This is a genomic window from Alkaliphilus pronyensis, from assembly GCF_009017275.1.
Lineage (GTDB): Bacteria > Bacillota > Clostridia > Peptostreptococcales > Natronincolaceae > Alkaliphilus_C > Alkaliphilus_C pronyensis.
In genome coordinates this window covers 1-42,045 of sequence record NZ_WBZC01000028.1, presented here as the reverse complement: position 1 = coordinate 42,045, position 42,045 = coordinate 1, and the positions used below count along the sequence as shown (strand labels likewise).

48 protein-coding genes and 2 riboswitches are annotated in these 42,045 nt (G+C 36.0%); of the genes, 11 read left to right on the top strand and 37 right to left on the bottom strand.

Features of this window, described 5'->3' with window-relative positions; genetic code table 11:
- Nucleotides 1-162 precede the first annotated feature (162 nt).
- A complete protein-coding gene (locus F8154_RS09045; protein WP_151861293.1) occupies nt 163-360 on the top strand; it encodes a hypothetical protein in 198 nt (65 codons plus the stop codon).
- A 94-nt stretch (nt 361-454) separates the two neighbouring features.
- On the opposite strand, the gene F8154_RS09040 is transcribed toward F8154_RS09045, so the two are convergent.
- The 13 genes from F8154_RS09040 to F8154_RS08980 form a co-directional block, all read right to left on the bottom strand.
- Nucleotides 455-1,546, bottom strand: coding sequence for a metallophosphoesterase (locus tag F8154_RS09040; RefSeq protein WP_192930224.1), 1,092 nt, complete (start codon nt 1,544-1,546; stop codon nt 455-457).
- Between the two features lie 229 nt (nt 1,547-1,775).
- Complete coding sequence (gene purD, locus F8154_RS09035; protein ID WP_151861291.1) at nt 1,776-3,029, bottom strand: phosphoribosylamine--glycine ligase; 1,254 nt, start codon at nt 3,027-3,029, stop codon at nt 1,776-1,778.
- A 58-nt stretch (nt 3,030-3,087) separates the two neighbouring features.
- A complete protein-coding gene (gene purH / locus F8154_RS09030) occupies nt 3,088-4,617 on the bottom strand; it encodes a bifunctional phosphoribosylaminoimidazolecarboxamide formyltransferase/IMP cyclohydrolase (RefSeq protein WP_151861290.1) in 1,530 nt (509 codons plus the stop codon).
- A 12-nt stretch (nt 4,618-4,629) separates the two neighbouring features.
- Nucleotides 4,630-5,253 (bottom strand): phosphoribosylglycinamide formyltransferase, encoded by a 624-nt coding sequence (purN, locus tag F8154_RS09025; protein ID WP_151861289.1) that lies wholly within the window; start codon nt 5,251-5,253, stop codon nt 4,630-4,632.
- Entirely contained in the window at nt 5,241-6,278 is a 1,038-nt protein-coding gene (gene purM, locus F8154_RS09020) for a phosphoribosylformylglycinamidine cyclo-ligase (RefSeq protein WP_151861288.1), read from the bottom strand. The genes purN and purM overlap by 13 nt, the downstream gene beginning before the upstream one ends.
- Before the next feature lies 1 nt (nt 6,279).
- On the bottom strand, nt 6,280-7,710 hold the full coding sequence (gene purF / locus F8154_RS09015) for an amidophosphoribosyltransferase (RefSeq protein WP_151861287.1): 1,431 nt from the start codon (nt 7,708-7,710) through the stop codon (nt 6,280-6,282).
- Nucleotides 7,695-9,893 (bottom strand): phosphoribosylformylglycinamidine synthase subunit PurL, encoded by a 2,199-nt coding sequence (purL, locus tag F8154_RS09010; protein ID WP_207706870.1) that lies wholly within the window; start codon nt 9,891-9,893, stop codon nt 7,695-7,697. The genes purF and purL overlap by 16 nt, the downstream gene beginning before the upstream one ends.
- Entirely contained in the window at nt 9,886-10,566 is a 681-nt protein-coding gene (gene purQ / locus F8154_RS09005; protein ID WP_151861286.1) for a phosphoribosylformylglycinamidine synthase subunit PurQ, read from the bottom strand. The genes purL and purQ overlap by 8 nt, the downstream gene beginning before the upstream one ends.
- Before the next feature lie 38 nt (nt 10,567-10,604).
- Nucleotides 10,605-10,847 carry a phosphoribosylformylglycinamidine synthase subunit PurS gene (purS, locus tag F8154_RS09000; protein ID WP_151861285.1) on the bottom strand — a complete coding sequence of 81 codons (243 nt, stop codon included), beginning with the start codon at nt 10,845-10,847 and terminating at the stop codon, nt 10,605-10,607.
- Between the two features lie 2 nt (nt 10,848-10,849).
- Nucleotides 10,850-11,569, bottom strand: coding sequence for a phosphoribosylaminoimidazolesuccinocarboxamide synthase (gene purC / locus F8154_RS08995; protein WP_330577869.1), 720 nt, complete (start codon nt 11,567-11,569; stop codon nt 10,850-10,852).
- 31 nt (nt 11,570-11,600) lie between these two features.
- The gene (purE, locus tag F8154_RS08990; protein ID WP_151861284.1) at nt 11,601-12,125 is read right to left on the bottom strand and encodes a 5-(carboxyamino)imidazole ribonucleotide mutase; all 525 of its coding nucleotides are present in this window, start codon (nt 12,123-12,125) and stop codon (nt 11,601-11,603) included.
- A complete protein-coding gene (locus tag F8154_RS08985) occupies nt 12,118-13,302 on the bottom strand; it encodes a 5-(carboxyamino)imidazole ribonucleotide synthase (protein WP_151861283.1) in 1,185 nt (394 codons plus the stop codon). The genes purE and F8154_RS08985 overlap by 8 nt, the downstream gene beginning before the upstream one ends.
- Before the next feature lie 63 nt (nt 13,303-13,365).
- Nucleotides 13,366-14,709, bottom strand: coding sequence for an NCS2 family permease (locus F8154_RS08980; protein WP_151861282.1), 1,344 nt, complete (start codon nt 14,707-14,709; stop codon nt 13,366-13,368).
- A gap of 172 nt (nt 14,710-14,881) precedes the next feature.
- A riboswitch (purine riboswitch) is annotated at nt 14,882-14,983 on the bottom strand.
- A 491-nt stretch (nt 14,984-15,474) separates the two neighbouring features.
- Here F8154_RS08980 and F8154_RS08975 point away from each other — a divergent pair.
- The 5 genes from F8154_RS08975 (at nt 15,475) to F8154_RS08955 (ending at nt 21,884) form a co-directional block, all read left to right on the top strand.
- Nucleotides 15,475-16,761: an SLC13 family permease gene (locus F8154_RS08975; protein WP_151861281.1), complete on the top strand. Its 1,287-nt coding sequence runs from the start codon at nt 15,475-15,477 to the stop codon at nt 16,759-16,761.
- A gap of 50 nt (nt 16,762-16,811) precedes the next feature.
- Nucleotides 16,812-17,963, top strand: coding sequence for an aconitase family protein (locus F8154_RS08970; RefSeq protein WP_151861297.1), 1,152 nt, complete (start codon nt 16,812-16,814; stop codon nt 17,961-17,963).
- 343 nt (nt 17,964-18,306) lie between these two features.
- Nucleotides 18,307-19,344, top strand: coding sequence for a PrpR N-terminal domain-containing protein (locus tag F8154_RS08965; RefSeq protein WP_192930222.1), 1,038 nt, complete (start codon nt 18,307-18,309; stop codon nt 19,342-19,344).
- The gene (locus tag F8154_RS08960; RefSeq protein WP_151861279.1) at nt 19,344-20,225 is read left to right on the top strand and encodes a sigma-54 interaction domain-containing protein; all 882 of its coding nucleotides are present in this window, start codon (nt 19,344-19,346) and stop codon (nt 20,223-20,225) included. The genes F8154_RS08965 and F8154_RS08960 overlap by 1 nt, the downstream gene beginning before the upstream one ends.
- 684 nt (nt 20,226-20,909) lie before the next feature.
- Nucleotides 20,910-21,884 (top strand): D-2-hydroxyacid dehydrogenase, encoded by a 975-nt coding sequence (locus F8154_RS08955; protein WP_151861278.1) that lies wholly within the window; start codon nt 20,910-20,912, stop codon nt 21,882-21,884.
- A gap of 159 nt (nt 21,885-22,043) precedes the next feature.
- Here the strand turns inward: F8154_RS08955 and F8154_RS08950 are convergent, their stop codons facing one another.
- The 3 genes from F8154_RS08950 to F8154_RS08940 form a co-directional block, all read right to left on the bottom strand.
- The gene (locus F8154_RS08950; RefSeq protein WP_151861277.1) at nt 22,044-22,316 is read right to left on the bottom strand and encodes a helix-turn-helix domain-containing protein; all 273 of its coding nucleotides are present in this window, start codon (nt 22,314-22,316) and stop codon (nt 22,044-22,046) included.
- Nucleotides 22,317-22,610: 294 nt separating this feature from the next.
- Nucleotides 22,611-22,841 (bottom strand): DUF739 family protein, encoded by a 231-nt coding sequence (locus tag F8154_RS08945; RefSeq protein ID WP_279237175.1) that lies wholly within the window; start codon nt 22,839-22,841, stop codon nt 22,611-22,613.
- A gap of 20 nt (nt 22,842-22,861) precedes the next feature.
- Nucleotides 22,862-23,089, bottom strand: a complete 228-nt coding sequence (locus F8154_RS08940; RefSeq protein ID WP_151861275.1) for a hypothetical protein — start codon at nt 23,087-23,089, stop codon at nt 22,862-22,864.
- 183 nt (nt 23,090-23,272) lie between these two features.
- Between F8154_RS08940 and F8154_RS08935 the strand changes: the two genes are divergently transcribed.
- The gene (locus tag F8154_RS08935) at nt 23,273-23,485 is read left to right on the top strand and encodes a helix-turn-helix domain-containing protein (protein ID WP_151861274.1); all 213 of its coding nucleotides are present in this window, start codon (nt 23,273-23,275) and stop codon (nt 23,483-23,485) included.
- Nucleotides 23,486-23,525: 40 nt separating this feature from the next.
- Here F8154_RS08935 and F8154_RS08930 read toward each other — a convergent pair whose 3' ends face one another.
- From F8154_RS08930 to F8154_RS08865, 16 genes are all read right to left on the bottom strand, one after another.
- Nucleotides 23,526-23,861 (bottom strand): helix-turn-helix domain-containing protein, encoded by a 336-nt coding sequence (locus F8154_RS08930; protein WP_330577868.1) that lies wholly within the window; start codon nt 23,859-23,861, stop codon nt 23,526-23,528.
- Nucleotides 23,851-24,012: a hypothetical protein gene (locus F8154_RS15080; RefSeq protein WP_192930220.1), complete on the bottom strand. Its 162-nt coding sequence runs from the start codon at nt 24,010-24,012 to the stop codon at nt 23,851-23,853. The genes F8154_RS08930 and F8154_RS15080 overlap by 11 nt, the downstream gene beginning before the upstream one ends.
- A 177-nt stretch (nt 24,013-24,189) precedes the next feature.
- On the bottom strand, nt 24,190-26,118 hold the full coding sequence (locus F8154_RS08925) for a tape measure protein (protein ID WP_151861273.1): 1,929 nt from the start codon (nt 26,116-26,118) through the stop codon (nt 24,190-24,192).
- Nucleotides 26,118-26,462, bottom strand: coding sequence for a hypothetical protein (locus F8154_RS08920; RefSeq protein WP_151861272.1), 345 nt, complete (start codon nt 26,460-26,462; stop codon nt 26,118-26,120). Before F8154_RS08920 ends, F8154_RS08925 begins: the two co-directional genes overlap by 1 nt.
- Before the next feature lie 18 nt (nt 26,463-26,480).
- Complete coding sequence (locus F8154_RS08915; protein WP_151861271.1) at nt 26,481-26,936, bottom strand: HK97 gp10 family phage protein; 456 nt, start codon at nt 26,934-26,936, stop codon at nt 26,481-26,483.
- Nucleotides 26,937-27,150: 214 nt separating this feature from the next.
- Nucleotides 27,151-28,026, bottom strand: coding sequence for a sigma-70 family RNA polymerase sigma factor (locus F8154_RS08910; protein ID WP_151861270.1), 876 nt, complete (start codon nt 28,024-28,026; stop codon nt 27,151-27,153).
- Between the two features lie 4 nt (nt 28,027-28,030).
- Entirely contained in the window at nt 28,031-28,447 is a 417-nt protein-coding gene (locus tag F8154_RS08905) for a hypothetical protein (protein WP_151861269.1), read from the bottom strand.
- Nucleotides 28,448-28,531: 84 nt separating this feature from the next.
- Nucleotides 28,532-28,918, bottom strand: a complete 387-nt coding sequence (locus F8154_RS08900) for a bacterial Ig-like domain-containing protein (RefSeq protein ID WP_192930219.1) — start codon at nt 28,916-28,918, stop codon at nt 28,532-28,534.
- Between the two features lie 29 nt (nt 28,919-28,947).
- The gene (locus tag F8154_RS08895; RefSeq protein ID WP_151861267.1) at nt 28,948-29,652 is read right to left on the bottom strand and encodes a hypothetical protein; all 705 of its coding nucleotides are present in this window, start codon (nt 29,650-29,652) and stop codon (nt 28,948-28,950) included.
- Nucleotides 29,636-30,043, bottom strand: coding sequence for a hypothetical protein (locus F8154_RS08890; protein ID WP_151861266.1), 408 nt, complete (start codon nt 30,041-30,043; stop codon nt 29,636-29,638). Before F8154_RS08890 ends, F8154_RS08895 begins: the two co-directional genes overlap by 17 nt.
- 6 nt (nt 30,044-30,049) lie before the next feature.
- Complete coding sequence (locus tag F8154_RS15075) at nt 30,050-30,220, bottom strand: hypothetical protein (protein WP_192930218.1); 171 nt, start codon at nt 30,218-30,220, stop codon at nt 30,050-30,052.
- A complete protein-coding gene (locus tag F8154_RS08885; protein WP_151861265.1) occupies nt 30,217-30,417 on the bottom strand; it encodes a hypothetical protein in 201 nt (66 codons plus the stop codon). Before F8154_RS08885 ends, F8154_RS15075 begins: the two co-directional genes overlap by 4 nt.
- 517 nt (nt 30,418-30,934) lie before the next feature.
- Nucleotides 30,935-31,267 carry a hypothetical protein gene (locus F8154_RS08880; RefSeq protein ID WP_151861264.1) on the bottom strand — a complete coding sequence of 111 codons (333 nt, stop codon included), beginning with the start codon at nt 31,265-31,267 and terminating at the stop codon, nt 30,935-30,937.
- A gap of 201 nt (nt 31,268-31,468) precedes the next feature.
- A complete protein-coding gene (locus tag F8154_RS08875; RefSeq protein ID WP_243141214.1) occupies nt 31,469-33,400 on the bottom strand; it encodes a DNA primase family protein in 1,932 nt (643 codons plus the stop codon).
- A 37-nt stretch (nt 33,401-33,437) separates the two neighbouring features.
- On the bottom strand, nt 33,438-33,635 hold the full coding sequence (locus tag F8154_RS08870) for a helix-turn-helix domain-containing protein (protein ID WP_243141213.1): 198 nt from the start codon (nt 33,633-33,635) through the stop codon (nt 33,438-33,440).
- The gene (locus tag F8154_RS08865) at nt 33,625-33,810 is read right to left on the bottom strand and encodes a helix-turn-helix domain-containing protein (RefSeq protein WP_151861263.1); all 186 of its coding nucleotides are present in this window, start codon (nt 33,808-33,810) and stop codon (nt 33,625-33,627) included. The genes F8154_RS08870 and F8154_RS08865 overlap by 11 nt, the downstream gene beginning before the upstream one ends.
- Nucleotides 33,811-33,946: 136 nt before the next feature.
- On the opposite strand from F8154_RS08865, the gene F8154_RS08860 reads away from it, so the two are divergent.
- Complete coding sequence (locus tag F8154_RS08860) at nt 33,947-34,378, top strand: helix-turn-helix domain-containing protein (RefSeq protein WP_151861262.1); 432 nt, start codon at nt 33,947-33,949, stop codon at nt 34,376-34,378.
- A 136-nt stretch (nt 34,379-34,514) separates the two neighbouring features.
- Nucleotides 34,515-35,600, top strand: a complete 1,086-nt coding sequence (locus F8154_RS08855; RefSeq protein WP_151861261.1) for a site-specific integrase — start codon at nt 34,515-34,517, stop codon at nt 35,598-35,600.
- 81 nt (nt 35,601-35,681) lie between these two features.
- Here F8154_RS08855 and guaA read toward each other — a convergent pair whose 3' ends face one another.
- The 5 genes from guaA to F8154_RS08830 form a co-directional block, all read right to left on the bottom strand.
- On the bottom strand, nt 35,682-37,214 hold the full coding sequence (gene guaA / locus F8154_RS08850; protein ID WP_192930217.1) for a glutamine-hydrolyzing GMP synthase: 1,533 nt from the start codon (nt 37,212-37,214) through the stop codon (nt 35,682-35,684).
- Between the two features lie 221 nt (nt 37,215-37,435).
- Nucleotides 37,436-38,893 (bottom strand): IMP dehydrogenase, encoded by a 1,458-nt coding sequence (guaB, locus tag F8154_RS08845; protein ID WP_151861259.1) that lies wholly within the window; start codon nt 38,891-38,893, stop codon nt 37,436-37,438.
- A 156-nt stretch (nt 38,894-39,049) separates the two neighbouring features.
- A riboswitch (purine riboswitch) is annotated at nt 39,050-39,151 on the bottom strand.
- Nucleotides 39,152-39,244: 93 nt separating this feature from the next.
- The gene (locus tag F8154_RS08840; protein ID WP_151861258.1) at nt 39,245-39,637 is read right to left on the bottom strand and encodes a thioesterase family protein; all 393 of its coding nucleotides are present in this window, start codon (nt 39,635-39,637) and stop codon (nt 39,245-39,247) included.
- Nucleotides 39,638-39,673: 36 nt separating this feature from the next.
- Nucleotides 39,674-39,871 (bottom strand): hypothetical protein, encoded by a 198-nt coding sequence (locus tag F8154_RS08835; RefSeq protein WP_151861257.1) that lies wholly within the window; start codon nt 39,869-39,871, stop codon nt 39,674-39,676.
- A 21-nt stretch (nt 39,872-39,892) separates the two neighbouring features.
- Nucleotides 39,893-40,987, bottom strand: coding sequence for an aldo/keto reductase (locus tag F8154_RS08830; RefSeq protein ID WP_151861256.1), 1,095 nt, complete (start codon nt 40,985-40,987; stop codon nt 39,893-39,895).
- 177 nt (nt 40,988-41,164) lie between these two features.
- On the opposite strand from F8154_RS08830, the gene F8154_RS08825 reads away from it, so the two are divergent.
- Entirely contained in the window at nt 41,165-41,395 is a 231-nt protein-coding gene (locus F8154_RS08825; RefSeq protein ID WP_151861255.1) for a hypothetical protein, read from the top strand.
- 33 nt (nt 41,396-41,428) lie between these two features.
- A complete protein-coding gene (locus tag F8154_RS08820; RefSeq protein WP_151861254.1) occupies nt 41,429-41,707 on the top strand; it encodes a spore coat protein in 279 nt (92 codons plus the stop codon).
- The last annotated feature ends 338 nt before the right edge of the window (nt 41,708-42,045 follow it).

Below are 42,045 nucleotides of genomic sequence, written 5' to 3'. Positions count from 1 at the left end.
GTTTTTCTCCTCTTTATAGTATTTTTGGTCGGTATACCTATATTTTACTATATTTAGAGGAGGAAAACAATATAAATACATTGCTAAAATGCTTTAATTTCAATGGTTTCGGCATTTTGCAAACAACTAAATACTAATCTAAATAGGAGGAATAAGCTAATCATGAAAAAGAACAAAGAAGGCTTTCGTAACCCACAGGATATTATAGATGAAACCTATAATAAAAGAGATTATAATATCATTAATAGACCTATGAATCCATATGTAATGCCATTAGACATGGTGAAGGATGTAGATTACCTTAGCAGTCAACACTTTTATCAAGAGGATTGGGACAAAATTATTAAAAAGAACAAATAGCTTCATCATAAGCTAAAATACATAGCTAATAATCTGTTAGCTATGTATTAAACTTACATATAAATCCAACATTATTAAATGTATTATTTCTTTCTTAATTAGTAAGCTTTAAGCTAACTATTTCAGAATCGGAAAACAGCCTCATTGGAGGTCCCCAGGTTCCTGTTCCAGAAGTAGTATAGATAAAGCTATTTTTATATCTGTATAGACCATATGTATACCTATAGACAAATGGAACTAAAAAGTTAAGTGGTGGTATTTGCCCTCTATGGGTATGTCCAGAGAGCTGTAGATCAATTCCCTTTTCAACTGCATTTTTAAAGTGTATTGGTTCATGGCATAATAATATATTATATTTACTTAAGTCACAAGCCTTAACAATTCCCTCAATGAGTAAGTTATCCTTCCCTTTTCTTCTATACATATCACTGACGCCTATTAAATTAATGCCTTCAAGATTTATGCTTGTATTATCTATTACCTTAATATCAGCAGCCCTGCAAAAATTCTTGAAGTTTTCTATACCTACATATACCTCATGATTTCCCGAAACTGCAAAAACTCCATGTTTTGCCTTAAAGCCCTTCATAGTAGAGGCAAAGGCCTCTATACTACTATATTCATCATCCACTAAATCTCCTGTTATTACAATAATGTCTGGCTTTAAACTATTAACCTTATTTACTATACCCTTTAGCCAATTAACAGATGTCATTACATTCAAATGAATGTCAGACAAATGTATAATATTTAGACTTTTTTCTAGGTTTTTTGAAGGTTTTACCTCTACCTCTTTAACTATGGGTCCTTTTAAGGCATTAATTATAGAAGCAATTATTAGTACAGGAATTAATACAACTGCTAAATTTTCTAGTATCATAGAATAATTTGGCATAAAATAAATTGCAGTGTCCCTTAATATAAAAACAAAAACTGAAATGGACAAGCAACCCATCCAGATAGCCCCTAAATAAGTAATATAAAAAATAAATTTACCCCTTTTAATTATTTTGCCTAATATATAACTACTGGCAAATAACCAAAAAGCAAACTGAACCATTAGTCTTAAACCACCTACAATGTTAAAATGATTTACCAATTGAAGGTATACATAATAGTTCATTCCCCCATAAATGCTTGAGAAAAAAACAAAAAATAAAGCGAAAAAAAATAACTTCTTTATCATAAAAACCTCCATATGATGTTGCAGCCTTATTAATGGCATTTCTTTATATTTTATCATATTATTTTAATAGGAAAAATGTAGTATTATAGCTTTATTCTTCACAGCTTTTATTTTAATATGTATTTTTAGTTGGTGAACTACTGAAATAAATCAAAATAAAAAAACCTGCAGATAAATTTGGGAGGTTTTAGGAGGTTTATTACCTATTGCTTTATCTACAGGTTAAAAACTATTTAATTGCAATATCTCTTCTATACTGCATACCATCAAAGCTTATTTTTGCTACATTCTCATATACCTTCTTCCTTGCTTCTTCAATAGTGATGGCAGTAGCTGTTACACCCAATACCCTTCCGTCATTGGTATATGTAATGCCCTTTTCTTTTTTTGTTCCTGCATGAAATAACATAATGTCAGTCTCTATTTTATCAAGTCCACTTATTTCAATACCTTTTCTATAACTACCCGGATAGCCTCCAGATGCCAATATGACGCATACAGCCGCTTCATTAGACCAAGAAATATCAATGGATTTTAAGGATTTCCTTTCAATACTATTAAATATTTCGTACAGGTCTGTATTCAATCTTGTTAGAACCACCTGGGTCTCTGGGTCTCCAAACCTTACATTATATTCTAAAACCTTTGGCCCATCCTCTGTAATCATTAATCCAATAAAAAGAATGCCTCGGTAATCCATATCCTCTTCCTGTATTCCTTTTAAGGTTGGTTTTAATATTTTTTCCTCTACCTCGGCAGCAATTTGTTTTGTATATACTAGGTTAGGAGAATAGGTTCCCATGCCGCCAGTATTTGGTCCCATATCTCCATCAAATATTCTTTTGTGGTCTTGACTGCCAACCATGGGGATAATGGTTTCTCCGTCTACAAAGCATAGAATTGAAGTTTCAATACCAACTAAGAATTCTTCAATAACAGCTTTATTACCAGCATCCTCAAATACCCTATCAACTAAAATATCCTTTAGTCCTTTTTCGGCTTCCTCCATAGTTTCACAAATCAATACCCCTTTACCTGCTGCTAATCCATCAGCCTTTAAAACAACAGGAAGGCTGTAATCCTTTAGTGCTTCTATTCCTTCAGCATAAATATTTATCTCCCTATATACAGCTGTAGGTATTTTATATTTTTCCATAAACTTTTTTGAGAAGGATTTACTACCCTCAAGCTGAGCCCCTTTTTGTGTAGGTCCAATAACTCTTATGCCCTCTTTTCTAAAGCTGTCTACTATACCTGCAACCAGTGGTTTCTCTGGTCCAACTACAACCAAGTCAATGCTTATTTCCCGGGAAAATTCGACTAATTTCTGAATCTCAGCTTCATTAATCTTAATACATTCGGCAATTTCTGCAATTCCTGGATTTCCTGGGGCACAATATATTTTAGAAACCTGTGGGCTTTGATTTAGCTTCCAAACAATAGCATGCTCTCTTCCTCCACCACCTATAACCAATACCTTCATACCTTCACCACCAATCTATACTAATCAATACAGTTAATAAGTATGCTAAACAATTTCACTAGTGCTTAAAGTGTCTTATGCCAGTAAACACCATTGAAATATTTTTTTCATTGCATTCATCTATAGATTCTTGATCCTTTAAGGAACCACCAGGTTGAATAATTGCTTTTATTCCAGCCCTGCTTGCCAATTCGACACTATCTTTAAAGGGAAAAAATGCATCTGAGGCTAATACACTTCCTGATAAATCATGCCTGCAATTTTCTATTGCATTATTAAGTGCCCAAACTCTCGCTGTTTGTCCTGGTCCTAAAGCTAGGGTTTGCTTGTTTTTTGCAATAGCAATAGCATTAGATTTCATATGCTTAACAACTTTATAGGCAAAAACAAGGTCCTCCATTTCTTGTTTTGTAGGTTGCTTCTTGGTTACAATCTCACTCTTATGTATTAAAGCCATATTCTTTTCTTGTATTAAAATACCTCCATATACCTTTTTTATGTCAATATCCTTAACCTCTGATGCCTTAATATCCTTTAATTTTATTAATCTTATATTCTTCTTAGCTTTAAATATCTCAAGTGCTTCTTGTGTAAAATCTGGTGCAATAATAACCTCTAAAAATATATCCTTCATGGCTTCAGCTGTTTTGCCATCAATAGTATCGTTGGCGGCTATAATACCTCCAAATATTGATATAGAGTCTGCTTCATAAACCTTTTTAAAGGCCTCAAATATGGTTTTTCCTGAGGCTACTCCACATGGATTTGTATGCTTTACAGCCACAAGGGTTGTCTCATCAAACTCCTTTAATAGCTCAAGTGCTCCGTTGGCATCATTTATATTATTAAAGGAGAGCTCTTTTCCTTGTAATTGTTCACCTTCAACTAAGCTTCCTATTCTACCTCCAACTTCTTTGTAGAATATAGCTTTTTGATGGGGATTTTCACCATATCTTAAATCTTGGAGCTTTTCATAGGTCAAGGTTAAGGTTTGTGGAGTATCCTCTATATTATTTCCTAAGTAATTTGCAATCATAGCATCATAATGACTGGTATGTCTAAATACCTTTAAGGCTAAATTATATCTTGTTTCTTCTGTGGTATCGCCTGTGGTTTCTATCTCCTTAATAACCCCTTCATAGTCATTTGGATCAATAATTACTGTCACATCTCTATAATTTTTCGCAGCTGATCTTAGCATTGCAGGACCACCTATATCAATATTTTCTATAGCCTCATCTAAGGTTGTGTTTTCCTTTAGAATTGTTTCTTTAAAGGGATATAGGTTAATTATAACCATATCTATGGGTGTAATGTTTAACTGCTTTATAGTCTTCATATGACTTTCATTACTCCTTATTGCTAAAATACCTCCGTGTACAGCTGGATGTAGGGTTTTAACCCTCCCATCAAGGCACTCAGGAAAACCAGTAATTTGGCTTATATCAAGGGCATTAACTCCTGATTCCCTAAGAAGCTTTGCAGTTCCTCCTGTTGAAATTATTTCAATACCCATTTTATATAGCTTTATAGCAAGCTCTACTACCCCTGTCTTATCCGATACACTTATCAAAGCTCTTTTGATCATATCTACACCTCTTTACTTTATTCTTACACGATTATTAACAACCTCTATCCTATCCTCTGAAAATAGCTTTATTGCTTCTGTGAGAATAATGTGTTCTATTTTAAGTACCTTTTCTTTTAAATCCTTCACTTCATCCCTATAGCTTACCTCCACAGATTTTTGTAGAATTATAGGGCCTCCGTCTGTTTCTTCATTTACAAAATGTACTGTTGCTCCAGAGATTTTGACTCCTCTTCTTATTGCATCTTTATGGACTTTATCACCGAAGAAGCCCCTTCCAGAAAAACTAGGTATTAAAGAGGGATGAACATTGATTATTCTATTTTTAAAGGCTTCTATTAATTGATTTGATATTATTTCTAAGTAGCCAGCCAGCACTACAAGCCCTACTTCTTTAGCCTTTAATACCTCATATATCAAATTTTGTCTTTTTTCACTACATGGATATTGACTTTTGTCTATTATCATTGTAGGTATATTATGATTTTCTGCTCTTTTTAAGCCATAAGCATTTCTATTGCTTGATATTACTAAATCAATACTACCATTGATATATCCCTTTTCAACTCCGTCAATAATGGCTTGAAGGTTTGTACCTCCCCCTGATATTAGAACAGCCAGCCTTAATTTCGACATAATACCACCTGTCTTTTACCTTCTGTTATAGTCCCTATTTCATAAGGTTTTTCACCAGCCTCCTGTAGAGAACCCATTGCTATTTTAACATCCTCCTTGTTTACCACCAGCATCATTCCAATACCCATATTGAAGGTTTTATACATGTCAGCAGCTTCAACATTACCGTAACTTTGAATTATATTAAATATAGATGGAATTGGCCAGCTCCCCAGCCTTATATTTATATTTGTGTTTTGGGGCAAAATTCTAGGTAGGTTCTCATAAAAGCCACCACCGGTGATGTGGGCAATACCTTTAATTTCAACCTTTTTCATGGCTTTCAAAACTGATTTTACATAGATTTTTGTAGGAGTTAAAAGCTCTTCTCCTATGGATTTATCTAGTCCATCAACCCTACTATCAATATTGAAGCCCTTAATATCAAAAAATAGCTTTCTTACTAGGGAATAGCCGTTACTATGAACTCCACTGGAGGGTAATCCAATCACAATATCTCCAGCCTTTATATTTGCACCTGTTATTATATTTTTCTTATCGACAATACCTACAGCAAAGCCTGCAACATCATATTCTCCATCCCCATAAAAGCCTGGCATTTCAGCTGTTTCTCCACCAATTAGTGAGCAGCCTGCTTCTTTGCAACCAGCTGCTATTCCCTTAACTATTTCTGCTGCTTTCTCAGCCTTTAGTTTACCAGTAGCTATATAATCCAGAAAAAATAAGGGCTTTGCTCCCTGGCATAATATATCATTTACACACATTGCAACACAGTCCATACCAATTGTGTCATGCCTATCTGTCATAAAGGCTATTTTTAGCTTTGTTCCCACTCCATCTGTTCCAGAAACTAAAATCGGCTCTTTAATATCCTTTAAATCTAGGGCAAATAAACCACCAAATCCTCCGATATCTGTTAGCACCTGAGGGGTAAATGTACTTTTTACATGCTCCTTCATTAAATCTACTGCTCTTTGTCCTTCATCCACATTGACACCTGCAGTGCTGTAATTAAGCTTATCCATGTTAAATATCCCCTCCTGACCTATTAAAGCCTTTGTTACGAACTTCATTGGGCACTTCAATTGGGTAATTGCCACAGAAGCATGCATGACAAAAAGGGTCGTCGGCTATCCCTACTGAATCCTTTAAACCCCTTAAGCTTATATAGCCCAAGCTATCGGCTCCAATTACATTACATATTTCATCTACAGTTTTTACTGCACCAATCAACTGATTTCGATCTGGTGTATCTATTCCATAGTAACAGCTATGGGCAACAGGAGGTGAGCTGATACGTACATGCACCTCTTTTGCACCTGCCCTTTTTAAGCTGCTTACTATTTGTCGACTTGTGGTTCCCCTAACAATTGAATCGTCAATCATAACTATACGCTTTCCTTCAACAGCATTTCTCATTGGGTTTAGCTTTAGTAAAACAGCCATTTCCCTCATGCTCTGCTCTGGCTGTATAAAGGTTCTTCCAATATATCTATTCTTAATGAAGCCCTCGCCAAATGGTATACCTAATGTTTCTGCATAGCCTATAGCAGCAGGTATAGAGGTATCAGGTACTGCAATTACCATGTCAGCCTCTACCGGGTGTTCTTTAGCAAGAATTGCTCCTGCGTTTTTTCGTGCATGATATATGCTTACACCGTCGATGATACTATCAGGACGGGCAAAATATATATACTCGAATATACAGGATGCCTTTTTAACTCCCTTTTCAACCTTTTTGTAGTTAACGCCTTCCTTGTTTATTATTACCATTTCCCCTGGCTCAACATCCTTAATGAACTTAGCCCCCATAACATCTAAGGCACAGCTTTCGGATGCAATTACATATTCATCCTCTAATTTGCCAACACATAGTGGTCTTAAGCCATAGGAATCCCTTACCCCTATCAGCTGATCTTCTGTCATCACAACTATAGCATATGCACCTTTTATTAGGTCCATAGTTCGTTCTATTGCATAGCTTAATCCTTCACCACTATAACGGGCAATTAAATTTACAATTACTTCACTATCTATTGTTGTTTGAAATACTACTCCGTCATCCTCTAGTCTTTCCCTCAAAAGGGCTGCATTAGTTAGATTTCCATTATGGGCTAATCCTATGCTTCCCTTTCTATACTTAACCACAAGGGGCTGAGCATTGGCTATATAGCTTTCTCCAGTTGTAGAATATCTAACATGTCCAATACCAATATGTCCCTGTAACTTTTGAAAAATAGAATCATCAAAAACCTCTGACACTAATCCCATTCCCTTATGAAAGTGGGCAAGCTCACCATCATTGGTTGCAATTCCTGCACTTTCCTGCCCTCTATGCTGTAGAGCAATTAGTCCATAATATATCATTTTACTAACCTTTGACTTAAAGCTATTACTATATACACCTACTACACCACATTCTTCTTTGAGCTTATGAATATTTACTGTATTAAGCATTCTATTGCCCCTCTCCAAAGTGCCTCCATTTTGGTTATAGGTAGGTTTATAATCTCTTTATTATTAATATTTATATTAAGTGAATCTCCTGAAGTTTCTCCAACAGGCTTAAAGGGCACCTTAAACTCAGTAAAAATATCTATAACCTTTTGTAGATTTTCAGGCTTTATTGCAACTAAAAATCTTGATTGACTTTCTGAGAATAGTTCAAAATCACTTCTCAAGCTGGTTTCCAGATTAACCCTTGCACCTATACCCTTCCCCATACAGCATTCAGCTAATCCAACTGCTATTCCACCTTCGCTTATGTCATGGGCCGACTCCAATAGTCCCCTATCAATGGATTCTAAAATGGCTTTATGTGCCTTTATTTCCCTTGCTATATTAACAAATGGAATTTCTCCAGTTTCCATATTATGAATAGCTGATAAATACTCACTTCCACCAATTTCTGGTTTCGTCTCACCTATTTGAAGAATTATATCCCCCACAGCTTTAAAGTCCATGCTACAGGTTTTTTCTACATCGTCAATAACACCAACCATACCAATTATAGGGGTTGGATAAATTGCTTGGGTGTCAGTTTCATTGTAAAAGCTTACGTTACCGCTTATTACAGGTGTATCCAGTTCTCTACAGGCCTCACTAATCCCTATTATTGACTCTCTAAACTGCCAATATCTATCTGGCTTTTCTGGATTTCCAAAGTTTAGTCCATCCGTTATAGCAAGGGGCCTTCCTCCACTACATATAATGTTTCTAGCTGCTTCCAATACTGCAATTTTGCTTCCTTCCCTTGGATCAAGATAGCAATACCTACTATTACAGTCGGTGGTTAATGCTATAGCTTTTTTGGTTCCTCTAATACGAAGAACTGCAGCATCGGACCCAGGCTTTATTACAGTATTGGTTCTTACCATATGATCATACTGTCTATATATCCACTCTTTACTGGCGATGTTAGGTGATTTTAATAAAGACGTTAGTGTGTCATTGTAGTTTTTAGGCTCAGTAATATCTTCTGGCCTAAATTTTTTAGCCTCTCTATAATAATCAGGTATTTCATAATCTCTATAGTACTTGGGTGCTCCTGAGGAATCTAGGCTTTCGGCTGGCAGATCTGCAACTATACCGTCACCCTCTTTAACAACAAGTCTACCGTTATCAGTAACCTTGCCTATTACTACAGCATGCAGCCCCCATTTTTCAACTATTTTTTCTACTTCCTCTTCCCTGCCCTTTTCGACAATAACCAGCATTCTTTCCTGGGACTCAGAAATCATAACCTCTACAGGTAGCATACCCTTTTCACGTCGTGGAACCTTTAAGACATCTATCTCCATACCACCTTCACCTCTAGTGGCTGTTTCACAGCAGGCGGAGGTAAGGCCGGCGGCTCCTAAGTCTTGTATACCTATAATTGAGCCAGTATCTAATAATTCTAAGCAGGCCTCTAAAAGCAATTTTTCCATGAAAGGATCTCCTACCTGTACAGCGGAACGCTTTTCTTCAGACTCCTCTGTTAGCTCCACTGAGGCAAAGCTTGCACCTCCAATACCATCTCTACCGGTGGCTGCCCCTACATACATTATTGAGTTTCCAACACCAGATGCATTTCCCCTATGGATTTTGTCATGCTCTATTACACCCACACACATTGCGTTAACCAACGGATTACCATTATAGGATTTATTAAAGTAAACTTCTCCACCAACAGTTGGTATGCCAATACAGTTACCATAGCCTGCTATCCCTTCAACAACACCCTCAAGAAGGTACTTAACCCTATCATATTTTTCTATTTCACCAAACCTTAATGAGTTTAATAGAGCGATAGGTCTAGCCCCCATTGCAAATATGTCCCTAATTATACCACCAACACCAGTTGCCGCACCTTGATAGGGTTCAATTGCAGATGGATGGTTGTGACTTTCTATCTTCATTACGATGGCCAAGTTATCTCCAATATCTACAATCCCTGCATTTTCACCTGGTCCCTGTAAAACCTTCTCTCCAGAGGTGGGAAAATGCTTAAATAATGGTCGTGAATGCTTATAGCTACAATGCTCAGACCACATTACACCATACATGTTAAGCTCCAGCAAGTTTGGTTCTCTTCCTATATAGTCTATAATTTTCATGTATTCTTCTCTAGTTAGACCTACTGCTTGGTAATTACTCACTTTTCCAACCTCCTTCAAGAAAGCTTATAATGGATTCAAAAACAAGTCTTCCCTCTCGATTTCCAAGGAGCTCTTCACAGGCTCTTTCAGGATGAGGCATCATTCCCAGTACATTTTTCCCCTCATTGCAAATTCCCGCTATATCTAAGACTGAACCATTTGGGTTCTCTTGATAAGTAAATAGTATTTGTCGGTTTTCCTTCATTTTAGCTAGCTCATCCTTCTCCACAACATAATTTCCTTCCCCGTGGGCTATAGGAATATTTATTACTTGACCCAAATCACACCTATTTGTGAAGGGGGTATCTATATTTTCAACCTTTAATGGTACTGTATTACAAATGAATTTTAGATTTTTATTACGTACAAGTGCTCCTGGTAAAAGCCCCATCTCGGTTAATATCTGAAACCCATTGCATATACCCACTAAAAGCTTGCCTTTTTCCGCGTGGACTCTAATTTCATCCATTACTTTAGAGAAGGGTGCTACAGCTCCACATCTTAGATAGTCACCATAGGAAAAACCACCAGGTAAAATAATACAATCATACTCCTTTAAGCCTTCAGTATCATGCCATATGTAATCTACATCCTGATTTAAGCTATCCCTTAGGGCATGATAGCAATCTATATCACAATTTGAGCCTGGAAATACAACTATTCCAAATTTCATGATAAACCTCCTCCTTGATAAACCAACCATTAAATGACTTATCCTAATACTTCAAAGCTGTACTGTTCTATTACTGTATTTGCCAACAGCTTTTCGCACATTTCCTTCAACTGCTTTTCTGCTGTTTCCTTAGTAACTTCCCCCAGCTCTGTTTCAATAAGCTTACCTATTCGAACATCCTCCACATTATCGTAGCCAATTTTATTTAAAGCTTTACCAATAGCATTACCCTGTGGGTCTGCAATGCTTTTTTTAAGGGTTACATAAACCTTAGCCTTCATTTTTATTCCTCCAGTTCCTTTAATCTATTTAATACCTCTTCATAGGCTTCTGTTACATTACCTAAATCTCTTCTAAAGCGGTCCTTATCCATCTTCTCGTTTGTTTCTAAGTCCCACAGGCGACAAGTATCTGGGGATATTTCATCAGCTAAAATAATATTGCCTTTGTATTTACCAAATTCCATTTTAAAATCTATTAGTCTTAAGCCCTTCTTTATAAATAACTGCTGTAGTATTTCATTTATTTTTAATGCTTTCTGTCTAATATAGGCCAATTCTTCCTTAGATACGATTTCCAATATCTCTATATGATCGTCATTTAATAGGGGGTCCCCCAGCTGGTCATTTTTATAGGAAAACTCAATTACAGTAGATTTTAGTTGCATTCCTTCCTCTAGCCCTAATCTTTTTGATAATGAGCCAGCAGCAACATTTCTAACTATAACCTCTAAAGGTATTATATCTACTGCCTTCACCAGCATTTCACCATCGCTTAACTTCTCTATAAAGTGGTTCTCTATGCCCTTGTCCTCTAAAGCTTTAAATAAAATGGCTGACATTTGATTGTTAACTAAACCCTTATTCTTTATTTTTCCCTTTTTTATTCCGTTAAATGCTGTAGCATCATCCTTATATGAAACTATATATACATCATTTATGTTTGTTTTATAAACCCTTTTAGCCTTACCCTCATAAAGCATTTCCATTTTAATAGCCTTCACATTGTTCCCTCCCAGTAATTGATATAATCAATTATTCTTCCATTTCCAATAGATATTTTTGGTGTCCTATAGCTTCAAGCTTAGCTGCCTTTTCCAGTACCATATCCTTTAAATTGTCTTTGTAGGTCCGTAGTCTTTTACTGATTTCTGGGTACTTTATTGAAAGAATCTGTGCAGCTAAAATACCTGCATTTTTACCACCATTTATGGCCACAGCTGCCACTGGAACTCCAGGAGGCATCTGTACTATTGAATATAGGGAGTCTACTCCACCTAAGCTTTTGGTTTTTATGGGAACCCCTATTACAGGTAGGGTGGTTATTGATGCCACCATTCCTGGTAAATGGGCAGCCCCCCCAGCTCCTGCAATAATAACTTCTATTCCTCTGTCTATTGCTTTATTGCTATAGTCATATAATCTATCAGGTGTTCTGTGAGCAGATACTATAGTGGTTTCAAAGGGTATCTCTAGCTTTTGTAATATCTCCGCTGCAGCCCCCATTATTGGTAAATCCGAATCACTACCCATTATAATTCCAACTTTAGGGTTAATCATTTATTATAGCCTCCTCACCTATTACTCTCACTAGACCTCTTGCCTTTTCTGCTTTTTCCATTGCCTTTTCTATATCTGAATCCAGTACGGTTATATGACCCATTTTTCTTTGGGGCTTAGAGATATTCTTTCCATAAAAATGAAGATATGCTGCAGGTATTTCCAATAGCTTCTCTGCTCCAATTATTTTAGCATTACCTGTATAATTGTCTTCACCCAGCAGGTTAATCATAACACTGGGCTTAATAAGCTCTGTAGAACCTAAAGGTAAACCTAATATCGCCCTTAAATGCTGTTCAAATTGAGAGGTATAGCAGCCTTCAAAGGTATAGTGTCCTGAGTTATGTACCCTCGGAGCTATTTCATTTATTAAGACCTTTTCATTTTTATCTACAAACATCTCTATGCAAAATACACCTACACCGTCCAATACCTCCACTACCTCTTCTGCTACTGACTTTGCCTTTTGGGCTATTTCATCAGAAACTCTAGCAGGAGCTATTGTAGTTTTAAGAATGTTATTTTCGTGGATATTCTCTGATAAGGGATATATTTTTTGTTCCCCACCAGCACCTCTAGCCACTATGGCTGAAATCTCCATTCTAAAATCTACAAATGCCTCAACCATCAATAGTTTTTCATCTCCACCCAGCATTTCATAGGCTGTTTGTACCTCATCCTCTGTTTTAATCAAATAATTTCCCTTACCGTCATAGCCCCCCCTCCTGCTTTTTAGTAGTAGGGGTAGTCCCATATCATCAATAGCCCTATATATATCTTCAATTCCTTTTATTTCTCTAAACTCAGGAGCCTCTATTCCCTTTTTAGTTAAAAACTCCTTTTGATGATACTTATCCTGTATTATTTTCAATGCCTCAGGAGAAGGATAAACCCTATAACCCTCCTCTATTAGATGGATTAGTAGATCAGCATAAATATGTTCAAATTCATAGGTTATTATATCTGTTTTATCTGCTAATGCCTTTATTTTTTCATCATCAAAGAAGTCACCTACAATTTGCTCATCTACAACTGAGGAGGCAGGACAATCTGGCTGTGGATCAAGTATAATAAACCTAAGTCCTAGCTTTTTACCTTCTATTGCCATCATTTTTCCTAATTGACCTCCACCAATAATCCCAATTTTAGTGTTATTAAGTGTATGCAATAGTTTCACCCCTAATTAAATAATATATTTGTTAAGTAAAGGCAGCTTAACCTCAGCTGCCTAACAGATACCCTAGTGGGGTAATATAGTAAATCTTAGTATGAATAATACTGCAAGCAATATCATTGTCGGATGTATTTCCTTTATTTTTCCAGTAAACAGTTTTGTTATGCAGTAGAATATAATACCGGCGGCAATACCATTTGCAATACTAAAGGAAAATGGCATTACTGCAATTGTCAAAAAGGCCGGTAGAGCTTCAGAGAAATCTTCGAAATCTATTTCTTTAACAGCCCCCATCATTAATACCCCTACAACAATCAAGGCCGGTGCTGTTGCTTGTGCTGGTACCATTAAAGCAAAAGGAGCTAAGAAAATTGCAAGAATAAACAGTATACCTGTTGTTGTTGCTGTTAACCCTGTTTTTCCCCCTTCAGCCACTCCTGCTGCCGATTCTACATAGGTTGTAACAGTAGATGTTCCCAGCATAGCACCTGCCGATGTTGCAACGGCATCTGCCAATAGGGCTTTATTCATGTTGGGAAGCTTTCCTTTTTCATCAAGCATTCCCGCTTTTGCACCCGTTCCAATTAGTGTACCTATTGTATCAAACATATCAACTAAGCTAAAGGAAATAACCACAGTTAAAACACTTGTCAATGCTCCCACAATTCCTGCTTCGCCAATATCTAGTAAGCCAGCAAAGTCCATTTGAAATAATGTTGGAGAAATGTCGAAGGAAAACTCCATTAACTGTGTACTGGTGACACCCATTGGTATTCCAATTACCGTTGTTAAAACTATACCTATTAAAATGGCTCCCTTTAATTTTCTTGCCATTAAAATCCCAGTTATGACTAGACCAATAACCGATAATAATACTGCTGTGTCAGAAAAGCTGCCAAAGGCCACCAATGTGGCTTCATCAGTTACTACAATGCCTGCATTTTTAAAGCCTATCAATGCTATAAATAAACCAATACCACCACCAATAGCATGCTTAAGGGAATTTGGTATTGCCTCTACAATAGCCTCTCTAGCACCAGTAATTGTTAATATAATAAATAGTATTCCAGAAATAAATATAGCCGCCAATGCCTGCTGCCATGTATAGCCAAGAGTTAAAACAACTCCAAAGGTAAAAAATGCATTTAACCCCATTCCTGGTGCCTGTGCAAAGGGTAGATTTGCATATAACCCCATAATCAGGGTACCAATTGCAGCAGATATACAGGTAGCCATAAATACTGCATTAAAATCCATACCAGCCACTGAAAGAATATCTGGATTAACAAATAATATATAGGCCATAGTAATAAAGGTTGTAACTCCAGCTATTATTTCTGTTTTAACATTTGTGTTGTTTTCCTTCAGTTTAAATATTGAATCTAAGTATGATGTGTTTTCCTTACTCATAATGCTCCTCCTTTAGCTTTCTCTATTAGTCTAATTATAACCACTTAAATAAAAATAACCCGGATGGATAGGCTTTTCTTAAGTGAAACCTATCCGTCCGGGTTTTTAACCCCTCGGTGTAGCATAAGTATATGCCAGTACCGCTCGGACCAGCTCTTTGAAAAGACGGAACCCTAGGTACTCTTTCACCCATAGTAGAATAGTTTACGGCTATCCTGTAGAGACTGTCGAACCATATTATCGACATTATACGAGTATATTATTCATATTTGAGTAGCTACAACATAATAATAACAGAAGGTATTTTAAAGGTCAACATTTTTTCGAATATTATTATGTATTTTTATATATTTATTTGCTATATATCGAACTATTAATAAATTTTATATATTTTAGTTCTTTGTTTTTAGCTCTTATTGAGGGCTTAGGATTTTAAGATCTATATATTTAATACCCAGCCTAAGACTTAACCTTATTACTAATGGAACATTTTGGTTTCATTAGTTGAACCAATTAGAAACTAATAGGTTTCACTAGGAGAGTACCATAACGAGTTTTCAACGAAGCTAGAGATTAATCCTTTTGGCACAGGTTTTGCATTAGTATAGGATTGTTAAAAAAAAAACTATCAAGGGGAATTAGTACTATTTTATGGGAATTAATTTAAAGAGGTTCGAAGGGAGTTGATTGTATAGAAGAATCCTAACAGGATTACCTGCTTTTATGTTTAAAATTAGAATTACACAAAATCTAAAGGGGGATTAAATGATGGAGTTTTTATCTAATAATTTAGATGTACTTTCTCTAATTGTACTGGCATTAGCAATTGTAATTAGTATTTGGAAAAACGTTAACCTCGGAACACTTTCCCTTGGTTTAGCATTGGTAATAGGCAATTTTATAGGGGGTATAAGTGTTAAGGACTTAATAGCAGGTTATCCCACCAAGCTTTTTTTAATGCTGGCTGGAGTTACCTTTTTATTCGGTATTGCCCAAACTAACGGAACCCTTAATAAAATAACAATGTACTCCGTTAAAATGGTTAAAGGTAAAGTAGCACTGCTTCCTATTGTCTTATTTTTCTTGGCATTTGTCCTTGCATCCCTCGGTCCAGGACAGGTATCCATTTCTGCTTTACTAGCAGCTCCTGTTATGGTTTTAGCTGTTGATGTTGGAATTTCTCCTCTTTTAATGGCACTTGTTGTTGGTAATGGTGCTCAGGCAGGTGCTATGTCTCCACTGGCCCAAAACGGTATTGTAGGTAACAGTGTTTTAGCCGAGATGGGAATAACAGGAATGGAAATGAGTCTTTGGATGGATATGCTGGTTGTTCACGTTATTGTAGCTGCAGTTGCTTATGTGTTATTTGGAGGACTAAAGCTTTGGAAGGTGAAGGATAATGAAAAAGTAAGGGCTTTAGCAAACACTAAGGTTGAGCCCTTTAATTATCAACAGCTTGCCACCATTTGTGGAATTGCAATTTTGATTACTACTGTTCTTTTATTTAAGCTTGACATTGGTTTTACATCCTTCCTAATCGGTTCTATCCTTATACTAATGAAGGCAGGTAACGAGAAGGAAACCTTTAAAGCTATTCCTTGGAGTGCTATTATGCTGGTAACAGGAGTAACAGTGTTAGTTAAGCTTATGTCTAACATAGGTGGTATGGATTTATTTGCACAAATTATGTCAAACTTGTCAACTCCATTCACAGTTACTCTAGTAGTAGGATTCTTCGCTGCTCTTGTTTCTGCATATGCCAGTACCTCAGGTATTATTATGCCAGCCTTTCTACCATTGGCACCACTAGTTTTAAACCAAATTGGAGCTCCTCCCGAAGCATTACCTGCTTTAATTTCTACAATTGTAGTTGCAGGTCACTTAACAGACATGAGTCCCCTTTCCACCACAGGTGCAGTCTTCATTTCAGGGGCTCCTGATCATATCGACAGAAGACCAATATATAAGGGAATGATGATATGGGGCTTATCAATGTCAGTGGTTGGAGCACTTATTTGCTGGATATTGTTCACCCTTATAGGAATACGGTAACAAATCACCATTAAATAATGGGAAAGGATTGGGTAGATTTGAAACATTTTATGGATTCCCTGGCCAAGGCTGCTTCTTTACCCGAAGTGGCTACAGGACAAAGTATTAGCATAAAGGCCCATTTGATTATGGCCCACGATGGAACCTGGCCTAAGATTTATGCAGCATTAAAACAAGACCAAGCTAGAGTGGGGGAGGCCAATAAGGTATTAATTACAGTAGATCATGCCTTCCCCCCTCCCACTATACAGGATCGTGCTCAGCAAAAGGGGATGGCAGAGGTCTGTAAAGAAAGAAATATAAAGCTATATAATAAAGGAGAGGGAGTTTTACATCAGGTAGCTGCTGAAACTATTGATATACAACCAGGAATGATTATTGTAGGGGCCGACGGTCATGTGGCTACTTCTGGGGCTTTCGGCGGAATTGGCTTTTCGGTATCTGGTGAAGAGCTTGTTCCAGTTTTAGAAACCAGCAGCTATCAGTTAAAGGTTCCAGAGGTTATTACCCTCCATTTAGATGGAAGCTTAAGGCCAGAGACAATGGCTAGGGATGTGGCTCTTTATATATTAGGAGCCTATGGGGAGGCTATTAAAGGTAAAGGGGTTGCTTTAAGGGGGCCATTTATTGAGAAAATTAGCATAGACAGCAGAATGACCATATGCAACCTGCTTCCTGAAGCAGGTGTAGCAACTGCCTTCATGGCACCTAAGGATTCAGATTTTGAAGGAACAGTGATAGATATAGATATAAGCACGATAGAACCAATGATAGCTGTTCCACCGAAGCCTACTTCTGTTTATCCTATTAAAGCTTTATTGGGAAAAAAAATTACTGTTGCCATTATAGGGGGATGCTCTTCTGGACGTATAGAGGATATTGTTACAGTGGCAGATGTTTTGAGGAATAACCATGTCCACCATGATGTAACACTTATTGTTACTCCTGCTTCTATTAAAATTGCTAATAAAATGGATCAGCTTGGCTTAACCTCAATTTTGAGAAGCAGCGGTGCTGTTATTATGCCACCAGGTTGTGGCCCCTGCCCAGGTAAGCACTTTGGTGTATTGTCCTGTGATGATGTTGCTATCACAACCACTGTTCGTAATTCTCCTGGAAGAATAGGTGCTAAGGAGGCAGAGATTTACCTTGCATCACCTCTGAGTGTAGCTAAGGCTGCAATAAAAGGAGAAATATGCTAACAGTCCCCTTCAATGACAGGTTTAACAATTACATTCTTCGTAATATAGCATTAGCCCACAGCTTATCGGGTCTAATGCTTTTTTAACTTTATTGATGCTTCTAGTAGATTTTTATTGTAATTTGTAAGATAATTATCTTGTATATTCATTATAAAGAAACAGCTTTAGCCACAGGAGATATATTACTTTATATATGACTTTGATTTTAAGTAAACTGTATTTTAGCTTATAATAAAGGGGTAAAATATTTTAAAGAATGCTACATGCTTCCTAATCCGCGGCAACTCATAATATTTAAGGTCTGACCTACTATTTTAAGCTTTAATGTATGAGGGGGATACCAATGATAAAAATAGCTGTAATTGTACCAAAGGATTTAGTTGAGACAACTAAGTTAGCTGCTGAAGAGTTTCAAGAGCATATTGTTGTTGAAGAAGGGTCTATGAAAATAGGACTTGATTTAGCAAAGAAATATGAATCCCTTGACTTTGACGTGCTTATTGCTAGGAGTGGTACAAAGCTCTTATTTAAAAGTGCAGGAATTCAGATACCTTCTATATCCATTCCTTTAACCGTAAGGGATATTTATGATTCATTGAAGGATGCTGAAGAATGTGACAGTAAAATTACCATTATAGCCTTTCAAAATATGCTAAGTGTTTGCAGAGATTTTACTGATATTACCGAAAGAAGCATTAACATTATTGAGGTTGACAATGAAAAGGAAGTAGAAGAAAAAATTATTGACCTAAAGAAGTCCAGCTCCAATAGAGTGATTATTGGCGGTGGTATTATTGCCCGTTATGGTCCTAAATATGGCTTTAAAACAATAGTTTTTAAAACCGGCAAGTCCTCAATTATAAAAGCAATAAAGGAAGGAATAAAAGTGGCCAAGGCCACTAAGGAGGAAAAAAAGAGGGGAGCAAGATTTAAAGGGATAGTTGAAAATTCACGAGACGGAATCTTTTCCTTTGATAAAAATGGTTTAATAAATACCTTTAATTCGTCGGCAGAAAAGCTTTTAAAAGCAAAAGGCGAGGATATTGTTGGTAAGCACATCGATGATGCTTTTCCTCAATTCGAGCTTATGGAGGTTTTAGATAGTGGAGTTGGAGAGGTTGAAGTAGTCAAAAGCATAAATGATAAGAAGATGATGGTTTCTAAAATACCTATTAAAGTAAATAATGAAGTTACTGATGGTGTTGTAATGCTTCATGACATCAATAGAATACAGCAGATGGAGGAAAAAATTAGAAGAGATGCTCTTTCTTCAGGTTTTTCGGCCAATTATACCTTCGAGGATATGGTTAGCTACAGTCAAAAATCTAAGGAAGTAATTGAAATTGCAAAGGAGTACGCCAAGGTTGATTCAACCATTTAATAGAAGGTGAAACAGGAACAGGTAAGGAGGTTATAGCTCAAAGCATTCATAATAGTAGCCCTAGGGCATTAGGGCCTTTTGTTGCAGTAAACTGTGCAGCCTTTCCCGAAAGCCTACTGGAATCGGAGCTGTTTGGATATGCACCGGCTTCCTTTACTGGAGCCGACAAAAAGGGCAAGCGAGGACTTTTCGAATGGGCCCATGGAGGGACTATTTTTCTCGATGAAATATCAGAAATGAATCCCGTGGCACAGGGTAGACTTTTAAGGGTTATACAAGAAAAGCAAATCAGGAGGATTGGAGACCATAAGGTTATCCCCATTGATGTAAGGATTATTGCTGCAACAAATAAAAATCTTCAAAGCCTTATTTTTAAAAAGCATTTTAGAGAGGACCTATATTACCGAATTAATGTATTGACATTACAGCTTCCACCTCTAAGGCATAGAAGGGAAGATATTCCCTATCTTATAAAAGACTTTATTTATTTCTACAGCAAGGAATTTGGTAAGCCCTGCATCAACCTAAAGGAGGATATATTGCAATATTTATCCACTTACCATTGGCCAGGAAATGTTAGGGAGTTGAAAAATTTTATTGAAAGACTAATGGTTATTTCAAAAAAAATTGATATTGAATTATGTGAGGTGAAAAACAAATTTTTCGCTATTGACACAAGTCTTTCATTCCCAACCTCAAACCCTTCAATAGAAGAAGATAATCAAGAGCTTGAGATGGGGAATACTAGGGGTATGACAGAAAAGCAACAGATTATTAAGGCCCTAGAGGCTAACAGAGGAAGTATAAATTTTACCGCAAAGGATTTAGGTATATCAAGAACAACCCTTTGGAGAAGGATGAAAAAGTATAACCTCCACTAAAAGGCGGGTTGAAAGTTAAAAGATAAAAGTGAAAAGTTACAAATCAAAATTGAAAAATGAAAATGGAAAATTGAAAATTACAAATCTTAGTTAAGAATTAAGAGTTAAGAGTTAAGAGTTAAAAATAACTTTAAAAGCAATGTTGAATGGAAAAGATGAATCAAAAACCTTAAATCATTAAATTAAAAATTGAAAATGGAAAATTACAAACCTTAATTAAGAATTAAGAGTTAAGAGTTAAGAGTAAAAAGATAAAAGACTAAAGATTAAAAATATAAATGCAATGTTGAATGTTGAATGTTAAATGTTGAATGGAAAAGATTAAAACCTTAAACAATTAAACATAAGCATAATTGAAAATGCAAAATTGAAAATTACAAACCTTAATTAAGAGTTAAGAGTTAAGAGTTAAAAATAACTTTAAAAGCAATGTTGAATGAAAAGATAAATCAAAACCATAAAACAAGATCAAAACAAAAAACTATAAGATTGAAGGAAACATATGTGTTTCATATTATGGAACGTGTATGTTTCATTATTGTGTAATGTGAAACAAAATAAAGGATAACATTGAAAAAACCGTATGCCACCTTTGGTACGGTTTTTGCTTCTATATAATAACTATATTTATCTGTTTTATGATAAACAGTTCTTTATACATTAAAATTTTGAGGAGGAAACAGAATGAAAATGGTTGTGCTTGATGGTTATACCCTTAATCCAGGGGACTTGAGCTGGGAGGGCTTAAAAAAATTCGGAGATTTAAAGGTTTATGACAGAACCACTTTGAATCCCCAAGACAAAGAGCTTATTATTGAGAGAATTGGAAATGCAGGGTTTGTTTTTACAAATAAAACGCCCATAACTAGAGAAATAATTGAAGCATCAACAAATTTAAAATATATTGGTGTTTTAGCTACAGGCTTTAATATTGTAGATATTCAGGCAGCAAAGGAGAAGGGAATTATTGTATCAAATGTTCCTGGCTATGGTACCAATGCTGTAGCTCAAACAGCTATTGCCCTTTTATTAGAGCTATGTCATCGCATTGGAGATCACGATAGGGCGGTAAAGGAAGGACAATGGACCAATTGTCCTGACTACTCTTTTTCAAACTATCCCTTAATTGAGTTAGCCGACAAAACTATGGGGATAATTGGATTAGGGAGAATCGGAAAGGCTACAGCTAGGATTGCCCAAGGGCTAGGTATGAGGGTTCTTGCCTATGATGAGTATCAAGATGTATCTATAGTTACCGAAAGCCTTCAGTACACCGATCTTGAAAGGCTTCTGAGGGAGTCGGATGTAATTGTATTGCATTGTGCCTTAACCAGCAGCTCAAAAGGAATTATAAATAAGAACAACATTGCTAAGATGAAGGATGGGGTTATGCTTGTGAACAACTCAAGAGGTGGCTTAATTGTTGAGGAGGATTTAGTGGAGGCACTTGAGAGTGGAAAAATATACGGTGCAGCTGTGGATGTGGTGTCAAAGGAGCCAATTTTAGAGAGCAATCCGTTATTAAAGGCTAAAAACTGCATTATCACTCCTCATCTATCTGGAGCAGCTATAGAATCTCGTATTAGATTAATGAATATTGCCATAAACAATCTCAGTGCATATCTTAATGGGAATCCAACTAATGTTGTAAACAATTAAATACAAAGAAACTTCTTTCCATAAGAATTATTATTGCTTTATCTAAGAAAAACCCTTAAAGGTCTTGTTTAAACAAGACCTTTGAGGGTTTTTTTACTGCCTCTGTATAAAAGAAAGCTGTTTTATTGCTTTCCCAGCCATACAGCAACTCCCTAAATCTTATCTGAATTCTATATGAAGCTCTTTACCAAGACCTTTTGCAACTTTTTTAAGAAAATCCAATGAAGGATTATAGTCACCACTTTCAAGCCTACTTATATTACTTTGCTTAACCCCTATCCTTTCCGCTAACTCTTTCTGCGTTAGGTTTAAGTCGCCACGCGCTTTAATAATCTGTTTAATAATTTCGTACTCTGGCTCTAAAGCTTTGTATTCTTCATATAGTTCAGGATCTTTTTCAAAAGCTCTCTTCTTATACTCTTCAAAATTCATTATAAGCACCTCCTTCTATGACTTCAAAAACCAAATCACATTCAAAGGGTATTCGGGGTTTCTTGTCATTACTCCCACTCTGTCAATTTTATTTTATCAGTATTATCAACCCTTGCAAACAGTGCATTTCATGTCACTGGTTTCATTAAAATCAATGATTTTTTCACGCTTCAAGAATTATGTGTATCATTTCCGTATCACAAGTATCATGTATGTCAGCCTTGCAATCAGGGTTATTTTAAATAGATTGTATAATAAAAGGATGTTCCATTCAAGAACATCCTTTTATTATGATTAACGTCTGATCACTTTAGGTTCAAAGAAATATATATGAATTTCTTCAGCAGGTATCTTCAGCAGATCAGCAGCCTTTTCAATTTCTGCTGCAGTGAATTCAGTTGCACTCTTCAGTCTTGAATTGATCCTTTGCTTTGTCATACCAAGCAGCTTCCCAAAAGCCACCATATCACCATACATTTCATTGATCCTTGCTTCCAACTTCTCATGATTAAAAATTACAAACATATCCATTCCCCTTTCTTATTTTAACCCCAAGTACCATTGGGATAAAAGTGTAGCCATTCGCCATTCTTGAAATGAACTTCAAGAAATGATCTATGTTCCTTGACCTTCTTTGGTGTCCATCCTTCTTTGTAATCTGATCCTTGACCTGAATTGTGCCTTTTATAGATTTTCACAAAATGTTCCTTTGCCACTTCAGATAAATTTGAATAACCTTTTATCCTATCAAAATCAATTTCAATATAACCCATATAATCATCAACCTCTTTTTTCTTTAACTTATTAAATATTTCTTTGTGTTATTAAATACATTTTACGACACAATATTTAGGTTGTCAACATTTTTCTTTAACTATATATATATTTCTTTACATATATAAATATCAATTGTATAATAAGTTCAAGAACCTAACTTGATTGAAAGGATGGATCACATGGCAATTAAATTTTATAAGCTGATGGATCAGCTAAACAGAAAGGAAATATCAAAAGGGGATCTTCAGTCAATGACTGGTATTTCATCAGCCACTGTTGCAAAACTTTCAGCACACAAGACAGTTTCCCTGGATGTAATTGATAAGATCTGCCAGGCTTTGAACTGTCAACCTGGTGACATAATGGAATATGTTCCTGATCCTGAAGAATAGCATTAAAAAAACCACTTGGAATTATCGTCCAGGTGGTTTTTTATTCGTTTCTTTTATCAAGAACTTTTATATTATATGGATCAGCAAGATCATGTCCTTTGTATTTATCCAGGAAAGCCAATAGATCCTTCCTGGTGATCTTCATTGATCCAAGCTTCAGTGCTGGAAGCAATCCTGCCTTGATTAGATCATAGACATAGGATTGATTGGATTTAATCAATTCAGCGACTTCTGTCACTGTATAAAGCACATCCTTTGATTCAGCATTATAGATTACTGTTATATTCTGATCTGAACCAATAAGGCTTTGCTTCTTCAGTTGATTTATTATAAGATCACTAAGTTGCTTTTCATCAACATTCATTTCAATTTTCATCTTCTTCACCTTCAATCACTAAAACTGATTCTTTCATGTATGATTCAAATTCCTTCTTCAATTCTTCAGGTGCATCATCTTTCAGATGCCAATTCCCATATTCTTCAACAAAATATGGTGAATCAAAGAAGCTTGGTCTTGGTTGTGACATAATGCTTCCACCTACCCTTCCAACTTGTCCAAATTAGCTTCCTTTGGCTTTGCCTATATAAATCTATACCCATGACTTAAAAACGTCTTAGAAAGGCTTTCTGAACCCTTGTTATAATTATACCATAGTTTTACAAATTAAAAAGAACCCCTGGACTTAACCAAGGGTTCAATTGTTTTATAGGTGTACACTTTGACTAGCTGATACAAGCATGGTTTCATAAAGCTTTTCTTCAAGATACTCAACCATTCCATCAAGATCTGTTTCACTGCTTACCTGATTGACGATTCCACCCATATCCACTTTGATTTCTGCTATTGTAAATCTATTAATAGCTTCCTGTTCAGCCATTTCACGCAAATATTTCAATTCTTCTTCACTTGCATCCATTGAATTTGCCATCTTTGCTGTGTTTGAAGCTGTGTCTGACATATCATAAGCCATATCATCAAAAGCAAATCCACCTGGATCACTTTGTTTTGCAAGTGCTTCAGCTTTTGCAATATCAATTTCAGCTTGTCTTGCTGCAGTTGCTGTCCTTGCATCATTCTGCATTTGGATCAGCTTTGCATCACGATCAGCCATACCTGATTCAATTTCACTTCTGTAAGCATCAAGTGCTGCTTCCCTTGCAGTCTTTTCTGCTTCATTCTGAAGCTGTGCATTGGTTCCAAACGTGACATTGTTGATGGTGTCGATAGAAACACCAGGGATCTTGTTCAAAGTGCCTATGAAACCATTTATGATGTCTATGGCACCATTGACCATGTTCTGAAGGATCATCAGGACATTTGCTTTCATGTCACCCATGAAGTTTGCAATACCTGTTCCAGCAGTCATCATCCCAAGCTTCATCTTATCCCAAAGATCCAGGATCCAATACACACCTGTGAAAAATCCTATCTTCACCCAATCCCAAGCAGTCAGGATCCCATTCATTGCAATCTTCCAGGCAACTTCCAAACCACCAACGGATTGAACCCATTTATAGATCATCCCTATAAGGACACCAATTGCCAGTGCAATCCACATTGCAGGGTTCGCCAGTAAGGACAGGTTCAGTCCATCCTGTGCAACCTTGGCTGCCCATGCAGCAGCTGCCTGAACACCTAACACTGCAGCATAAGTTGCAGCAGCACCAGCCAAACCATAAACAACTGGAATGACCAAATCAAGGTTTTCACCAATCCAAGCTGCACCCCTACCAATCAATTGGATTGCAGGTTCAAAAGTTTGGATCAAGTTATTGCTGATCAATGTACCTATTTGACTAAAGGTCATTGGCATTTCTTTAAAGGTTGAATCAATATCACTTCCTGCACTTAGCATTGCATTCTTGACTATATCAGCAGTGATCATTCCTTCTGAAGCCATATTCCTGATCTGTCCAATTGGAACATCCATATAATCTGCAATGGTCTGAATCACGTTTGGTGCTGATTCAAACACTGCATTGAGTTCTTCACCACGCAAGACACCTGAACCAAGTGCTTGTGTCAACTGTAAGCTTGCAGAAGCCATTTCCTGTTGGCTTGCACCTGCAATAACAAAGGATTTATTCAAGGCTTCAGCAAAAGCAATGGTTTCTTCATTAGAACTGAAAGCATCCCCTGCCCTTTGTCCTAACTTGGCAACTATATCTGCAGTTGTCTGATAAGATGCCCTGGATCTGTTTGCTGATGCCAGGATCATGTCTTGAAGTTCTGCAGTGGTTTGAAGTCCATCATTCATCAAGTTCAGTCTTGCTGTTGTCTGTATCATGCTGTCAGATAAATCAATGATCTTCTTCACGCTGAAAGCTGCACCAAAACCAACTGCAAGGTTTTTAAGTTTTCCAAGCATACCTGAAGAAGCTGAAACTGAATTGTTGAACTGTTCCTGTGCCTGATCAGCTTCCCTGATCTCTTGTTCAAAGCTGTTCATTGCCATTTCTGCCCTGTTTAACTCTGATCTTGCTGCCTGGATAGCACTTGTATCAACTGCCCTTCCTGACACGTTCTGAAGTGCTTCAAAACTGCTGATGGTCATATTCAAGGCTTTATTCATGGACTTAATAGCTGGTGACATACCATCAGTAATTTGTATAGCTGTTCTGATTGTAGCCATTATTTATCACCCCTTTTCTTTGATCTTCTTTCAAGTTCCACCTGAAGCATTGCAGAATAAGTAATTTGCCAATCTGTTTTACTTTTTAATGCTTCAGCAGCCTTGATTTCTCTTTTTAGTTGCTTGTCTTTCTTTTTCATAATCTTCGGCATCCATTCTTTATATATTCTAAAGCCTGGACATTCCTTGTTTAGAATCATTATTCCACCATCTGCATTAACACCAGGTTGCATATTTAACGGTATTTCTTCATCAGGTGTATAGTCAATTTCTTTGATCAGTGGAAGCAATGAAAATTTAACTGCCAGCAGATCCTTGTTGATTACTTCAATGTTCTTATTCATACTTATCACCACCTTTTTTTATCTGTCGTTAAAGATTTGTTCTATGAATTTCTGAAGCTTCTTTTCCAGGATCTTTGGTGCTTGAGCATCAAGTTCAATTTCTGACTTTGTTAGATAGAATTTTCCAGGAACCCAACCCTTATGATCCCTTGTCCTATGTCCATATTCAACATAAGAAGCGTATTCAACAGGGTTGATGATCTCAATTTGATAGGTGTTTCCAATTTGAGTTATCTCAAATCCTTTTGACTTATGCGCTGTCCAGCCACGTCTTAATGTTCCACCATTTTTTCCTGAACTTGCTGGATATTCACCAGGTTGAGTTCTTTTGATCACCTTAGCAAGAAGCCTTGCTGCAAGTTCCTTGGCTGCAGCTTCAAAGAATTCTTGTTGATAAACTCTTTCATATTTATCCAGTTCTTTTTTCAGCTTTTCAAATTGTCTGTAATCAACATTTCCCCATTTTTTAGCCATTATGACCACACCTTTTATTGAAATAAGCTAAACATTCACTAAACAAAGAAGCTGTATAAGGATTGTTAGCGTTGTTAATTGATCTTTGAAGTTCCACCCTTACTTTACTTTTCATTTGTTCACCCTTCTTTGATAAAGCTTTCAGACTACTCTTAACAAACAACATTCTCAAATACACTTCAAATCTTCTATTCATATTCATTCACCTACCTTTCTATGAAATGAGTTCTTCTAGCAAATCATCAATTGAACTGATTCTATCTTCAACCACATCAAAGGAAGTTGCTTCCTGAAGGGATTGAAACCATTTTTCTTTATTGATCCCAAATTCAAAACCATATCTATCAATGAATTCACTTATAAAATCACTTGTTCTGATCGTCTGAAGTGCCTTCAATTCAATCATGGATATTCTTTCAACCGATAGATCCACATATTCTGATATGGAAGCAAAGGACATTTTCTTTCCAAGCAATCCATAATGCAGCAGGATCACTTCTTTTGGTGTGATCCCATCCTTCAGCTTGTCCAGCAATGCTTCTTTATTTAACACTGTGCCTGGATCACAAAGATCAACAGTGAATTCCTTACCAAATACATTTTCAAAAAGATCCAGCAGATCTTGCTTCAGGATCTCATTATCAAAAGCACGTTCAAAATCTTTTATTGTTTTAAAAATATCGTTCTCATACACAAGCATATCTTCAAAAGTTATATCCTCTGAACCTGGAATAAAGTCCTGGATGCTGTTCACATTGATCAGTTCACTTTCAAGATCTGATTTCTTTTCTCTTGGTATGTAGTCATTCACGCTTCTGAAGATCCTTCCCATGATTGCCTTATAAGCATAGGAAGAAAACTTTATTTTAGGTTCATCACCTTCAACTACAGGATCAAACTTCTTTGCTGCATTCATCAAACCAATATAGCCTTCCTGAACAAGATCATCTTCATCCACAAATGACTGTTTACAGAATCCACAATATCTTTTTACAAAGTAATGCACCAAGCCTTTATTTTGTGTGATCAATTGATCCAGTGCTTCCTGATTTCCGTTCTGATAGTCCACAACTAATTCTTCATTCGTCACTGAATCACCATCCTACAATAAATATTTCACCAATCACCAAGTCAGGATAAAGCAATACTGATAATTGCTTATATGCCAGGTTCCTTGCCCTTCTCACCGTCTTTGTATCAACCCCATAGTCAATTGACAAGGATTTAATAGACTGCCCTTCAATAGCGTTCTTATAGAACAGGAAGAACTTATTTTCAGGCATGGATCCTTTCAAGGTTTTAACTGCTCTTTGAATTGGCATTACTTTACGTGCCAACGCTTGACGATTCTTCAAAGGTATTTTGGGATCAGATATGATTTTCAAAGATTTCTGAAATTCCTTGATTGTTAATTTTGTTTTTTCCAAGGAAGGTGATCCTGGATATTCATTCTTGATGATTTTAATGATCTCTAATACATTTTGTTTAATCTCTGTTTCAATATCTTTCATTGCTTAAATCACCACCCTTCTACAATTAAGGGGGACAAAGGACTGATCCCCTTGTTCCCCTTTGTATTTGGTCATTACTGACAATCAGCTTATAGTTACATCAAATGTATCAGTGCAACCATCAACGGTTACTGTAAGTGTTTGGGATGCTGCTGATGCTGAACTATCAAATCCAGTTACATCATCCACTGTTACATCAACAGTTCCACTTGATCCACCACTAAATGATCCTGTCACAACTATTCCAGTAAGATCCAAGGACTCCCCAACCAAATAATTTGTTTTGGTTGGTAAGGTTGTTATCTCAATAGAAATCAATACTGGTGTTGGATTTTCAGCATCAGAATCAGCATCTTGAATAACTGTTCCAACATGTTCTGCATTCCTTAGATGATCATAACCATCATTGGTTGGATCTGCAGCATCACCCAAAGCTGATCCAGTTCTAACACCTACCACATAACCATTCACTGTGTTTGATCCATCCTGGTATTTCATGATTATTCACCATCCTTTCCAAGCATCTTTTCCTTAATTGATTCATCAATGCTTTCTTCAGCTTCTTCAAACTTGAATTTTGTAAGATCATCCATCTTCTTACCCATCTGATCCAGTTCTTCAGCCATACCAATCAGCATGTCAGAACCAAGTGCATAATTCACACCAATAGCCATGTCCTGACCACCTTTGAAGAAGAACTTTGTTCCTGCTGCAATTTGGTCAAGTGTGCTAACCATACTGTCAAACCATCCAAGGGTTCTTGTGGTGGTATTCAACCCTTCCTTACCATGCATATTTGAAACAACGGAATGAAGGTTGTGCATGGTTTCATAGTCACCAAAGAAAGGCTTCACCAGGTCATAAGCAGCCTGATCAGTCAACTTGTCACCAATCATATTGATCTGATTCAAGGCATTGTTCAGCATGTTCTGATAGTCAGAAGGCTTTCTTATCGTTGCACTTTGAACATCATCTTTTGCTTTCAGGATGATTGTGTTCAGCTGCTTGTTATATTCAGCATCACCCTTTTGAAGTTCTGCTTTAATATCCCTGATCAGCTGTGCTTTATCATGATCTGAATAATAAATCTGACCTGATTGTGGTGTACTGGTTTCAATTTCCTTCACCTTACCCAATGCTTCTGTCATTTCTCTTTTGTACTTGTTCAGTAGTTGTTCAACTTGCTTTCTAAAGTTTAGTTCCATTTTTTCTTCCACCTTTCATTATTTTATCTTCAGGTTCCCAACCTTTAAGATTTACAGTATAACCAGCCATCTTGTAACCAAAGGTTGATGATCCAGTTTGATCAAGCTTGAATATTTCACTGTTCTTCTTGCTTGTGCATTTAACATCCAGCGTGGATCCACCTTTGAAGTCTGCAACTTTGATCTGTTCAATCTGCATGCAGCATGGGCAACATACATAATAGGATTGATCATCCATTGCAAAGGATTTCACATTATCAAATCCCCTTGTACGATCATCCAGGAAGATAGTTCTGAACACCTTTGGTCTAACAATCAGCTTGACTGCTTTCACATGCTTTGCGTTGATTGTAGTTGCTTTTTCAATTACTTTCTTGAAGCTTAGTGCCATAGTTCATCACCCCATACAAGCTGCAGCCTTTCTATCCCAATAAGATTCATTCCACTTCTTAACCTTTTCAGGATGCTTTGCACGATATTCACGCTGATATTCATTCACATGATCCCTGTTTTCTTCTTGCCATTTACGCTGATATTCCAGCTTGGCTTTCTTTGCCTGATTCGTCATAAAATCACCCTTTCTTCCACTTCTAATTTTATCATTTCTATTCTGATCTGCTTATTCCGTTCAATTTTATTAAAGTGTTCAGGATCACTTGGGATCCGTATTGCTGCACCTGGAAGTTCCTCAACAATTGCTTGAAACTGATCTGCACCAATGATTTCTTTAATCGTTTCCAGGTACTTTACATTCTTGTTTTGCACATTCTCACCAACCTTCCATTAAGTGTATTAAAATCAATGGCTTCATGTGATACAATGGATATAGATATTTGATCCACATTGAAGCCATTGTGTAGGTTTACCTTTCCCTATGCAGTGGCTTCTTTACGTTTCTGAAGTATTCTTTCAATATCCTCACTGATCTTGTCCAGTAGCTTCATGATCCGTTCCATTTCATTCTTCTTTTTCATTGTGATCCATCCTTTCTTTCACCTTGTAATAACCTTGTAACTACCTAACCATTACCTAACCAGTTCAGAAGTAAGGTTTTGTTAGGTTCTATATAAGATTTAATTGTAGTATTTTGTAGTAATTTACACCTTGTCATAACCTTGTCACTTTTTAGATCACCTTACCATTACCTTACCGTTTTACATGTTAGGTTTTGTTAGGTACCTTAGTATAACCTTATGACTTTTTACCTTACTAAAACCTTACTATTCACCTTGGTAGAACCTTGGTATTATTTCAAATTACCTTGCTAAAACCTTGCTATTCTTTAATAACCTGATTCATCAATTATGAATGGATCTTGTTGTTCCATCAGATCTGTTATCTCACCACAAAACAACAGTCTACCTTTACAATTACCATGAACAACATGATTGTTTTTTCTAACTTGCATAATGTTATACATATGAATTTGACCACACCTAGGGCATACCACAAATAGATATGCATTATCTACTGCAATGACCTTAACAACTTCCAAATTATCCTTTATAACTAAAGGTTCACCTGTAATATAATATTCAAGACCATTCTGAAACCTTTTCGATACTTTACGGATAATCTTTGGATTATAATTCCTAATCATTTCATTCAATTTCATTTTCATCTTCCTTTCTTTTTTTATATGGTCACGGTTCGTACACGCTTTTTAGGTATATATATATTATTTATATTTTAGTGTTTTAATTTTAAAAATTAATTTCTATCAATTTAATAAGTTATACTTAACCGTGTACAACCGTGTAAACCTTAATATATAAGGCTTGCAACCGTGTATATAATGCGTGTACTAACCGTGTGTTCAACTTGTTACCGTGTCATTTGTGTCTTGATTCTTAAAAACTCTAACCGTTTTTCTATTTTCATCTTTAGCAAACCCAACTTCCATGTTCAATGTTCTGTTAATTTCCTTTGAAAATTTGATTTTAGATACAGGATAAAAGTTATTTTGAGAACAGTATGCAGCGTATCGCTTATACACATCTGAAGTTTTTTCATTTTCAATTTCATCCACCCCAACATCATCAATGAATGATAGAATCGGATTGTTTTCAATTCTGAATTCATCCAGTTCCTTCTGAACCTTTGATGAAGTTGTGAACCTTTTGTTTTCAAGAACCCTTTTCAAACCTTCAACACCAAGCTTGATGAAGTATTCCAGTGATCCCTGTTGCATCAACTTCCATGATATTTGTGGATCAAAATCTTCACTGGATTCTTTAAAGTTTGCGTTGAATGGAATGATTAGAAGTCTTTTCTGTGCAGCACCAGTGGGATCTTTCATGTGGGGAATGTTGTTTGCTGAAAAGATTAATTTTGAATAAGGTTCAAACTCAAACTTTGGCTGCCCTTTCTGTTCTGCATCAATAGCTTCACCCCTGGTTATTTTCTTGAAGGTGGAAACATCTGCATTATACTCATCTGATATGTCATCACCTATATTTGCCAGCTTTCCATACATCATCACTGTGCTGAACCTGTCATTCAACTTCTTCAGATCTAAAACTGAATAGTTCTCTTTACCTAAAACCTTTTTTAATACATTCAAGATTGTTGACTTACCATTGGATCCTGTACCTGATAAAATAAAGCACTTACCACCACCAAGTAAATTGGATCTATAAAAAGTTGCACCAATCATTTCTTCAAGCAACATTCTTATTTCAGGATCATTACAACTTATTCTATTTAACGTATGATTCAGCAAATCATCATAAGCATTTGGGTTGTAATCCCAAGGGATCTTGTTAGTAATTACATATTCAGGATTGAATGGAAGCAGTTCACCTGATTCAATATTCAATATTCCATTGTTGAAAGCAATCCATTTTGGGTTTGATGCTTCAGATTGTTGACTTATTACCATCAAATACTTCAGCACTTCTTTTCTTTTAGCATCCGTCAATGAAGATATTTCTTTGACCATTGCCCTTTCAATCTTTTCATATCCTGGTTCATAAATACCATCATGATAGATATGAAGTTGACCGTTGATTTTCTTAATTTTGTGAGTTCTCATAAGATAGTTTCCAAAATGATCATGCAGGAACTTTGTTCCCTTGAAGAAGCTTTGTTTCTTGAAACTGTCATCACGCAAGATCACTTCAAGTTCATTTTCTGATACTGGATCCTTCAGAACATGCTTATTGATGATCCTGATTGTTTCTTTGATTTCTTCAACTGTCAAATCATTGCTTTGAAGTGTCAGGATGTAATTGAAAAGGCTTTGATTACGCTCCCCCGATTCCATCCCCACAAAGTCCACTTTTGAATTGACTGGATGCAGCCATTTTGGAATGTGCTGATAGTCCGTTCCTTCTTCCACATCCCATTCAATGAAGCGTTCCTTGTTATCATATTTAAGGACTGAATAAGAAGTCCTGGATCCAAGTTTGATATCAGCTTGAAGTCCTATTGCAAGGCTTTTATTGGTTCCGTTTCTATTGATGATGTTGTTTCTGAAGTAGAAGTGCTTTCCCCTGGTTGTCTGAATGACCAGGCAATCAAGCTGCTGATCTTCTACAATATCCATCATAAGTTCAGCCTGGTCTTGATCATCAATGTCAATCAGCACAACATCATCTGCAAGTATTCCAGCATATTCAGGAAGTGGCTTCACTTCATCATAAGTTAGAAGTTCATCTGATGTTTTACCCTTGAAAGCCATTGTGGATTTTTTATCTTTAGTTGGTACAAACCCTTTGAAAAGGGATAACATGTTTTCGTTTATCAATTCTTATCACCTACCATTCTTTGACTTCTGCTGCACATTATAGATACACCTTTTCTTCAAAATATCTTTTGCTAATCTTTCCAGGGATCACAATCTTACCTTGTTCTTCAAGTTCCTGATTCAACTTCTTGATGATCCTGTACGCTGAACTTTCAGAAACATCCATGATCTGTGCAATGTCCTGTGCATGGTAGAATTTTGGATCTTTGGTCATTACCTTTTGACTATTTGTCATGATCTTCACCCCTTTCTTTATTGATCAGATCCAAGATTTCTTCCTTTTTATCTTCAGGAAGTTCTTTTCTTAGCTTTCTGCTTAACGTCCATTCAGTGATTCCAAGTAGTTCTGCAAGTTGCCACTGCTTCATGTTGGCATCAGAAAGTGCTTTCCTAATTTCATTGTTATTCATTTTTTTTCACCCTTCCTATTGACTAAATTGTTGTTGTTGTCTATACTAATTATAATAACTTTTATTTATGGTTTGAAGAAACCAAAACTATTATTTATTTATAGTTTTACTTATGGTTTAAGAAAGGGGATATTAAATGGGTAGACCAAAATTAGATGTGAATCCAAATATTGGAAAAAGGCTGAAGCTTATTAGAAAAAACCTGAAGATGACACAACTGGATTTTGCTGAACGCTATAATGTATCAGAACAAACAATAAGGAACTGGGAAAATGGAAGGAATACCGTTCCTGATGCTGTGTTGGATGATTTATCTGCAAACCTAGCAATTGATATGCAGTTTCTAAAATGCAAGACGGATGATCCAAAGTACATTGAATCCATGAAGAAGTTTGATAGTGGAATTGATACTGAACAACTTACCAAGGATGTTGCAATCCATGAAACATTTCTTAAATACTTAGATTTATTAGAAATTGATGTGTCCAGTTGTTCACCAAAAGAGATCAACCAAATAGAAAAGGAAACAAGAGAATTTATTAATTTTCAGATAAGTAAATTAAAGTAAAAAAAAGAACCCCTGGCGCTGGAACACCAAGGATTCTTAAAATGATACCAAACAAGCAGCAGCTTGAAATGATACCCATTCACCTAAATATTATATCATTTTCAACGCTGCATTAAAACAAGAAAGGGATGATATAATGCCTGTATATAAAGACAAAGAACGTAGCACCTGGTATGCCAAATTTAATTATACTGATTGGACTGGATCCATTAAGCAGAAGCTGAAGCGTGGATTCAAAACCCAAAAGGAAGCAAAAGCCTTTGAACGTGAATTCCTTGAAAAATCACAAGCTTCACCTGACATGACTTTTGGTGCATTGGTTGAACTTTACATGGAAGATTGCAAGTCCAGGTTGAAACCAACCACATATGAAAATAAAGAATATGTGATCAATCTGAAGGTGCTGCCCTTTTTCAAAGACATGCCAATCAACACCATTGAGCCTGCAACAGTTAGAAAGTGGCAGAATGAACTGCTTTCACATGAAAACAACTATTCACAAACATACTTGAAATCAGTCCACAATCAAATTTCAGCAATCTTCAATTTTGCCTGTAAATATTACAAGCTGCCTTCCAACCCTGCAAGGGTTTGTGGATCTATGGGGAAGAAGAATGCTGATGATATGAACTTTTGGACTGTGGATGAATTCAATAAGTTCATCAAGGTGTCAGATAATCCAATGTATACTGTTATCTATGAAGTTCTGTTTTGGACTGGAATGCGAATTGGTGAATGTTTAGCACTCACCTTGGATGACTTTGATTTTGAAGCAAAGACAGTTTCCATCAGCAAAAATTATGCAAGGCATCAGAAGCAGGATCTGATCCTGGAACCTAAGACACCCAAAAGCAAAAGGAACATCACGATCCCACAATATCTTTGTGATGTGGTCAATGATTATGTATCAAAGCTTTATGATTATGATCCAAGTGAAAGACTTTTCCCAATAGCAAGAAGCACCATGAATGGTCACATGGTCAGGATAGCAAAGAAAGCCAAAGTGAAACGGATCAGGGTTCATGATCTTAGACACTCACATGCTTCTTTATTGATTGAAATGGGATTTTCACCCTTGCTGATCTCTGAACGATTAGGGCATGAAAATATAGAAACCACCCTTCAAACCTATTCACATCTTTATCCTAACAAGCATGGTGAAGTTGCTTCAAAGTTGCAACTATTGACACAAGAACAAACAAATGAAACAACAGAAAAATAAAAAATGTATCATATGCGTATCATATAGAAAAAATAAAGCCTGTAAACCTTGTAAAATCAAGGCATACAGGCTTTTTATTGTCTACTCCCACTCTACTGTTGCTGGTGGCTTAGAGGTTATATCATATACTATTCTATTAACACCTTCAACTTCGTTAACTATTCTTCTTGACATTTTTTCTAATACTTCAAAGGGAATCCTTGCCCAATCTGCTGTCATGGCATCAGAGCTTGTTATGGCACGTATTCCAACAGTATGGGCATATGTCCTTTCATCTCCCATAACTCCTACGCTTTTTATACCAGGTAAAACCGCAAAATACTGCCATATTTCCCTATCTAGTCCTGCATTTTTAATTTCATCTCTAACTATAGCATCAGCTTCCCTAACTATTTCAAGCTTTTCCTCAGTTATTTCTCCTAAAACCCTAACAGCTAAGCCAGGGCCTGGAAAGGGCTGTCGCCAAACTATTTCTTCTGGCAGTCCTAATTCTGTTCCTACAGCTCGAACCTCGTCCTTAAACAAAAACTTAAAGGGTTCAATTAAATCAAACTCCATATCCTCTGGAAGTCCTCCAACATTATGATGGCTCTTAATGACAGATGCAGTTTCTGTGCCGCTTTCAATAATGTCGGGATATAAGGTGCCTTGTACTAAAAAGTCTATTTTACCTAGCTTTTTTGCCTCCTCTTCAAAAAGACGAATGAATTCTTCTCCTATTATCTTTCTTTTTCTTTCTGGGTCACTTACACCTGCTAATTTACCTAAAAATCTATCTTTAGCATTTACCCTAATAAAGTTTATTTGAAATTGGTTTTTGAAGATTTCTTCAACCCAATCTCCTTCATCTTTTCGTAAAAGCCCATGGTCAACAAATACACAGGTTAGATTATCTCCAATTGCCTTATGGACTAATACTGCAGCTACGGATGAATCAACCCCTCCTGATAAGGCACACAGCACTTTTTTATCTCCTACCTTTTCCTTAATACTTTGAATTTGATCATCTATATAGTTTTTCATGGTCCAATTCCCTGTACATCCACAAATCTCATATAAGAAGTTCTTAATCATATCGTTTCCCATCTGGGTATGTTCAACCTCTGGATGAAACTGTACAGCATATAATTTGCCTTGGTGATTTTCCATAGCTGCAACTGGACAATCTTTAGTGCTGGCAGTTACCTGAAAGCTACTGGGAGCTTCTTCAATAAAATCTGTATGGCTCATCCAGCAAATTAGATTTTCTGGTATGTTTTTAAATAATCCCGTACTTTCCTTTATGTTGAGGCTTGTTTTTCCATACTCCCTATTTTTAGCACGATTTACCTTTCCACCTAATGCTCTTGCCATCAACTGCCCACCGTAGCAAATACCTAATATCGGTATGTTTAGACGATATATCTCTTCATCACATTTTGGTGCTTTTTCATCATATACACTGGATGGTCCGCCAGTAAAAATCATTCCAGTAGGATTCTTTTTCTTTATTTCTTCAATTGAGATATTATAGGGTACTACCTCACAGTAGACATTAAACTCCCTAACTCTTCTAGCAATAAGCTGATTATATTGACCACCGAAGTCCAATATTAGTATTAACTCGTTGTTCATTTCCTTCATCCTCTCATATTAACAGTTAGTAATAAACAATTAATATTGGTATTACAAATGCTATTAATAATTTTAATTGTTTTAAATGTTTTCATTTTTTGTCTTTAATTCTTAACTTTTAACTTTTCACTTTTCACTTTTAACTTTGGTTTTGGTTTTTCATTACTAATTACTAACTACTCATTACTAATTGATTTTTTCATTCAACATTAAATTGTTATTTAATCATTAGTACTATAATTAGGAGCTTCTTTTGTGATGGTTATATCATGGGGATGACTCTCCTTTAGACCTGCTCCAGTTATTCTAATAAATTTCCCCTTTGTTTTTAACTCCTCTATGGTTTCAGTGCCACAATAGCCCATGCCAGACCTTAAACCACCCATTAACTGATAAATAGTATCTTTTAAGGGACCTTTATAGGGAACCTTTCCTTCTACACCCTCTGGTACAAATTTTTTATTATTTTCTTGGAAATATCTATCTTTACTACCCTTCTCCATAGCTGCAATTGAGCCCATTCCTCTATAAGACTTAAAGCTTCTACCTTTATATATAATCGTTTCTCCTGGACTTTCTTCTGTTCCAGCAAGCAATGAGCCTATCATTACTATACTAGCTCCAGCAGCAATAGCCTTTGGTATATCTCCTGAATATTTAATTCCTCCGTCAGCTATAATAGGTACTCCATAATCTTTTGCTGCTTTTGCACAATCGTATATTGCAGTTATTTGAGGAACTCCTATTCCAGCAACAACTCTAGTGGTACATATTGAACCAGGTCCAATACCTACCTTTACAGCATCGGCTCCTGCTTCTATTAGTTCTATGGTAGCTTCTGCGGTTGCAACATTTCCTGCTATCAGCTGTAGGCTAGGATAATTTGATTTAATAGTCTTTACAGCATCAATAACACCTTTTGAGTGACCGTGGGCTGTATCAACTACAATCACGTCAGCATTTGCTTTTACTAGTCCGCTAACCCTCTCCATCATATCTGCTGTTATTCCTACCGCAGCCCCTGCCAGCAGTCTTCCCTGTTGATCCTTTGCTGAATTAGGATACTTTATTGTCTTTTCTATATCCTTTATGGTAATTAATCCTTTAAGCATGCCATTACTATCTATTATAGGAAGCTTTTCTATTTTATGTTTCATTAGAATTTTTTGAGCTTCAGCCATTTTAATACCTTCAACAGCTGTGATTAGATTATCTTTAGTCATTACCTCAAAGATAGGCTTTTGAAAATCCGTTTCAAATCTAATATCTCTATTGGTTATAATGCCCACTAGCTTTCCTTTAGTTGTAATAGGTACTCCCGAAATATGATATCTTTCCATTAACTCTAAAGCATCTGATATGGTATGGTTAGGACTCAAATAAAAGGGGTCTACAATAACCCCATGTTCGCTTCTTTTTACCTTGTCCACCTCAAGGGCCTGTTCTTCAATTGACATATTCTTATGAATAATTCCAACGCCACCCTCCCGTGCCATTGATATTGCCATTTTTCCTTCTGTAACGGTATCCATACCTGAGCTTATTATGGGGATATTGAGCTTAATAGCCTTTGTTAAATATGATGTTGTGTCTACTTGATATGGTAATATTTCTGATTTTGCTGGTATAAGTAAAACATCATCAAAAGTTAAACCTTCCTTTACAAATTTTTCCTCCAATCTAATTTCCTCCTTTGTCTTATAAGTGATATCCAAATATCAGAAGCATAACTACCAGGATACAAATAAAACCCATATAATAATTGTCTCCTAGGACTGAAATTATTATATGGGCATAAACACATAAAATATACGCTATATTAGCATCTTATGACAATATATAATAACTTCACCCATAGTCAAATGATTTACGGTCATTTGGTAGAGACAGCCGATCCATATTATCGGTATTATATGAGTGAAACTGATTAAATTATTATATTATAAATTATCAAAAGGCTATATATATGTCAAGCAAATTTTTATTAATAATACTTAAAGTGTCAGTAGGGTGATGATGCTGATTTCTATTTATTTTGAAATAGCCTTTGAAATAAACTTTTCTAAATCTATTATGTATCTATCGTGGGTTCCCTTACCTATCATCTCTTTTTCATCAAAGGCCTCAACCTTGAAGGTGAGCTTTTTTCCATTTATGTCTATTAGTTCGGCTGTAGCATAAGCCTTCATATCAACAGGAGTAGCCCCTAAGTGGCTCACATTAACATTGGTACCTACTGTGGCAAGACCAGTTGGTAAGTGGGGGTCTACTGCCTCCATAGCCGCTTTTTCCATTAACCCTATCATTAGTGGTGTCGCCAAAACCTTAACACCTCCACTGCCAAATTCTTCTGCTGTGTCTTTTTGCTTAACGATTATTTCAATCTTTGATTTCATACCTATTTTTAAATTAAAATTCTCCATTGTTTCGCCTCCCATAGGTTTACAAACTCAGTGGATTTATTTACTTAGAAACCAATACACATACCCACATTTATCACACACATAATTTTTAGCAGCTTTATTTGCCCAATCGAATCCTAAAAATGATGCACCAGCAGTATTCATTAGGGTTTCTCTTTGCCAAAATTCATCATATCCACATACTGGGCATACTAATTCATTACCTTCAAATGTTATTTTTTCAGCTTTTGACATTATTAAAATCCTCCTTTTTTATTATTTCATTACAGCACTTATTTCATTTAATCTTTCAATAATTGGAAGCTTTTGAGTACAAAGCTCTTCACAGGCACCACAGGCAATACAAGCTTTAGGTTGAGCATCCTCTTTAATGCTTCCTGTTTCCTTTAACCATTTAAGATGTTTTTCCATAGCTTCTTTACCGTCTAAAATCATTAGGTTGTAGGCTTCTAAATAGTTATGTATATCTATTTTTTTAGGACATTTTAAACAATATCCACAGGTTGTACATAGGGAGTTCAACTCTTCACCTATTTTACTTTTAATTTCTTTAACTTTATTCTCAGAAACAATTAATGGATGTTTAACAACTTCTATGTTCTCTTCAACCTCTTCTATAGTACCCATACCTGCCAACACTACAGTAATACCTTTTTGTGCTGCATTAAATCTCAAAGCAGCTTGACTGGAGTTTTCCCCATCCCTCTCCCTTATGAAGCTAAAAAACTCTTCGTTTCTAGGAATTAAACCTCCACCTAGTGGATTCATTGTAACAACGCCAATATTTTTTTCTATTGCAGCATCTACTCCTTCTTGCCTGTAGGGATGATTTATTACATTGTAGCCTAGTAGCACCCCCTCAAATACATTATCTTCAATTATTTTTCTTATGTCTTCACCCTTACAATGGGTCGAAAAAACTAAATGATCTATAAGACCTTCAGCCTTTGCCTTTAACGCCCCTTCATATGCTCCCCCTGGTTCCATCACCTTTTGATACTGTTGAAGGTCCATAATACACCACATATGAAAAAAATTAATTTTATCTATACCCATTCTTTCTAGGGAGTTCTCTATTCTCCACCTAACCTTATCAGCAGTATCCTCTTTTCTAACAGAGCTTTTGGTTGCTACATAATATTGGCTTGGCATTTTTTTAAAAGCCCTTCCAAAAATAAATTCACTTCTATCATTACAGTAAAAGGGTGCAGTATCAAAGTAATTAATACCTAATTCATTAGCTTTGCGAACTACTTCGGCAGAATAATCTTCATCCTTTCCAAATCTCATTCCACCAAACCCTATTACCGAAACCTTTTTTCCAGTTTTCCCATAGTCTCTATATATCATAACTTACTCCTTCCTTAGTTTTCTCCCTAATAGTATTATACAAAAAAAATTAATGTTTTCCAAATATAACAAGCCTACATAGTAAGAGTTCTTTCCCTTTATTTACTTGTTATATGGTAATAGTTTTGTCTAATACTATATTTAGTAGCTAATATTTTTTTAGAGGGAGGTTAAGAAATGCATAGCCAAAATCAAAATATTCAAAGTAATGGTAATAAGCAGCTGGATTCACCTAATTTAAAAATACTAGAAGATCAATTAAATTATGAGTCTATGATGACAAAAAAGTACACTAATTATGCAGAGTATTGTACCGATACAGAATTAAAAAGTCTGTGCCAGCAGGCAGCCCAAAAACATAAACAGCATTATAATCAGCTGTTGAATTATTTAAATGGTTACAACTAATATAATAAGAAAACATAAAGGAGGTATAGCTATATGAATCATCATAGATCCTTTTCAGAAAAAGAGCTAATGAATGATTTAATTGCTTCTGAAAAGCAAATATCCTCTTCCTATAATATAGGGATAACAGAAGCTTCTTGTAGCAATTTAAGACAACATTTAACCAATTGCCTAAACAATAGTCACCAAATACAATATGATATTTTTGATGCAATGCGTCAAAGAGGCTGGTACCAAGTGAAAAAAGCCAACTCTCAAGACGTTGAAAGCGCAAAAACCAGATATAATCAAGAGAAGACACAGCTTCAATAGCAATAAAATAACCGGGAATCATGGTTTTAACCTTTGATCCCGGTTATTCTTTGAATCCTTCTCTATTCCACAGCTCTTCCAACATATTACTCAGAACCTCAAATCCTTTCAACAACTATACTCTTAACTTCTAACTTCTAACTTCTAACTTTCAACTCTTAACTCTTAACTCTTAACTCTTAACTCTTAACTCTTAACTCTTAACTCTTAACTCTTAACTCTTAACTCTTAACTCTTAACTCTTAACTCTTAACTCTTAACTCTTAACTCTTAACTCGTAACTCTTAACTCTTAACTCTTAACTCTTAACTCTTAACTCTTAACTCTTAACTCTTAAC

Coding starts and splice junctions, on each gene's coding strand:
- F8154_RS08825 (WP_151861255.1), top strand. CDS start 41,165: ATGCATAGCCAAAATCAAAATATTCAAAGTAATGGTAATAAGCAGCTG.
- purN (WP_151861289.1), bottom strand. CDS start 5,253: ATGTCGAAATTAAGGCTGGCTGTTCTAATATCAGGGGGAGGTACAAAC.
- F8154_RS08840 (WP_151861258.1), bottom strand. CDS start 39,637: ATGGAGAATTTTAATTTAAAAATAGGTATGAAATCAAAGATTGAAATA.
- purD (WP_151861291.1), bottom strand. CDS start 3,029: ATGAAGGTATTGGTTATAGGTGGTGGAGGAAGAGAGCATGCTATTGTT.
- F8154_RS08865 (WP_151861263.1), bottom strand. CDS start 33,810: ATGAATAACAATGAAATTAGGAAAGCACTTTCTGATGCCAACATGAAG.
- F8154_RS08930 (WP_330577868.1), bottom strand. CDS start 23,861: ATGAAAATTGAAATGAATGTTGATGAAAAGCAACTTAGTGATCTTATA.
- F8154_RS15075 (WP_192930218.1), bottom strand. CDS start 30,220: ATGACGAATCAGGCAAAGAAAGCCAAGCTGGAATATCAGCGTAAATGG.
- F8154_RS08965 (WP_192930222.1), top strand. CDS start 18,307: ATGATAAAAATAGCTGTAATTGTACCAAAGGATTTAGTTGAGACAACT.
- F8154_RS08830 (WP_151861256.1), bottom strand. CDS start 40,987: ATGATATATAGAGACTATGGGAAAACTGGAAAAAAGGTTTCGGTAATA.
- F8154_RS08945 (WP_279237175.1), bottom strand. CDS start 22,841: ATGTTTGTAATTTTTAATCATGAGAAGTTGGAAGCAAGGATCAATGAA.
- purH (WP_151861290.1), bottom strand. CDS start 4,617: ATGATCAAAAGAGCTTTGATAAGTGTATCGGATAAGACAGGGGTAGTA.
- F8154_RS08955 (WP_151861278.1), top strand. CDS start 20,910: ATGAAAATGGTTGTGCTTGATGGTTATACCCTTAATCCAGGGGACTTG.
- F8154_RS08895 (WP_151861267.1), bottom strand. CDS start 29,652: ATGGAACTAAACTTTAGAAAGCAAGTTGAACAACTACTGAACAAGTAC.
- F8154_RS08925 (WP_151861273.1), bottom strand. CDS start 26,118: ATGGCTACAATCAGAACAGCTATACAAATTACTGATGGTATGTCACCA.
- F8154_RS08935 (WP_151861274.1), top strand. CDS start 23,273: ATGGCAATTAAATTTTATAAGCTGATGGATCAGCTAAACAGAAAGGAA.
- F8154_RS09045 (WP_151861293.1), top strand. CDS start 163: ATGAAAAAGAACAAAGAAGGCTTTCGTAACCCACAGGATATTATAGAT.
- F8154_RS08915 (WP_151861271.1), bottom strand. CDS start 26,936: ATGGCTAAAAAATGGGGAAATGTTGATTACAGACAATTTGAAAAGCTG.
- F8154_RS08920 (WP_151861272.1), bottom strand. CDS start 26,462: ATGAATAAGAACATTGAAGTAATCAACAAGGATCTGCTGGCAGTTAAA.
- purS (WP_151861285.1), bottom strand. CDS start 10,847: ATGAAGGCTAAGGTTTATGTAACCCTTAAAAAAAGCATTGCAGACCCA.
- F8154_RS08940 (WP_151861275.1), bottom strand. CDS start 23,089: ATGGGTTATATTGAAATTGATTTTGATAGGATAAAAGGTTATTCAAAT.
- F8154_RS08880 (WP_151861264.1), bottom strand. CDS start 31,267: ATGAAATTGAATGAAATGATTAGGAATTATAATCCAAAGATTATCCGT.
- F8154_RS08980 (WP_151861282.1), bottom strand. CDS start 14,709: ATGAGTAAGGAAAACACATCATACTTAGATTCAATATTTAAACTGAAG.
- purE (WP_151861284.1), bottom strand. CDS start 12,125: ATGATTAACCCTAAAGTTGGAATTATAATGGGTAGTGATTCGGATTTA.
- F8154_RS08950 (WP_151861277.1), bottom strand. CDS start 22,316: ATGAATTTTGAAGAGTATAAGAAGAGAGCTTTTGAAAAAGATCCTGAA.
- F8154_RS08835 (WP_151861257.1), bottom strand. CDS start 39,871: ATGTCAAAAGCTGAAAAAATAACATTTGAAGGTAATGAATTAGTATGC.
- F8154_RS08975 (WP_151861281.1), top strand. CDS start 15,475: ATGATGGAGTTTTTATCTAATAATTTAGATGTACTTTCTCTAATTGTA.
- F8154_RS08970 (WP_151861297.1), top strand. CDS start 16,812: ATGGATTCCCTGGCCAAGGCTGCTTCTTTACCCGAAGTGGCTACAGGA.
- F8154_RS08890 (WP_151861266.1), bottom strand. CDS start 30,043: ATGGCACTAAGCTTCAAGAAAGTAATTGAAAAAGCAACTACAATCAAC.
- purM (WP_151861288.1), bottom strand. CDS start 6,278: ATGGATAAGCTTAATTACAGCACTGCAGGTGTCAATGTGGATGAAGGA.
- F8154_RS09040 (WP_192930224.1), bottom strand. CDS start 1,546: ATGATAAAGAAGTTATTTTTTTTCGCTTTATTTTTTGTTTTTTTCTCA.
- F8154_RS15080 (WP_192930220.1), bottom strand. CDS start 24,012: ATGTCACAACCAAGACCAAGCTTCTTTGATTCACCATATTTTGTTGAA.
- F8154_RS08860 (WP_151861262.1), top strand. CDS start 33,947: ATGGGTAGACCAAAATTAGATGTGAATCCAAATATTGGAAAAAGGCTG.
- F8154_RS08905 (WP_151861269.1), bottom strand. CDS start 28,447: ATGAAAGATATTGAAACAGAGATTAAACAAAATGTATTAGAGATCATT.
- F8154_RS08870 (WP_243141213.1), bottom strand. CDS start 33,635: ATGACAAATAGTCAAAAGGTAATGACCAAAGATCCAAAATTCTACCAT.
- purQ (WP_151861286.1), bottom strand. CDS start 10,566: ATGAAATTTGGAATAGTTGTATTTCCAGGCTCAAATTGTGATATAGAT.
- guaA (WP_192930217.1), bottom strand. CDS start 37,214: ATGAACAACGAGTTAATACTAATATTGGACTTCGGTGGTCAATATAAT.
- purF (WP_151861287.1), bottom strand. CDS start 7,710: ATGCTTAATACAGTAAATATTCATAAGCTCAAAGAAGAATGTGGTGTA.
- F8154_RS08820 (WP_151861254.1), top strand. CDS start 41,429: ATGAATCATCATAGATCCTTTTCAGAAAAAGAGCTAATGAATGATTTA.
- F8154_RS08855 (WP_151861261.1), top strand. CDS start 34,515: ATGCCTGTATATAAAGACAAAGAACGTAGCACCTGGTATGCCAAATTT.